The organism is Cohnella cellulosilytica (genome assembly GCF_042431195.1).
In the GTDB taxonomy this organism is placed as follows: domain Bacteria; phylum Bacillota; class Bacilli; order Paenibacillales; family Paenibacillaceae; genus Cohnella; species Cohnella cellulosilytica.
Map to the genome: position 1 here is coordinate 1 of NZ_JBHMDN010000038.1, position 55,778 is coordinate 55,778.

A 55,778-nucleotide genomic window follows, 5' to 3' on the forward strand; every position below is an offset into this window, starting at 1 on the left:
CGAACGTTTTGTAACGGACGTTATGCATATGTGCCCCCCGGACAATTTGATATAGAAATTATACCAAGGTTAGCGGCGGGGAGGGGGAGAAAAAGCACGGTCGCGATGACCATGCCTTTTCCACAGTTAATCGACAGCTTCTGCCAGACCGCTAAATGCGGCCAGCTTCTCGAATGGACCTCCGTAACGGCCTGGCAGACCGCTAAATGCGCTCAACTGCCCGAATGGGCTTACGTAGCGGCCCCCCTAGACCGCTAAATGGGGCCAGCTGCCCGCATTGGTCCGTTGGGCCGTAAAGAGAGTGGTTTGAGTAGGGGGTTTGCGATTCCTTTGAGTTCATGTATGCGAATGGGTCGGGCACAGAAAAAAAGAATGGGGATATATCTCCTGTAGAGCGAAGTGCCTGCCTCATACGGTCATGAAATTACCCTGTTACGGGTTCATCCATTCCCGATTTCATGGCCGCGCTTCGGGGTCCCCCGGAAAGTAATCGGAATAAGCTGCGAAGCTTCTCGTCACTTTCTGGGTACATTGCAGCGGAAGAAGATATATCCCCATGGTAATAAATCGATCATTTTATACTTTTGGCCTCTAATTGACTTACGGGACAGCCCCATCATTGGGGCGCTATTGCCGGTAATATTCCTGAAGAAGCGGAATCAGTCCAAGCGGATTTCTCCGCAGGTCCTTGGCGCTGAAGAAGATGTCGCCCTGCACCTCGATAACGTTCTTATTGTAGTTCAACTGGTCGATAATCTCCTGGGCGCTGCTCCAGCCGGCTTCCTTCGTGCCGAGCTTGTAGGGCGCATGGCCGATCAGCAGCTCGACGTTGGTCCCCCTCACCTCGTTCGCCCACCAGTCGACCAGCTTGTCGTAGCGGGCGACGTCGAACGTGAGGCTCCAATAAATTTGCGGAGCGACATAATCGATCCACCCCTGTCTGATCCAGGTGCGCACATCCGCGTACATACTGTCGTACGTCGTCACACCGGCCCGCGTATCCGAACCGGTCGGATCGTCGGCGACGTTGCGCCAGACGCCGAACGGGCTGATGCCGAACGCGAGCAGCGGCTTGGCCCGATGGATCGACTCGCCCAGCTCCTGAACGAAGCGGTTGATATTGTCGCGCCGCCAGTCGGCTTTGCTGCTTAGCTTGCCCGGATTGTATGCCGCATACGCCGCATCGTCGGCGAACGTTCCGCCCGACGGGTAAAAATAGTCGTCCAGGTGAACGCCGTCGATATCGTAGCCTCGTACGACTTCCATAATCGCGTCGATAATGTGCTGCCGCGCGTCGGGGATTCCCGGATTGATGTAGTGCTTGCCGCCAGACAGCACGACCCAGTCCGGATGGGCAATCGCCACATGGTTCGCGGGCAGGCCGTCCGTCTTCCCGTCGACCGTCGCCCGGAACGGGTTAAACCAGGCGTGAAACTCCATTCCCCGCTTATGCGTCTCTTCGATCATGAACGCCAGCGGATCGTAACCCGGATCGCCTCCCTGCTTCCCCGTCAAATAGCGGGACCACGGCACGAGCGCCGACGGATAGAGGCTGTCGGCCGACGGCCGAACCTGTACGAACGCGGCGTTCATCCCCATTCCCTGCAGCTCGTCAAGCAGCTGTATGTATTCCTGCTTCTGCTTCTCCACCTGTCCGTACGACTTGTCCGACGGCCAGTCCAGATTGTACACGGTCGATACCCATGCGCCTCTAAGGGATTCGCCAATGTCGGGGCCGGAGCCGCTCTCGCCGCCGTTCTGCGACTGCAGCAAAATCGTGCGCGAGGCTTGCTGCCAGGTCACGAGCAGAGCCAACTGCGTGCCGACGAAACGAAGAGGCACCATAACGCGGCCGCTCACGACTTGAACGGTCGTCTCCAATTCCGTGCGCTGCCCGTTGACAAGCGCGAATTTCTGTCCCATCGTCATCTCGAGCACAAGCCCTTCGTGGCGAATCGTCGCCGTTTTCGTCGCTTGCGACCAACCGACGTTAGCTCCCAAGCTTTTGCTGATCGTGCTCAGCGGCACCATCGTCACGTCCGCCTTCGGAATGATGAACGGCGGAACGTCCGTCACAATCTTCTTCCCGTCGAGATAGATGCCGATCTGCGGCGACGAAGCCGCGCGGGCGGCCGACTGACCAAGCAGCGGCGCCAGCAGCGCGATGCACAGCGCAGCGCACAGCAGCTTCGTTCCTCGATTCCTCCACATGCTCATCATTGCTGCAAAGCCTCCGAATCTTTTATTCTCTCGTCCCGCCTTAAAGCGTTACAATCATTAGACGAAAGAATGCCCGGGGAGTTGCAGTCAATAAGGAATATCGTTGGCAAAATTGCGAGAGGCCAACGGGCTAACACGGTATCCCCCTTCGATTCCGCCGTATTCGAGTTCCGTTGTACGATTTTCTAGAGTACCGTCCCCCGTTTCTGCCCCGTTCGAGTCCCGTTGTACGGTTTTTTAGAGTATCGTCCCCTGTTTCAGCCCCGCTCGAGCCCAGTTGTACGATTTTCTAGAGTATCGTCCCCTGTTTCAGCCTCGTGCGAGCCCAGTTGTACGATTTTCTAGAGTATCGTCCCCCGTTTCTGCCCCGTTCGAGTCCCGTTGTGCGGTTTTTTAGAGTATCGTCCCCCGTTTCAGCCCCGCTCGAGCCCAGTTGTACGATTTTCTGGAGTATCGTCCCCTGTTTCAGCCTCGTGCGAGTCCCGTTGTGCGATTTCTTCGAGTATCGTCGCCGGGCAGGTGTGTTCGGTTCGAGCCGATGTACGGTTTTTTCGAGCAACGGTGCCGGTCTCGGCGTGTTTTTCCGGGCAGCACTAAAAAGGAATCGCCCTCCGACGGCTGTCAAAGCCGACTTGAGGCGATTCCTGCTTATACCGATCAGCGAATGAGACTGTCGGGCGAATTGGCGTTAAGGAATAAACTGCTGCGTAATTTTGACGACGGTTCCGTTCTCTATGAGCAGGTGATACGGGTAGTCGCGCAGGTTCATGGCCGAGTCGTCCTGCAGCAGGCTCAGGAATTTGTCGAGAGAAATCCGCTCGTTCCATACGGTGTCCGCTTCGGCGATGTCGCCCGTGCGGTCGTAAATCTGCATGACGACCTGCGCGTCCGGAGCCAGCTTCAGCTTCTCGACCGCCGTGTCGTCGTTCACGATGTAATAGCCGTCCGGCGCTTCGTCCATGCCGGAATCCGCTTCCCGCTCGCGGAAAATCCGGTCGGCCGCTTCCCCTTCGTACCACTCTATGAAATCCGCATCCACATAATAGACGCCATCTTCCTGATAGATTGCGCCCAAGTATGCGACACGCGTGCTCTCATCGCTTGGAACCGGCGCGTATTCGCCGATGTTCGCTTGAATGGACCCGAACGACATGTATCCGAACAACACGGCGACTATGCTGATGAGCATTTTGTTGACCATTCCCGCATTCTCTCCTCCAGAGGCCCGCGACAGCAGCCTTCGCTTTCCTATTACCCATTAGACGTAGCAAGCAAACGGAAAGTTACATGTCCGCATCGGGAAAATTAAAATTTTCTCATCCCAAATTGTGCCTATACGTCAGGTTATTGTAGAGGAGCGGAATTTAGTCTGGATGGACTCGTCGCCGCGAAAGAAAATTGCATTCGGGTTGTACCCGGGTCTATCCGGGAACCCGGCGGGCCGGGCCATGAGCTTGGCTGCTTCGCGCTAACGTTCGGTCCACGACGCCCGGACATATCCGACGCGCATGCCAACCCGTTCCATATTCCGATGGCTCTGCGAGCCGAACGCGCATTGGCCGACGACGAGGCCGCAGCCTGCGGCGAAAGCGTCGCTTATTCTGCTGCGCAGCAGCGCCGTCTGAATGCCGCGCCCGCGGTATTCCGGCAGCGTCGCCGCGAACGTGAGAGACGCCGTCCCTTCGCTCATGTGCGACACGGCGACTCCCGCCGGACGATCTTCCCATAGCGCGACATAGAAGCGCCAGCCCGGACGGTCGTACAATACCCGATTATTCGCCGCCACCGGAGCGATGCCGCTGTCCGGCAAGCCGGTGCCTCGGCAGTGGACGGCTGCGTACAGCTCGAATTCGTCCTCCCGCAGCGGTCTTATTTCCAGCTCGTCCGCAGGCGGTCCGGCATGCAGGGCATCCGCCGCCGTCATCGCCATCGACGTATGAAAGCCGGTCTGACCGAAGCCCAGCCCGGACAGGCGCTCCATCAGGCCTTGGTCGGCCAATCCCGGCACCAGCTCGAATTGCGGCTTGCGCTCGCGGCTCCGGTAGAAATCGACGAACTCCGCGAGCGCGTCCGCATCGCCGCTTCTTAAACCTTTAACCGTGTTAAAGGTCGCCCAAGGCATTGTCCTGCTGTAGAAGCCTGCCGCCTGTCCGACGCGCGCGATCTCGATCCCCTCCGGATTGCCGGGCCTGTCCCGAATCGCCGCCATGCGATCCAGCATATACGCGATCTCCGATCCTTCGATCTCCGCCGCCAGCTCCGCCAACGACTTTAACCGATTCGTTTCCTGCATTCCGCTTCCCCCAACCGCTTCAACCGTCTTTTCTCCTGCATTCCGTTTCCCCCAACCGCTTCAACCGTTTCATCTCCCGCATTCCGCTTCCCCCAACCGCTTCAACCGTTTCATCTCCTGCATTCCGCTTTCTCCAACCGTACAGACCTATTGGACTTTCTTCGGCTGCGGCTTCCCGCCCGCCCCAACGGCAACAGCCCCCGAACGCCGCTAAGGGCCGGGGGCTGTCCGCTTGATCCGGTTATTTCAAAATCTCGTATTTCCCGATAAGAGGAAGCGGCTTCACTTGGCCGTTCGCCGCGGCAAGAATGCCGATAATGACGAGGGCCAGTATGCCCAGATTAGCCAGCGGAAGCAGCAGCCACCCGATGAACGGGAGAATTCCCAGCACCACGTTCGTGGCCAGCGCCAACAGGAACAGGTTAAATCCCTGTCTGGCATGATACTGCGCGAAAGGCGATTCCTTGGCAGCCAGCAGCGGCACGAAAAACAAAATATAAGCCACGATCGCCATGCCCTTGTTCTGCTGAATGTCAGATTCGGTAGGATTCATCTATCAAACTCCTCTCTCCGTTGGATTAATCTGCATTAAATGTTAACGAATCCGCTGCATCTGCGCTAGTTACTTTAGTCACGTTTTTAGTCAGGGAACGGAAAGCCATGCCCGGTCGTTCCGCCAATCAATGCGCACCCCGGTCTCGAAAAAAGCCGATAACGTCTCGGTCGTCAGCACCTCGCGAGTCGCTCCCTGCTCGAATATTCGTCCCCGCCGGATCAGCAGCGACCGTCCGAATACGGGCAGCACCTCCTCGATATGGTGCGTCACGAACAGCATCGTCGGCGCCTCGGGGCTGCGGGCCAGCTCGTCGATGCTCGCCAGCAAATTTTCCCGCGACAGAAAATCGAGTCCGTTCGTGGCCTCGTCCAGAATCAGAAGATCGGGGGAAGCCATCAACGCGCGCGCGATCAGCAGCTTCTGCTTCTCTCCCTGGGAGCAGGATTGATAGGTCCTGTCGTATAAATGTATGCAAGATAGCTGCTCCATAAGCCTGCGGGCCGTCTCGAAATCTTCCTCCGTCGGCGTCTCGTACAGTCCGATCGAGGCGTGCTTGCCGCTGATCACGACATACTGCGTCTTGTCCGACGCGTACAGCTTCTCCTGAAGCGAGGTGCTGACCCAGCCGATCCGTTTGCGAAGATCCCGCAGGTCCACTTCGCCGAATACGTTGCCGAGCACCGAAATCCGCCCGGAGGTCGGCCAAATATAGCCGTTGATCATGTTGAGCAGCGTCGTCTTGCCCGATCCGTTCAAGCCGAGCAGCGCCCAATGCTCGCCCTTGCGCACGGTCCAGTCGATCTGCTCGAGAATCGACTTCTTCTCGCGTCTCCAGCTTACGTCTTTGAGTTCTATGATATTCGTCTCCATAATTGGCATCATACCATGCGGCAAAAACGGGTTCAATCGGGAATCCCCGCGCAGGAACGCAAACAAAAACGCATTCCTCGTACCAAGGACGAGGAATGCGTTTTGTCGGAGACGATGACGATGCTTTCCGAACCGTTCAAAAAAACCGTCAGTGCGCCCGACGGCTTGCAGGATGCCGTACGTTATTCTCTGGTCTTCCAGGCAAGGCTCGAAGCCGTCGTCAGCTCGCCCGGAGCGCGTCTGTCGGACGAGATCGTCTTCCGGCCGTAACGCGCCCGGTCCGCATTCGCCGCCGCGGCGAACAGGCAGAAGGCGCCAAGCGCGATCAGCAGCACGGTCATGATCGGAAACAGCAGGTTCATCCTCGAATCTCCTCCGCATCGCAATAACGAGAATCATTATCACCATTATAGCTTAACCGGAGGTAAAATCAAGGGCGCGGAAAACCGTCCGCGATTCGCCTTCGTTCGGCGTCCGCCCGCTTTCCGCGCCCTTGAGCCGATTATTCGCCCGCCCGATAGCCGAGCAGCCTTAAGCCGTTAAGAATAACCAGTATCGTGCTTCCCTCATGCCCGACGACGCCCAGCGGCAGCGCGATCCCTTGAATGAAATTGGCGGCGATCAGCAGCACGATGACGCCAAGCGCGAACGTCATGTTCTGCCTGATGATCGTTCCGGTCCGCCTGCCGAGCGCGATCGCGTCCGCGATTCTGGCGACGTCGTCGTTCATCAGCACGACGTCCGCCGTCTCCAGAGCCGCGTCGCTGCCGGCCGCCCCCATAGCGATGCCGACACCGGCCGTCGCCAGTGCGGGCGCGTCGTTCACCCCGTCGCCGACCATGGCGACCGTGCCGTACGCCTCCTTCAACTCTTTGATCCGCGCGACTTTGTCCTCCGGCAGCAGGTCGGCGTATACCCGGTCGACGCCCAGCTCTCCGGCGATCGCGAGCGCGGTTTTCTCCTGATCGCCGGTCAGCATGGCGGTCTGCACGCCCAGCTTCTTCAGCCTGGCGATCGCCCGCGCGGCCTCCGGCCGAACCCGGTCGCGCAGGGCGAATACGGCTGCCGCGCCTTGCCCGTTCCTCAGCACGGACACGGTCTTGCCTTCGCCCTCGAGCCGTTCGATCGTCTCCGCGAGCCCGCCGCGGCCCTCGCTCTCCCCGAGCATGGACGCCTTGCCGATCGTCCACTCTTCGCCGCCCAGCTTCGCCTGAATGCCGCGCCCCGTCAGCGCGCCGAATTCGGAAGGCCGTTCCGGCGTCAAGCCCCTCTCCTGCGCGGCAAGAACGATGGCCTTGGCCAGCGGATGCCCGGACAGGCTTTCGAGCGACGCCGCGATCGCGAGCGCCTCGCTCTCTCCGTAGCCCTGGAAAGCGACGATATCGGTCACGACGGGCCGGCCTTGCGTTAACGTGCCGGTTTTGTCGAAGGCGACGACCCGGACGTTCGAGAGATTTTCCAGGTGGGCTCCGCCTTTGAACAGCACGCCCTTCCTTGCGCCGCTCGAGATGGCGGACAGCATCGCGGGCATGATCGAAGCGACCAGCGCGCACGGCGACGCCACGACCAGGAACACCATCGCCTTATAGAAGGCATCCTCCCAGGCGATCCCCATCGTCAGCGGCGGAACTGCGACGAGCAGCCCGGAGATCAGCAGAATCGCCCGCGCGTAGATGCGCTCGAACCGCTCCATAAACCGCTGCGAGGCCGGCTTCTCGCTCTGCGCCTCCTGGACGAGGCGGATGATTTTCGCGAACAGCGTCGATTCGCTCGCCTGGCTCACCTCTACGTACAGCGCGCCTTCGCCATTCAGCGTTCCCGCGAACACGGCGTCGCCGACGCCCTTGTCGACCGGAATCGATTCCCCCGTAATGGACGCCTGATTCACGTCCGAAGCGCCTTCGGCGACGATCCCGTCGGACGGAATCCGTTCTCCCGGCTTCACAAGAACGAGATCGCCAGCCTTCAGCGCCTCGATCGCGACGATGTGCTCGGCGCCGTCGCGGACCAGCCTGCCCGTCTCGGGCTTCTGGTCCATCAAGGACGAGATGTCCTTGCTGCTGCGGTCCATCGTATAGGTTTCCAACGCGCCGCTCAGTGAGAAAATAAAGATCAGAACGGCCCCTTCCGTCCAGTACCCGATGCTTGCGGCGCCGATAGCCGCGACGATCATCAGCAGGTTGACGTCCAGGTCGCGTTCCCGCACGAGCGTGAGCAGGCCTTCCTTCGCCTTGACGAAACCGCCGACCGCGAAGGCCGCGATATAGAGCGCGACCGCCCACGGATAAGCCGTTTTCTCCAGCGAGTAAGCGATCGCGAGAATCAGCCCGCTCGCCAGCGCGGCCATCCCCTCTCCGTATCGGCTCGCCCAGCCGGCGGCAGCGCCCGTTCCCGCGGCTCTCTCCCGCCGCAGATCGTCGCTTCCGGCAGGTTCGTTCATCGAATGTATCGCTTGGCTCATCGTAATCTCTCCCTCTTCATTGAGAATGACTCCCATTATTACACCCCTGAAAACGACGCATGCTGCTCCGCAAGGGAGCAGCATGTTAAGCGAGATACGTCTCGCCGGAATTTATTCGTTTGGGGGAGAAACGCGTTTCTTATTTAGAATCATTATAATATAGAAGTCACTAAAAATAAAGAGAGAAACCTCACATTTGAGCAAACGTCTTATTCCGGCTCCACGACATACACGCACTTGAAGCGTTCCGTGCCCGGATACTTCTCCCCGAGGCTTTCGATCTCGAACCCGATATTGCGGTAGAAATCCACCGCTTCCTCGTCGGTCTCGGCGATCAGAACGGAAGGCCCCTTCTTGTCGATAACCTCCAGAATGAGTCCGCGTCCGTAGCCGAGCCCCCGGTAGTCCGGAGACACCGCGAGGTGCTCGATCTTCATTTCTCCGTCCTCATTCATGCGCAGGCCGATAATGCCGATGCATTCCCCTTCGGCTTCGTAGCCATACATTTCGAGCGCGTCATCCGATTTGTAGGCTTCGATCGTCTTGTCCAGCTTATCGGGATCGGGATAGACGCTAACCTCCACGATCTCCCGCACGGACGGATCGTCCAATCTGTCTTTGACTTCCACCAGCATGTGCCGCCACTTCCGTTCCGAAAGGATCTATTGCAGTTCTATTCTCAATCTTATCATATCCGTCGCCCGAAGTCCGTTCTCCCAGATCGGCTCCCGGTAATGCCGGACGAAGAAGTCGACGTCCACGCCGACGATCCGAAAGCCGCATCGCTGATACAATCTGAGCTGGTCGAAGCTGGAATTGGCCGTACCGATCTCCAGCGCCGCGGCGCCCGCCGTCCGGGCGATCTCGATCGCCTTCCGCACGAGCGCCTTGCCGATGCCCTGCCCCTGCCGGGATTCCCGCACGGCGACGTTAACGATCTCCAGCGTCCGCGGATGGGTCGCGATGAGCACGAATTCGCCGACCAGCTCGCCGTCCGCGTAAGCCAGGTAACACTCTCCTCTGCCGATGTAGTCGTCGATCATCTCCCGGGAGGGATCGGCGAGCAGCAGCAGATCGTAGGGAATCTTGTCATCCCCCGTTCTTTTTCGGCAGATCAACTCCACTTCTCTCTCCTCCTTCCGTCTTCCGGCGACCGCAGCGGATCTCCATTAATAGGTACGAACCGAATACGGATAATGCAAAATCGGCCATTCTCCCGGCTTGCCCGTACGGACGGTGATTTCCAGCGGAAAAATCCGCACCGGCTTGTTCGACCCGAGCCAATTGCGCCGCAGCGAAGAAAGAATGATCAGCCCTTCCTCGTCTCCGAGCGGCGTAAACAAGTCGTCCCCGCCCAAATAAACCGACGCGCCAAGCCGCTCCCGAAGCAGCCGGGACAGCTCGTTCACGTCGTCGGCCGCGCAGCCGATCTCGCTCACATTCTCGATATCTTCGGAGGAGAAGCCCGGCTTGACCGAACGGTTCCGCAGCCGATGTCTGGCGATAAATTCCACGATATTGCCCGCCGGATCGAAAAAATAGACGGAATCGGAATCCCACGATTCGGATCGGACGATCGTACGGCCGTTCACCGGACTGATCGGAATCTCCTTGCCGTTTAACCAGTCGACCGACTCCGCGATTTTGTTCGCGCTGACGTTAAAAGCAAAATGATAATACGGGGCTTCATCGGAATCGGAACCCGCTCGCTCGAAGGTTAACCGGGACGCCCCGGCCTGCACCGTAAACGCGTTTGCTCCGTCCTCGCTTAGCGGCAGCTCCAACGTCTCGCGGTAAAAACGCCGCAAGGGCTCGAGCTCGGGCGCGTACAGCTTAACCCGTTCAATGCGCATTCCCCACCGCCTCCTCTTTATCCCTCTAGGGCGTGTATGCATACTCCAAAGAAAGCAGATGTTGCCGAATTTTCGTTCCATGCAAGGAACTTTTGTGAAGGCGCACCGGGGGTACGTCAAAGGGTCGAAGCAGGGGGGCGAAAAGGCAGTGATAGATGCCCCTGAGCGGGTTTGCATACACGCCCTAGCTCAGGTTCAGTCCGCACTCCGGGCAAACGGCGGCCCGCGCTTCAACGATATGACCGCAGCCCGGACAACGGTCGTAAATCTTCCGAAGCTCCGGGATGTCCCCGGGGACGGGCGGCGGCGAAGCCGGAGCGCGGCTAGCGGCCCGCTCTCGCAAAAGCTCCTTGATCTCGGCCAAATCCTTGGCCATATTCGACGTATTAAGCGCATGCTGAATGACGTTAAACAGGACGAAAAAGAAAACCAGCATGCCGATCAACCACACAACGATTGCCAACATTTCTCATCTCCTCTCCCGGAACAACGAGATTACTTCCGCCGCTTGAATACGACGATCACGTCGCGGGACGTCCCCTGGCCCATGCTCGTATCGAAGCAGGAAACCAGCTCCCATCCTTGGCTGCCGTGCTCGTTAAGCTGCGCCTCGAACTCTTCCGCGTCCAATTTTCCGCCCATAAAGCCGCCCGTCTTATATTTGATCGTTTTGTATTCCCATCGTTCCATTGCCGCTTCACCTCTCTTGGCCGGCCTGACGCCGTTTCTCGTGTCCGCCCGCTTCCCTGCTAAGCGGCTTTATTTGTCCTGTATTTGCTTTCGAGTCTGGAAACCAGGTCATCGATCGCATAATAGGCAAACATCAAAACCATTCCGTATAGCGCCAACGTGCCGCTGCCGGCCCTCGCTCCGAACAGGAACAGCGCCCCGGCCGCGATCGCTGCCGGCATCACGCTCAGCAGGACGCGGCCGAGCGCCGACACGGCGCCGTGACGAATGGATTTCGTCCACTTATCGACGAGCAGGGAAAACGGGAAAACCAGGAGGCTAACGTAAGCATACGCGATAAAAAAAGCCGGGATAAGCAGCGAACCGTAGTCCCCTCCCGAATCCGGATACGCCGTCTCGATATAGAAAGCGAATAGCGCCGACGTCGCGAAGGCACTGATCATTTTGCTCGCGAAGCTGCTTCTGATTGAGGTCAAGCCGCTCTCCCTCCATTCCCGTTATTGCCCTGAACCCGGCAGATACAGAATTAGACGTCTCCCTCTCCCCTAAAGTTCCGAACCCTATCCGCCGGCGGGAGTCCAGGATCCCCCGGACCTAGTCCATCTCCTCGTTGATCAAGGTCATATGGACGTGATCTTCCCATTTGCCGTTGATTTTCAAATATTTTCGCGCCATGCCTTCGGGCTGGAAGCCGAGCTTCTCGACCAGCCGCAGCGACGCCGCATTGTGCGGCATGATGTTCGCTTCGATCCGATGAAGCCGCAGCTCCCCGAAGGCGATCGAGACGACGGCTTGCAGCGCCTCCGCCATGTAGCCGCGGTTAATCTCCGCTCCGTCCAACCGATAGCCCAAATGGCAGGACTGGAAAACGCCTCTGACGATGTTGCTCAAGGCGATCGACCCGATGACGCGGTTCGGCTCGTCTTTCTTGTACAGCCAGACTTTGAACAGTTGATCGAGCGCCATGCTCGACTGATCGAAGCGCAGCAGCTCCCGCTGCCGCTTCGGCGTGAAGAAATCCGGCGTTCTCTCCGGCTCCCAAGGCTGAAGAAAGCGTTCGTTCCGCTGGACGAACTCCAGAACCTGCGGCGCGTCCTTCTCCTCGATCGTTCTCAGCTTTAATCTGGAGGTGTCGTACTCTTTTCTAATCATCCCGTTTCACCTTTCCGCAAAAGACAGACCGATCTCCTCAAGCGCCGGGCGAAGCAGGCGGATCGACTTGGGACCGAAGCCGTGCAGCTTGAGCAATTCCGCCTCGCTGCGTTCGGCGATTTCCTCCAGCGTCGTTATTCCGGCAGCCGCCAGCGCCCGAAGAGTCGGCCGCGGCAGGCCCTCCGGAAGCGGATGGCTTTGGCGAGTCTCCGTCATTGTCGTTTCCCCCTCGCGGTCTTCGAGTCATCGTCTGTCGGCAAGTCGGCCGCAGCGATTTTCTTTGTAAGCTTTCTCCATTATTGTACCACAGAAAAAGGGAAGTGCCGCTTCAGCCCGGCTTGGCGCATCAACGAACGTTTCGCCTCCGCCACCGCAGCAGCGCGAAGAGCGTGAGCAGCGCCGCGACGCCCGCCGCCGGGCCGAGCCATGCCCATTTCCCGCCGCTTGAGAACGGAATCAGACCTCCCGCCCCCTCGATCTTCATGCCGGGTCCAAGCCGTTCCAGCTCGGCCGCTGCCCCCTCGATCTGAAGATTTCCGCTGCACAGGTTTGTTTTCAAGCTCCCCTGTTCTTCATAGGTAAATACCAAATAGCGCTTGCCTTTGGCAAAGGAATACCCGCAGGAAGCTTCGCCGCCATCCAGGCTGTAGACGGTCGCGCGCGAATCGGACACTCCTTTCCATGCCGTATCGACCTGAAATGTATATTTCCTTGACGTATCGTGAGCAAAGCGCTTCTTCCCCCCTTTACCGACCACAGTGCCGGTAAAAACGGCCGCATAGTTCTCCAGCTTCTCCAGCGAGCCTCTGCTCGCGCAGCTGCAGGCATAGGCCTTTTGCTCCGGAAAGAAAATCATCGCAAGCATCAGCCCAAATCCGATCAGAATCGCCCAAGCCGTCGCCTTCATCTTTTATCCCCTCTTATTGTCCGCAGAAGCTTCGCGAACCCTTCCGCTTTCAAAATCAGCACTATGCCCAGCAATAGACGAATGACTTGCTCCGCAAGCGCGATATAGAAGCTTCGATGGTCGATATACAGGCGTTGGCCTTCCATGTTCGCGTAGTTCAACAGAATTCTCGCCAGGCTGGAAACAGACAAAACCGCCAGAACAAGGCCGACCGCCGCCAGCACGAACGCTTCGATCCCGCGGAAAGATGAGGAGGATTCGGCCTCTCCGGAGCCCGGAGGAACGAGGAATTTGGACAATTTACCGGCCGACAGCCATAACGCGACGCTAATAAGCAGCAGTAGAATCGACGGAATGCCGACGAGCAGGAACACTCTGCCATAGGAAGTATCGTCCCCCAACAGCTGCAGATAGGCGGGCAAGGCGTAATCCAAATAATTGACCAAATGGTTCAACCCGAGCACGAAAAAATAAATCGCCAGCACTCTAAGCGCCAAAAAAGACAACTCTCCGATTTTCATCGTCGCTTCCCCCTTGTCTTGGTTGTCGGTATTTCCAAGCCCTCGCATCTTTGTACAAGCTCCATCCCCCCGTTTAAAAGACAACCCCGCCCAAGATAGCTCCTATCTCGGGCGGGGTTGTGCGTGTGCGAGTTATCTTCCAAGATTATACACGAAATCGGTTCGGATGTCCCGATACAGATTCAACGGGGAGGTCGAGCAGGAGTAGCTTCTGCGTTCTTCGACGTCCAGCAGGGTCAGGCGCTGGCCGTGCTTCGCGCCGGTGTCGATGCCGATGCGTCCGGAGTCGTACCAGATTTGCCCGGTCTCGGCTCCGAGCTTGTAGGTGGGCGTATGCCCGAAGACGACCGTATATGGAACCTCGACCTTCTCCTTCCAGAACGCTTCGCGAATCTCCGTCAGGTCGCGAAGCGGCTGCCGATCGAGGGGGACGCCGGGGCGTATGCCCGCGTGCACGAACAGGTAATCGTCCTCGATCCAGTAAGGCGGGAGCGACTTCAACCATGCCATAAGCGGCAGCAGACGGGTGGGCGCGCCGCCCCCGGCGGCGACCGCCAGATCGGTATTGCCGGGAAGCGCGACGGCCCCCTGATCGGTCAAGCGCTTGATCGTTGTCAAGGTTTCCCAGGATTCCGGTTCTTCGTTCACGTAATCTCCCAGCAGCACCAACCGGTCCTGCCCCGCTTTGTAGCCGGCGGCGTCGAGCAGCAGCTGCAGCCCTTCATCGTGTCCGTGAATATCCGATATGGCCAACAAACGGGGGCGTTGGGAAAAGCTCAACGGATTAACTCCTTTCCTGCGACTTGTCGTAAATATACGCTGCGGATCTGGGCAGCGAGACGGCGATTGGCGTTCCCGGAGGCAGCAGCCGCTCTCCGAGCAAGTAAAGCTTCTGACCGGCTTCGGTCTTGGCGACGATGCGCCACCTCTTGCCCTCGAAGGTGCTGTGCAGCACGGTCAGCCCGAACGCCGTCCGGCCGTCTTCATGGGCGGCGGCCGTCTCGGCGACGGCCGCGGACGGCGCGCCTTCCGAACCGAGGAAGACGACGTCGTCGGGCCGGAACAGCAGTTCCGCTTCGCTGCCCTCCGCGGCGGCTTCGGCGCCCACTCCCTCGATCAGCACGGAGCCGCTTCTCAGTCCGACGCCGCGCGCCGTGCGCACGATCGTCCCTTCGATCCGGTTGATCGCGCCGAGCAGCGCGGCGGCCCAACGGCTGGCGGGCAGCGAGTAGCAGTCCGATGGCGTGCCGATCTGGTCGACCGCCCCGCTGCGCATAATGAGCAGCCGGTCGGCCATGGCGAACGCCTCCTCCGGATCGTGCGTCACATGAAACACGCTCGTGCCGAGCTGGCGGAACAAATACGCCATCTCGGTGCGCATCTCGATCCGCAGCCGCATATCCAGATTGGACAGCGGCTCGTCGAGCAGCAGCAGCCGCGGCTGCGTCGCCAGTGCCCTCGCGATCGCAACCCGCTGCTGCTGACCCCCGGACAGCTGCGGAGGAAGCCGCTTCTCCAAGCCGGAGAGCTGCAGCATCTCCAGCAGTTCGCCGACGCGGTTGCGCATGTCGGCGCGATCCATGCGCCGATTTTTCAGTCCGTACGCAATGTTGTCGAATACGCTCAGATGCGGCCAGAGCGCGTAATCCTGAAACACCATGTTGACTCCCCGCTTCTCCGGCGGCTGCATGCCGCGGGAAGAGGAGATCACGTCGCCGTCGAGCCGGATTTCTCCGCCGTCGGGCAGGGCCAGTCCGGCGATGAGCTGCAGCAGCGTCGATTTGCCGCAGCCGGACGGTCCGAGGACGCTGATGATTTCCCCTTTGCGCATATCGAGAGAAACGCCCCGCAGCGCTTGATGGGATTCGTAGCGCTTGGCGACGTCTTTGATTTCCAGAAGCGGTCTTTCGTGAGAAGCGCCTTTCATGTGCGGGCCACCTTTCGCCGCAGGAGCATCTCCAGCAGCAGGATGATCAGAATGACGGTGCCTCCGCCCAGCATGGTGGCAGCGGACGCGTAGCCGAAGTTCAAATCTTCGAACGCCTTGTTAATCGAAACCGGAAGTGTAAAGAAGTTGGGCGGGAACAAAATCGCATTGATCGCCAGGTCGAACACGCTGGAACCGAACGCCGCGAGAGCCGCCGACAGGAGCGCGCCGCGGATAAGCGGAGCCAGAATCAGCCGCACACGGTTCAGCAAGGAACCTCCCTGCATTTGCGCCGCGTCGAGCAGCGTGCCCGGCACCTTCGCCATCGCGCCGACCATAATTCTCGTGATGACGGGGACGGCGCCGGCGACGGAGGCCAGCACGAGAATCGCCGGTTTGCCGTACAACAATAGCCCGATCGACTCCAGCCACTTCTGATTCCAGACGAAAATATAGCCGATGCCAAGCACGACGCCCGGCACGGCCAGCGTCACGAGCGACATCACTTCGATCCAGCGCTTGAAGCGGAACCGGGAATACGTAAGCACGAACGCTACCGCGACGCCCAGCGCCAGCCCTGCCAGCGCGGACAAGGAAGCGATCAGCAGGGAGCGGCCCAGTCCGGCCAGCAGCTGGCTGTGGTCCGCGAACAACGAGACGTAATGCGCGAACGTCAGATTGTCGAGCGTGAATCCGCCGGACTGCGTCCGGAACAGCGACATGAGCACGTTCGTGCCGATCGGAATGCCGACCACGACGAGCAGGAACAGCAGGTTGCCGACCGCCAGCACCGGCGTCATCCGGCCCGCCGGCTTCGGCTCGGCCGGAGTGGCGCGCGCCGACAGGAAATCGTAGCGCGACCGCCGCATCACGTAAAATTGCAGCATCATCGCCAGCGAAATGAGCAGAACGAGATAAAAAGACAGAACTCCGGCCATATCGAAGCGGATCGGCGACGTGTACAGCGCGGAATAAATCGAGTACGGAAGCGTCGGGAAGCGGTAGACGGCGGCAATCGACGCCGGCAAGCCGAAATCTCCGACCGTGTCCATGAATACGAGCGCCGCGCCGGCCAGGAACGCGGGCAGCAGCAGCGGCGCCTGCACCGTGCGCCAGACGCGCCATGCGGACGCGCCGCACAGTCTGGCGGCTTCGGCAAGCTGCTCGACCTTCCATTCCATCGCCGCGTACACGCTGAGATACGCCAGCGGAAACTTGCTCAGCGTCATGACGACGACCAGCCCTGCCGGCTGAAATACGGCCGGCGTTACCCAGCTCCAGCCCAGCAGCTTGACGGCCAAGCCTCCGCCTGCGGCAAACATGACCCATCCCTGCGCCAAAATAAAAGAAGGAGTGATCAGCAGTCCCCAGACGGCCGCGTCCAGCAATCGCGCGGTCGGGAAACGCCACGTCGCGCGCGCCATGGCCAGCATGCCGCCCAGCAGCGTAGCCAGCACCGTCGTTCCGCATGCCAGCAGCACGGAATTTTCCAACGACTTCTGCCATAACGGACGGTGAAACAGCTCCAGTAATAGCCGCAAGTCGCCCAGCTTCCAATCTCCGAAGAAAACCCCCGGCAGCAGCACCTGAACGATGACCGCCGCCAAGGGAAACAGGACCAGAATGCACAGGGCGAGGCTTACGAACCATCCGAGGCGGTTCTGATTCAGCCTCAGCATGGGCTTACTTCACCGCTTTGTCGGCGAACCACTGCTTGATCTCGCCTTCGTGCTCGTACGCCCACGCGGCGTCCGCGGCGACCAGCTGGGCATCCGCAGCGCGGTCCGGTTTCGGATTGACGCCCGGAACTGACGGCTCGAAGTAGCTCTCGTCGCCTTGATCGATCAGTTGCTGCTGCGTGGCCGGATCAAGCAGGAAGTTGACGAACGCTTTGGCTGCGTTCGGGTTTTTCGTATTTTTCTGGATGGCCGCTACGCGTACGGAAGCCGGTGCGCCGTCCTCCGGCCAGATGATGCCGATCGGCTCGCCGGAGTTCACGAGACCGTAAGCGTTGGACTCCTGCAGCGCTGCCGCCTTGATCTCGCCGGAGCTGAGCGCCGCCGCGACGTTCGGGTTTTTCGGATAGACCTTCAAGCCGTTCGCGAACAAGGAGTCGAAGAAGGCTTGTCCGCCTTCCAGCTGCTTCTCGCTGAAGAAGCGGGCGACGAACGGAAACGCGGGCGCCGCGACGGCCGGATCGGCCATGCCGACGGCGTTTTTGAACTCCGGCTTGGCGAAGTCGTCCCACGAATTCGGAGCCTGGTCCTCCGTGTAGGCGTTCGTATTGTACACGATAATTCCCGCGGCGTGAGCGCCGGTCGGATAGAACGATTTGTTCGTCGGAACGTAAGCTTGGTACGAATCCTTCAGCTTGGCCGCGTTGTCCGGCGTCCAGTCCGTCATCAGTTGTCCTTCTTCTCCCATGCCGTAGATGGAAGGCATCGCGTCAAGCCAGACAACGTCCCAGTGCGGGTTGCCCTTCTCCGCTTGAATGCGGGACATGATTTCCGCGCCGTTGCCTTTGACCAGGTCGACTTTATAGCCGGTTGCCGCTTCGAACATCGGACCGATAATATCGTCGAAATCGTTCAGATACACGGTCAACGTGCCTTCGTCCTGCGCCTCGGGAGTCGGCTCCTCGCTAGCAGGCGTCGTCTCGGGCGACGGAGAGGCCGTCTCCGCCGACGGGGAAGACGCGGGCGGATTGCCGCCGTTCGCCGCATTGTTGTCGTTCGATCCGCACGCCGACATCACCGTTACCGTCATCGCCAGCAGCATTGCCATTCCCGTCAGCTTCGTTTTCGTTTTTTTCATGATCCCTTGTACCCTCCACCAAATCTAGTATGAAATGCTCTATTAAAAAGGTAACACCGGTTTGTATAAGCGATGTTAACTCCGCCCGCTAGTTTTGTTAAATAAATCTATTTATATTGATATAAATATAGATTATATCTATAATCTGGCTTGAGCGAAGAAACGGAGGGATACCATGAACGTGCAGCAGCTGAAGGTTTTCCTGTCCGTGTGCGACGGGCAAACGTTAATCGAGACGGCGGAGAAGCTGGGTCTGAAGCAGCCAACGGTCAGCTTCCATCTGCGAAAGCTGGAAGAGACGCTCGGTCTGGAGCTGTGGCGCAAAAACGCGCGGGGATTCCGGCCGACAAGCGACGCGTTCGAGCTGCTTCCCTATGCCCGCAGAATCGTTACGCTGGTGGATGAGGCGGAGGAACGGATGAACGAGCTGAGGAACCGCCAAGGCGGAAGATTGCGGATCGGGGCCAGCCATACGCCGGCGACTTATTTTATCCCCAGGCATCTGGCGGAGTTCCGGGTTCAGCATCCCGACGTACAGCTGCTGTTGACCGTCAAGAAAGCGAGATCGACGCTGGCGATGCTGCGCAATTACGAGATCGACGCGGCGATCGTATCGCTGCCGGAGAAGGTGGAGGACGACGAAGGGTTGATCGTGCATAGATTGGCCGAAGACGGGCTCAGACTGTTTCTGTCTCCCGAGCATCCGCTGGCCTCTTCCGAGGAAATCCTGGTGGAACAGCTGTACCGGGAAACGTTCCTGCTGCACGAATCGGGAACAACCTCGCGGCAGTTGACGGACGAATGGGCCGAAAGCGTCGGTCTGAAGCTGGATTCGGCGATGGAGATGGGGGCGATCGAGACGATCAAAGAGGGGTTAAAATGCAATATGGGCGTCGGAGTGCTGCCGTGGAGAAGCGCGATCCGGGAAACGCAATCCGGCGAACTGATCCAGCGCTCGCTTCCCGATTACCGCAACAACCGGTTTATCTGCCTTGCGCTGCGCGACGAGGAGACGCTGTCCCCCCACCTGCGCAAGTTTACGAGCTTTGCCCGGTCCAGCATGTCCGTGCTGGCGGATTAGCGCCGCCAGCGGCGCAGGAGTTCCGTCTAACAGCGCCCCTTATGAGCCGACCGCCAGCACTTCCCGGTGCTTGCCTCTCAGATAGGTTTCGCGGAGCAAGCGGTCGGTTTCCGTTAACGGATCGATTTCGCCGGCGCTTAGAGATACGAGTTCGTCGCCCCGGTAATAGCAATGGTGCTCATAGCAAAGCGGATCGTCAAGACCCGTCTCCAGAAATCTCGGAATATTCGATACGACTCCGCCGTTGTCGCCGTCCAGCACCCAGTCGATCGGCTGCCAGTGCAGAACGCCTTCGTCCGTCTCAAGAGGAGTCGGATAGACGAAGTCCGCCGGCACCTCCGCTACATACAAATACATGCCGCCGAAGCTGACGTCGTCGTCGTTCCACGTAATCATCCCTTTGTAATACAGGCGGTACTGGTCCGGCTTCATATTCGTTTCCTCGGCAATTTCGCGAATCATCGCCTCGCGCGGCTCCTCACCCTGCTCCAGCTTGCCGCCTACCCCATTCCACCGCCCCATCCAGGGGGCGAACTTCCGGTTCAGCAGCAGGATCTCGTCCCCGCGTCGGATGAAACAGATATTATACTTGATCATAGTCATTGGTTCGTTCTCCCCACACTCTGCATGAATCAATGACAATAGAATAGCCTATTCCCCGACATTTTCACAAGAGCCGCGCCTCCATATCGAAAAAACGGATCGGGCTTCCTAATTGCCAGGAATAAATCGAGTCGGTTCTCCTTTACAAGACGATGCCGATATCGGAAACCGTGCCGCGATGCCACCTATTATATAGGGCAAACTGAACACGGACAACCGCTCTCTGCCACTTTCCCGCTATTAGATTATCCACGCAGAAAAGAAACGGATCATCCGGTATCGAAACCGGATGATCCGCAGCTAGGCCTAGTGTTATACCAACCTGTTACTCTCCGTCGACGCGCTCCCACTTGGAGGACGCGATCGAGCGGGTGACGGCGTCCAACACCTTGTTGTTCATCCAGCCGTCATGGAAATCCGGAGTTAAGCCCGTTCCTTTGTTAATGGCATTAAAGAAATCGGCGAACTGATTCACGAACGTATTCTCGTAGCCGATAATATGGCCCGGCGGCCACCAGGCGCCGATGTACGGGTGAACGTCCTCGGTGACGAGAATTTTGCGGAAGCCTTGAATCTCGACCGGGTCTTCCTTCGACCAGAATTCGAGCTCGTTCATCGCTTCGAAGTTAAACGCGAGGGTGCCCTTGCTTCCGTTAATCTCGATGCGCTCGTGATTTTTGCGGCCTCCGGCCAGTCTCGTCGCTTCGAAGGTGCCCAGCGCCCCGCCCGCGAACTTCGCCAGGAACGCCGCGGCATCTTCGACCGTAACCTCCTGGAGCTGGCTCTGATCGCCCTGGGCGGTCAGATTCCCGCTGAGCTGTTCGTTCACCTGCACCTTCGGACGTTGCGCGATAAACGTCTTGTCCATGCCGACGACCTGATCGATCTCCCCGACCAGATAGCGGGCCAGATCGATAATGTGCGCGTTCAGATCGCCATGGGGACCGGAGCCCGCAATTTTCCGATCGAGCTTCCAGCTTGTCGGGAAATTCGGATCGAGCAGCCAATCCTGCAAATAGACGCCGCGAAAATGATAGATCTCTCCCAGCCTGCCGTCCTCGATCAGCTTCTTGGCCAAAGCGATGGCGGGAACTCTGCGGTAATTGTGGCCGAGCATGTGGACGACCTTCGCTTGCCGCGCCGCGTCGAGCATCCGTTTCGCCTCTTCGGCATTCATGGCCAACGGCTTCTCGCAAAATACGTGCTTGCCGGCCTGGGCCGCAGCTATCGCAATCTCCATATGCGAAATGGTCGGGGTGGCGATGTCGACGACGTCAATGTCGCCGCGGTTCACGACCTCCCGCCAATCCGTCGCGTATTCCTGCCAGCCGAAGTTGTCGGCGGCCTGCTTCACCAGATGCTCCGTCCGTCCCACGATTACCTTTTTCACCGGCTTGACGCCGTTTTTGAAGAAAAAGTCCGTGTTGTCCAGCGCATAGCTGTGCGCCTTGCCCATAAAGTTATAGCCGATCAACGCAACGTTGAGCTCTCTCATCTTCCCTCTTATCCTCCCTCTATGGCGTGAACGCGATCAGAAGACCGAAGAAAAGGAACGAACAACTTATTTCTTCTTATCCTTCGCGTCGAACACCGCCTCGATGACGATAATCCGGCAGTCTGTGTCTCCCACATTGCGGAACGTATGCTTGCTGCCGCTCTTGGTCAGACAGGCGGTGCCGGGCTCCATCGGAACCTTCTCGCCGTCGACCGTCATTTCGCCTTTGCCTTCGGTGACGATATACACTTCCTCGTTGCCTTCATGGGGATGAAGGCCGATGCTCGTGCCCGGAGGCAGCGTCGTCTCGTGAATGAAGTTGATCAGCGAATCGAAGTCGCCCGGATTGCCCGGAACGGGCAGCAGCGGCTCGTAACCGAGCACCTGGCGGACGAAAATCGTTCCCTGTCCGTCATGGCAATCCTCCACCGGATAGTTGACAACGTCGTTTCTTCCTCTTGCTACATAAGCCATTCCCAATCACCTCGTCCATATATTTGGTGTTTCACTTTCAACGCTGCCCACAACTATCATTTATTGTTTTATTTTGTTTTTAATATATTATAAAGCGGTTACATTATCAATATGTTTTTATATATTATTGATTATTAATTTTTATTATTGTTAGACCTTTTCCAATCCCATCCCCAGAATCCGCGAGACCAAGACCAGCTCATCCTCTTTGCGGCCCGGGATGAAGCATCCGTGATGCGAATACAGCGAGCTCATCAGCTTGTGGCCGTCCCCAACGCGAATGACGCCGCCATTGCGGCAGTCCGAGCCGGGATAACCCGCATAGTCGATCAAGTCGCCTTTCACGGCAATCATCTTCGTCAGCGTCGGATGGAACTGGGCGATCGTCAAATCCCCGAGCGAGTATCTGGCATCGACCGCCGTGGCGTTGTCGTCGACGATGCCGAGCACCTTCGGCTTCAGCTTCCAGTCGGCGGCGAACGATTTCGGCATCAGGCCGAAAAAGCCGCAATGGCCGACCAGCAAATGGTTTTCCGGCTCGGCGACGTCCGGGAAGCTGGGGATTTTCTCGTGCTTAAGCGCCGTCATTCCCATCAGGAACGGATAGAGATTGCTCATCATGACGGGCGCCTGCAGCGTGTTGTGCAGAATATACTTGGTCAACAAGGATAAAATGTCGCCTTCGCACGCCCACATAATGCCCCGCTCTTCGTACAGCATGCTCCAGGCCAGGCACGGCGTCGTATCCGAATGGAACGATTCGTTCAGGCAATTGATCCCTACGCCGCGAATCCGGTCGTCCAGATCGAGCTCGCGCTTGACCGCGGCATACAGCTTAACCGCGCTGTTCATCGCCCGGGCCGTGACGCCCTCCGCCGGAATCTCCCACTGCCGCAGCACCTCCTCGGCCTCGGCGTCGGAAATCCGCTTGGCCTCGGCGCCCAGCTGCTTAAAGCTTTTCTTGACGACGCTTATGCCGAAGGCGTCCTGGATACGCTGCACGCATTCGTCTTCCCACCAGAAAAATCGCTTGAAGATGCTGGCCTGCATGCCCTCCCCGGGATTGTCCTGGAACACGAGAAATTTCGTGCGCCGCATGTCCCGCTTAAAGCCGAGCGCGCGGCAAAGGGTCCGGGTCTGCTCGAGCCGATACGGCGCGAACACGTCGATGCCTTCCGCTCGCAGGAAGGTTACGATCTCCCAGTCCCACATCGCCATCGTGCCGAATTCCGAGGTGACGACAAGCATCGGCACTTGAATTTCCTTGAAGCGTTGCAGTTGGCGGTAAGCCTCCCCGACCAATTGGGGGAAGACGACCGCGTCCGCTTCCGCGGGAATGGGCGCGCCAAGCGCAATCGGCGGCAGAAACTCCGCCTCATCCGCCAGCAGCGACGTTAACGTGCCCAATTGCCCGTCGAACTCCTGCCGATTGATTCCCTCTTCAAAATATACGGGCGCCAGCCGAGCCTTCATTTTTTTCACGCTCCTCGTCGTTTTCCACACTTATTGCGCGGTCTGCAGGCCTTCGATGGCATGAATGGCATTTCGCGAAGCGATCAGCCCCATGTTGTCGACGGCGCTTACCGTCGAAGCCGCGCAATGCGAACCGATGATCAGATTGTCCAGCTCCAGCAAAGCGGCGTTGCCGGGCGGCTCCTCTTCGAACACGTCGACCCCCGCCCCCCAGATCGCCTCGGCCTTCAGCGTCTCATACAAAGCCTCCTCGTCAATCAACCCGCCCCGGGCCGTATTGACGAGAACGGCCGTCGGCTTCATCATCGCGAACTGCGCCCGGCCGATCATATGGCGCGTGCGTTCGTTCAGCGGCAGGTGCAGGCTGATGAAATCCGCCGTCCGCAGCACGTCCTCGATCCGCTCGGCATATGCGATGCCGTTGGCTTCGGCAAACGCCGGGTCGCGAATCGTATCGAACGCGATGATCTTCATATCGAAGCCGGCCGCCCTGCGGGCTACCGCTTTGCCGATGTTCCCCATGCCGAGCAAGCCGAGCGTCCGATGGCAGACGTCCAGCGTCGTCAGCTTGGTCCAGTTGCGCTTGCGGCACTCTTGGTCGATCACCGTCAGCTTGCGGGCGGCGGCGAGCATGAGCGCGAACGTATAATCGGCGACGGCGTCCGTATTGGCGCCCGCCGCGACGCTTACCGCAATGCCGCGCTCCTGCGCGAAAGACGTATCGATATTGTCCGTGCCGATGCCGTATTTGGAAATCACCTTCAGGCGCTCCGCCTTCTCCAGCACTTCCCGGTCGAGCGGATCGACGCCGACGATCACGGCGTCCGCGTCCGCGATCAGCCCGCCTATCTCTTCTTTCGTCATAATTCTCCCGAACGGATTAAGCACCACCTCGTAGCCTTGGCGCTTCAGCATATCGAGCGGCTCCCGGCTGTGCCTGGCGAAGGATCTCGGCGTTACGACGATTTTGGTCATCTGCGTTCACTTCCATTTCGGATTGTCGATCGCGGCGGGCCGGCCGTCTTGCTCGACGACGATTTTACGGAAGCCCTTCGTCTCGATCGTGCCGTAATCGTGGCCCGCGTCCGCCCGGAAAACGTAGAAGGTGATCAGCGGTTCATGGCCCGTATTGATGCTGCGATGCGCGTATCTCCCCGGCACGTAGACGGCCGTCCCCGGCGAGAATTCCCGGACGTCCCATTCGCCCTCCGGATTTTCCATCAGCATCAGTCCCTTGCCCCCGATGCAGTAGTAGACCTCCGACGTATCGAGAATCGTATGAAAATGCCCCTTCGTCATAAAATACTCGTCGCCGATTTTGCCCGGGTACACGATGCTCGTTCCGAAAGCCAGGTTGCCCGCGGCCTCCGGCACGCCGAGCTCGTGAAATTCGTAGACGAGCGTATCCTCCCGCTGCAACCGTTCGCGGAATGCCGCATCGTCCGCATACATCCCCGCCATTTTCGACAAGTAGCGCTTAAGAGACGGCGCGGTATCCGACAATCCGTTGTTCAAGCTGAAATAATGGGAAAAAGGAGCAAGCGGATGGCCTGCGTTTCCATTGTTCGCCTGCGTTGTCATTTGCTTTCACCTCTATTCGTCCGGCCCGACGCCTGCATATTCATCGCAACGCGCTCCAGTCTGTCGAACGTCTCGCCTTCTATCGGCCTGTGGAACACTTCGGCAATAACTTGCGTCCACCCGTGGATAAAATAAATCCATCCGTCCTCCACATGAAGCCGCCTGTCCGTCCGCTGCCTGAGCGCCTGATGCATAAAGTCCAGTTCTCCGCGGTAATTCAATTCCCATACGAGGCTTTGCTCGGGGAACACGGCCGAGTCGGTAAGCGGCGAACCGGGCCGGTCTTTGCCGAGCCCCGTCGCGTTAACGATTAACGAGCCTGCGGGCATCCCGGCCAGAACGGCGTCGTTGTCTTGCGGATCGGGGCAAAGCCGGTAAGCGAACTTGACGGGCGTATCGATCCGGCCGAGCAGCTCCCGCGCGGACTTAAGCCGCTCCGGGCTGCGGTTCGTAATGACGATGGTCTCCGGCACGTTGCCGCCGTGCTCCGGCTTCGTCAAGTAGCTGGCGATGGCCAGCGCGCTTCCGCCGGCGCCCATGATCATCGCGTGTCCGCCGCTTCGGGTCCAATGTTCTTCCGGAACGAACGCTTCGAGCGACAGCCCGCTTGAGATCGGGTCTTTGGCATGAGCCGCCAGCGCCGCGCCGTTCTTGGAAATGCTCGACACCTCCTCGAACATCGCGGCGTAGGCATCGATCTCGTCGAACAGATCGGACGCCGCGTGAAACAGATCGATCTTGTGGGTCGTCACCAGCGCGCCGAGCGACAGCGGATCGTTCTTGATAAACTCAACGCACCTTCTGTACAGCTCCGGTTCGGCGTGTATCGCGATATCGATGCCTTTGATCTGCGCATCGCGCAGGCCGAGCTGTTCCGCCCAGAGCGGGAACAGCTTCATAATCGAGGATTGGCCCGTCGTGACGCCAATAAAGTATAAGGTCGGCCGGGTCGCCGGGTTGGGCAGCTTCATAGCTGGTTCTCCTCCTTGTGCTCTTCGTTCGCGACGATGATTTCGCAGCCGTGCGCGGCCAGCTTGGCTAACGTTGCGGGGGCAATCCCTCCGTCCGTAACAATCAGGTCGATCCTGGAAGCGGGCGCGAATTGAACGAAGGAAGTCGTCTCCATCTTACTGCTGTCGCACAGTAAAATGACCTGCGCGGACACCTCCGTCATCGTCTTCTTGACTTCGGCTTGCGCGATATCCGGCGTCGTGCAGCCTTTCTCGATGCTGAAGCCGTTCGTCGCCAGGAACGCTTTGTCGACATTGAGCCCCTCCAGCAGGTGAACGGCAAACGGGCCGACGGTGCAGCGAAAGTTTCTGCGCAGAGCGCCGCCCACCATGACGACCTGAACGCCGGGGCAGCGCTCCAGACATTTCGCGATCTCCAGATCGTTCACGATGGCGGTTACGTTCCGCTTGTCCTTCATCGCCTTCGCCATCTCCAGCGTAGTCGTGCCGGTATCGAGAATGACCGTGTCGCCTTCCTCGATGTACTCCACCGCCTTCGCGGCGATCGTTCTCTTCTGAATGATTTTCTCGCGTTCCTTAAGCTGGCTGTCCGGCTCGAAGCCGGCTTTGGCCGCGTCCGCCGCAATCGCGCCGCCGTGCGTTCGCCGAATCAAGCCCGACTGCTCCAATTCGCGCAGATCGCTGCGCACCGTTGCCGAGGATACGCGCAAGCGGTCGACGAGATCGTGAACGAGCACTTTCTTCCGCTCTCTGACGCGTTCCATAATGGCGATCTTCCGTTCCTCCGCGAACAGCGGCTCACGCGCGGCGTTCGGCTCCACTTCCATCCCTCCGTCATTTCAGCTTCCGATAGAGCTCCCCGAGTCCGTCGATCGCAATGCGGTAACGTTCGGCATTCCGTTCGTACACCGCCCGGTTGGCGGCATCGGGCGCGTAGACGCGATCCGCGACGGCGAACCGCTGCGCCGTGTCTCCCAAATTCCGATAGAGGCCCACGCCGTAGCCGGCAATTACCGCATTCGCGATCAGAGCCGTGTCGTTGACCTTCAGCGTTTCGTACGGAATGCCCAGCACGTCCGCTTTGATCGAATTAAACAGCTGTCCGCGCGCCCCGCCGCCGACCGCCGTTACGCGGGAATACGCCACGTCGCCGGCCAGACGCTCCAGGGTGTCCAAATAATAGCGGTATTCGTACGCCACGGACTCCAGAATCGAACGGTACATCGCGCTCTGATCGTGAGCCCATTCCAGACCGAGCCAGCTGCCACGCAAATCGGGATCGTTCGGACAGACCCGGCCGCCGAAATGCGGGACGAACAGCAAGCCGTCGCTCCCCGCCGCCACCTCCGCCGCCAATCGGTTCCAATCGTCGAAGGAGCGCTCCGCCCCGTCCTCCCGCTTGTTCCATTGATCGCGGAACCAGGCCAGGCATTGCCCGCCCCCATTAATGTAGGCAAGGGGCGTCCACAGATCGGGAACGACCGAGCGCGCGTATATCAGCGTCTTCCTCTCTGCGTCGGGATGGTAGCCCCGCACGCAGCAGGACAGCACGGACGCCGTTCCGGCCACGTCGAACAGCTGTCCCGGCTTGACGATGCCGGCGCCCAGCGTAGCCGCCGCCGTATCCCCGCATCCGGCGACGATCGGCGTGCCCGCAAGCAATCCCGTCTCTTGCGCGTACAGCGGCGCAAGCTGCCCGATCTTCTCCCACGGGGCGACGATCCGCGGGAGCTTCCCCTTTTCAACCGCAAACGCTTTCAATAGCGCGTCGGACCACTCGGCCTTGCCCGTGTCCGCAAATCCCGAGAAATGCAAATGCGTATAATCGATGTAGGCTTGATCGGCTTGCAGCCCGGCCAATCTCCCCGCCGCGAACGCGCTCGGAACGACGAACTTGGCGATTCGCCGGTAGACGTCCGGACGCTCGTGCTTCCACCACAGTATTTTAGGACCGTGCGAGTAGGTAACGGGACAGCCCGTGATGCGGACGATCTCGTCCTCGCCCCACGCCTTGATTCGCGGCATGTACGCTTCGCAGCGCGTATCCAGCCAGGAATCGTAAGGGGTAACCGCGTTCCCTCGTTCGTCGATGCCGAGAATTCCGGCCATCTGCCCGTCCAGCGCGATCGCCGCCACGTTGTCCGCAGCTATCCTCGACAACGCCAGCGCCTCCCGCATTCCCCGCACAACCGAGAGGAACATCTCGTCCGGGTCCTGCTCCACGCGTCCACCCGGCTGCTTCTTCAATTCGGACGGGTAAAACGCGGAAGAGACCATCCGTCCCTTCTCGTCCACGACCGCCGTCTTCGTCCCCTGCGTTCCGATATCCGCTACGATGAAATAGGGCATTCCGTCCTCCCCCGCTCTTGGGCGTGTATGCAAACCCGCTCAGGGGCATCTTTCATCGCCTTTTCGCCCCCTGCTGCGACCCTTTGACGTACCCCCGGTACGTCTTCACAAAAGTTCCTTGCATGGAACGAAAATTCGGCAACATCTGCTGTCCTCGGAGTATGCATACACGCCCTAGTCGAATACGATTAATGTTTTGACCCCTTGCAGGCTCATCGCGTGCCCGATCGCTTCTTCGGCCCGTTCGATCGGGTATCTGGCCGTGATCAGCTTCTCGACGTTCAAGATCCCGCTGCCGATAAACTGAAGCGTCTTGCGAAAATGATGATTGTTCGCTTTCGTGGATCCCGTCACGACAAGCTGCTTATAATGGATGTCGTTCGTATTAAGGCCGACGACTTGACGATCCTTGGGCAGACCGCCGAAGAAATTGATCTTCCCGTGCATGGCCGCCAGCTCGATCGCCGTCTGCTGCGTCTCCGGGGACGAATTGGCGGTCACGCACACGTCCGCTCCTCTGCCTCCGGTCAGCTCCATGACGCGTTCGCGAAGCGTGTCCGCTTCCAGGGGCAGGAAGGCGTCGTCGATTTCCCTGCACAAGCGCAACCGTTCCGGAGAACGATTCGCGACCATTACGCGCCCGGCCCCGGACATCTTGGCCAACTGCGCGTACATCAGCCCGATCGGGCCCGCGCCGATAATCAGCACGTCGTCCCCCGCCGCGATCGGACATTGCAAAATTCCGTTATACACGCACGATAAAGGCTCGTTGATCGCCGCTTCGTCGAAGGACACCCGATCGGCCAATTCGACCACATTGCCGAAGGCGACCGCTTTCGCGGGAATTCTCACATACTCCGCGAAGCCTCCGTCCATCTGGACGCCGAGCGCTTCGTACTCGCCGCACAGATGCTGGTCGCCCCGGACGCAGCGGTCGCAGATGCCGCAGCCCATATTCGGCGCGACGCCTACGCGCATGCCAACCCGGTAATGCGCCACCCTGCTCCCGACCTCCGCGATGACGCCGCCGATCTCGTGTCCCAGCGTCCTTGGCGTCTCCGCGCCGATTCCGGCGAAGCCGCCGCGGATCATCCGCAGATCCGTGCCGCAAATTCCGGCGCTTCTGACCTTCACCAACAATTCGTCGTCTCCGATGATCGGCTTGGGCACTTCAACCAGCTGCACATCGTTCACGCCGTACATTCGCGCCGCCCGCATTTTCCCGCACTCCCCTTCGCTGTTCTGCTTATTCCAGCTGCACAATCGCTTTCCGAGCCAGGGAGGCGTTCCCCGCATGGACGACCGCCGCGGCCATTTTCCCGTCGATTCCGCCCACCCTCGGCTGACGATCCTCGAGAATGCACGCGATAAAATGCGTATCCTCCGCCAAGTAGGCATCCTTATACAGCGATCTCCAGCTGTTCATGAACGGCCGCGTCAGCTGCTTGCCGCCGTTCGCGGTTACGAGCGTCTTCTCATGCGTCTGTCCGATAAAAATAACGCCTTCCGTTCCGAGAATCTCGACCCGGGCGTCGTAGCCGTACCCTACCGACACGGCCCCGTCGATGACGCCCAGCTTGCCGTTGCGCGCGCTCCCCGTCAGGACGACGTTGTCGTAAAAATCGGGATACCGGTCCGCGACGTCCTTGTTTCTGTAGTTGCCGCCTATGGCGTATACCGAGGAAAACTCCGAACCGAGGAACCATCTGAGCGTGTCGATATCGTGACTGTTCACTTCCGCCAACGGTCCGTTGCTCATCTTCAGATCGTACATCCACGGCTGCGGCGTGCTCGGCCCTCTCGTCAACGACTTCACCAGCACAACGTCCCCGATCATGCCTTCCTCCACTTGACGTTTCGCTTCGAGGAAGCTCTCGTCGAAGCGGCGCATGAAAGCGACCTGCAGCTTCACCCCTGCCTCGGCGCAGGCCTGAATCATCTCCTCGCATTCTTCCGGGTTCATCGCCATCGGCTTCTCGCACAGCACATGCTTCCCCGCCCGCGCAGCCGCTACGACAATCTCTTTGTGATACACGGTCGGCGTTACGACGACGACGGCATCGACGGCATCGTTCATCAACGCCTGCCTGTAATCGGTATACCCATGGTCCAGCTCGAGTTCCCGCGCCGCTTCCCGAGCTGTCTGCTCATGAGGGTCCGCTACCGCGACCAGCTTGGCGTAAGGCACGCTGCTGCGGAAATTCCGGGCGTGAATCATGCCGGCTCTCCCGGAACCGATGACGCACACGCCGACTTTCCGGTTGTTCATCCCCATGCTCCTCATTTCTTTTTGTTATTATTTATTATCTTTTACAATCATATTTTAACAATTAGGGCCTTGTCAATAGAAATAAAGCGCTTTTATTTGAAGAACGGCCGAACGACGAGATAGAAAAATAAGCAAAAACAACCCTTTCGACTCGTTTCGCTTCATATTGTGCGCAATTGATAATAAATGATATGATTAAAACAACATGGTTAGGGACAGGGAGCGGTAGGAGAATGAACGAGAATGCGACGGATATTTTATTTGCCGAAGAAAGGAAGGAAGCGATCGTTAAGCTGGTTAACGAACGAAAGAAGGTGCTCGTTCCCGAGCTGATCGACTATTTCAAAATGTCTCCGGCTACGATCCGCAACGACCTGCGCGATCTCGAGGCGGCCGGCTTGATCAAGAGAACCCATGGCGGCGCCATTCCGAGCAGCGCCATCCGGGTCGGATTCGAAATGGACAGCAACAGTAAAAACGTGGAGCTCGTCCCCGCGAAAGAAGCCATTGCGAGAAAAGCCGTCGAATGGGTCGAGGAAGGAGATATTATCGTTCTCGATACCGGCACGACCACGCTGGAAATGGCCAAAAGGCTGCTCCACAAAAAAAATGTCACGGTTATCGTCAACGATATCGAGATTGCCTCCGTTCTGGAGAAGTTCGAGGGCGTCAACGTCGTCATTATCGGCGGCACCCTGCGCAGAAACTTCCATTGCACGGTCGGTCCGTTCGCCGTCAAGCTGCTCTCCGAGCTGAACGTGGACAAGGTGTTCCTGGGCACGAACGCCTTCAGCGCCGAGAAGGGCTGCACGACGCCCGACATCAACCAGGCGGAGATCAAAAAAACGATGGTGCAGATCGCGACTCAAGTCATCGTCTTGTGCGACAGCAGCAAAATCGGCAAAAACTCGTTTGTGCAATTCGCGCCGCCCTCCGACATCGATGCGCTGGTCACGGACGACAACGTCGATTCGGCTCTGTTGAAGGAGATTTCCGAAACCGGGATCGACGTTCATCTTGCAGAGGTAGCCAAATAACAGCCGCGCGCATCGCGCAAAAAGAGGGACGACGGCAGGCACGCCGGTCGTCCCTCTCTGCGCTCTACCCGTTTTCCGATCGAATTGTCGTAAACCGAATTCTTTAAGAAAGCTTGTCGGAGGCCTTACGTACGATTTCTTGCTTCGCATCGTTCACGATCAGTTGGAAGACGTCCGGACGGCTGTAATGGCCGACGACGTCGAAATCGAATCGGCTTTGCACGACTTTGGACAGATCCAGCGTGGCGAGCAGCAGCCCTTCCTGTCCGTATAACGGCTCCGCAACGTAGTCGCCGAGCGGATCGACGATGGCGCTGCCGCCCCTGCTCAGCACTTCCCCATCCTTAAGCAGGTCCTCGTGCCGTGCGATATCGTCGGGATAAGAGGCTTTCGTCGCGTACTGGTTGCTGGAAAGCACATAGCAGCGGCCTTCGCAGGCGATATGGCGGATCGTCGACTGCCAGGAATCGCGCGCGTCCGCCGTGGGAGCTACGTAGATGTCGACTCCCTGGGCGTAGATGGCCGCACGGGCGAGCGGCATGTAGTTTTCCCAACAGATCAATCCGCCGATTCGGCCGAAGGGCGTATCGATGACGGTAAGCGTGCTGCCGTCGCCTTGCCCCCACAGAAGGCGCTCGGAGCCGGTAGGCACGAGCTTGCGATGCTTGCCCAGCAGCTCGCCGTCGGGACCGATATAGAGGATCGAGTTGTACAGGGTGCCCCGGCTGAACTCCCGGTCCCGCTCCACCGCTCCGACAACGAGGTAGACGCCGAGCTCCTTGGCCAGCTCTCCCAGCCTGTCCGTCTCTTCGCCGGGAACGTCGATCGAGCTTTCCCAATACCGCTGCCAGAGCCGCCTCCCCTCCTCCGTCCGGCTGCCGACGCGGGCGCCGAATCCGAAGCCCCTGGGATATCCGGGCAGGAAGACTTCGGGGAAAACGACCAGCTTGGCTTCCTGCGCCGCCGCCTTCCTCGTCAGGCTCTCGATGGCATCCATGGCGGACGACTTGTCGAACAGCGCGGGCGCGGCTTGAACGACGGCAACCTTGACCTCGCGATTGCTCATAGCGTATGATCTCTCCTTTTCGATTTTGCGGCTTTGCCCCCTATCCTATCAAATTCGAAGCGCAAACAGACCATCCACTTCCCCGCTCTTTTTCCCCCTCCAAGTTTAACGAATCGCCGCGGAATCGTCGGGCGGCCGCGAATGCGGGCATCTTATTTTCATGCAAACAATGGTATGATAAGAGCGTTAGGGCGTGTCTGCAAACCCGCTCTAGGTTTGATTGCACGATAGGAGACGGACTTATGTGGAAACCGGACCGGCACAGCCGGCAGCCTCTATACGAACAAATCGCCGACCATATCGAACAGCGAATTGCCTACGGCGAATTTCCGCCGGGCAGCTTGCTGCCCTCCGAGCGCAAGCTGGCGGCCGAGCTGGGCGTTAACCGAAGCACGGTCATTATGGCTTTCGACGAGCTGCGGGCGACCGGAATCGTCGAAAGACGGACGGGCAGCGGAACCCGCGTCAGCACGACCAAATGGGAAATTGCGCCCAAGCATACGCCGAACTGGAAACGCTATGCGCAGGGCGGCCAATTTCTGCCCAATCTGCCCTTTATGCGCAAAATTCGCGAGGCGCTGACCCGCGATCCGTCCCTGATCGACTTTGCCAGCGGAGAGCTGGCGGCGGATCTGGCGCCGATCAACGAGATCGCCGCGCTGATGAGCGAGCACCGCTACACCTCGTACCTGGGGTACGACAATCCGCAAGGCTATATCCCGCTGCGGCAGGCTCTGGTCTCTTATCTGGCCGAGCATCGGAACATTCGCGCGACCGAAGCCTCGATCCTCGTCACTTCCGGCTCCCAGCAGTCGCTGTATCTGATTACGCAATGCTTGCTGTCCCCCGGAGACGCCGTCGCCATCGAGGATCCATCTTACTGCTACTCCCTGCCGATGTTTCAATCGGCCGGCTTGCGGCTGTTCCGGCTTCCGGTCGACCCCTACGGCGTTCATCCCGAGGACGTCCGCGCCTTGTACAAGAAGCATCGGATCAAAATGGTGTTCACGAACCCGAATTTTCATAATCCGACGGGAACCGTGCTGGCCGCCGAGAGGCGGAAGCAGCTCTTGGAGGCGGCGAGCGAATTGGCGCTGCCGATCGTGGAAGACGATCCGTTCAGCCTGACCGCCTATGAAGGGACGCCGCCGTCGCCTCTGAAATCGATGGACGAGATCGGCTCCGTGCTGTATATCGGCTCCTTCTCCAAAATCGCCGCTTCCGGCTTGCGGATCGGCTGGATGGTCGCCCCCCGCGAGATCGCGGAAAGGCTGGCGGACGCGAGACAGCAGATGGATTTCGGACTCAGCGTCATTCCGCAGCAAGTGGCCGCGCAATTTCTGAGCTCGTCTTATTTCGCCCCCCACCTGAAGCGGCTGCGCATGCAGCTGTTGTTCAAGCGGGACCTGCTGGTCGAAGCGCTGAACAAGGAGCTGCCCGATCTGATCCGCTTCGCGGTTCCGAGCGGCGGGCTGCATCTCTGGTGCAAGCTCGTTCCCGAAATTCACGACGGCAGGCTGCTGGAGGAAGGAATCCGCAGAGGCGTCGTGTTCGTGCCGGGCAGCGTCTACGGCTCGGATTCGGGCTTCGTCCGGTTTACGTTCGCCAGAGCCAGGACGGAGGACATTCCGGCGGGGGTCGCCAAATTCGCCGAAGCGCTGCGGGCGGCGATCGGCGGTTGACGGACGTAAAAGAGCTTGTCCCGCCCGCCTCGTCGGCGCTTAAGGACAAGCTCTTTTCGCAGCGAATTTTCTTTAGGCGCGTTCGGACGAAATCGGCGAGTTCGCCGAAGGCGGACGGTTTATCCGCTTGTTTCTCTCTTTGAATGCATCGTTATGCGAGGACACGTACGCCATTCCGGCCGCGGACGGATCCAGATGGAGCTTGGCGCCGTTCACCGCCAGCACGGCGTCGACGAACGCTCCGGCGATGAGCCGCACCTTGCCGCCATACGTCGCGCAATCGCCCGCCGCAAACACGCCGGGGATGTTCGTCTCCGCCTGGCTGCCGAGCTGCAGTCCCCATTCGCCGATCGCCAGACCCCATTCCCTCAGCGAACCGTAATCCCGGTCAAAACCATGATTCACGACCACCTCGTCGACCTCGAGCCGCTCCTCCTCGCCCGTCTCCACCTGCCTGATCGTCACGTGGCGGATGGAATCGCCATCCCCGTGAAGCCGTTCCAGGACGTAGGGCGTACGGACGTCCGCTGCTCGTTTCATCTCCGCGACAGGTCTCTCCATGCCGCCAAACTCCGTTCGCCGGTGCACGACCGTTACCCGCTCGGCCACCTCCGCCAGCTCGTTCGCCCAATCCACGGCCGAATTTCCTCCGCCGGAGACGAGAACCCTTCGCCCGCGGAAGCGGCTCAAGTCCTGGACCGTGTAGTGCAGGTTGGCAATCTCGAACTTCTCTGCGCCTTCGATCTCGAGCTTCTGCAAACTCGCTACGCCGCGGCCGACCGCAACGATCACTGTGCGCGTATAGTGACGCTCTCCGCCGGCCGCCTCCAGCAAAAACGTGCCGTCCGCCCGCTTGGTCAATCCGACGATCTTCTGGTTAAACACGACGGTCGGTTCGAAGACAAGCGCCTGCTCCGCCATCTGTTCGATCAACCGATTGCATCTAATCGGCGGGATGCCGCCGACATCCCAGATCATTTTCTCGGGATACGTATGCAGGAAACCGCCCAATTCGTGTCTGGCTTCGATCAGCTTCGTCTTCATGTCCCTCATGCCGCTGTAAAACGCCGAATACATGCCGGCGGGACCGCCGCCGATAATCGTAAGATCGTACAATTCCGAATCCGTGCTCATGCTCGCGCCTCCTCCGTGCGGACCTGCAGGCCGATCACTTGGCAACGCGCGCAAGCAGATCGTCGATTTTAGCCTTGTTTGCCATATTCCCGAGGGACAGCCATACCAGCGGATCGACCTCGTAAACCTGCTGTTTGCGCACAGCCGGGAGATCTTGCCAGATGCTGCTGTTCATCATTTCCTGAGCCTGGGCTTTGCCCGCTTCGTTGGTCACCAGAATCAGATGATCCGCATCCAGCTCGGGGAGCTTCTCCATAGACAGCGCCCATCCGCCCCCTTGCGGCACTTCCTGCACGAGCTTGGATGGCTTTAACCCCAAATTTTCAAACAGGAATTGCCCGTTAAACGGGTCCAGCTCGCCCGCTCCGTACAATCTGTACTCCTTGCCGGTAAGACGCAGAACGGCGAACGTTTCGTCCCCGACCGCCTGCTTCAGCTGTTCCTTGGCGGCGGCGACCCGCTCGTCGTACTCCTTCAGCACCTGCTCCGCCTTGTCCGACAGGTTCAGCAGCTCGCCCACCTTGAGCAGAATCGTCCGCCAGTCACTTTTGTCGGCATCGATCCCGTAAGTAGGCGCAATCTTGGCCAACGTATCGAGCATTTCGGCGGAGGTCACCAACGAATGCGCAATAATGACATCCGGCTCGGCCGCCAGCGCCTGCTCCGGCGTCAATGCCAATTCGGCCGTGCCGGCAGGCGGAACGTCGGCCAAATACTCCTGCAAATAAGGAGGGCTCCCCGATCCGCCGAAATCGAACTTGAGCAGCGGCTTCACCCCGAGCGAGACAAGCGGATCTTCCAAGTAAACGGCCAATACGCGCTTCGGAGTGCCGATCAGCTTAACCTCTTGGCCGAAATCGTCCGTGAAGATCCGTTCCTCCGGCACTGGGGAAGTCTGCTCCTCCGTACTTGGCGCCGCCGCGCTTGCCGGCGGCGTATCGGATGGCGCGGCAGCCCCGGGATCGGCATTCTTTCCGTCACCGCAAGCGGCCAGTCCCAGCATGCCCCCCAGTATGATCAAGCTCATCCAAGTTATCCTATTCCGTCTTTTCATGTTGCTCCTCCATCTCTATAATGATTATCATTCTCAATTATAGAGATCGGGAAGAACGGAGGCTATGGACGATCCTCACGAATAAATAGGACGATCCTTAACCGAAGAGCCGCGCAGCGGCGCTCAAGCTCCAGTAATGGGCATGAGGCGTATACTCGAACCACAAGCCCCGGTCAACGAGGTGAACCTTGCGATTGCGTACGGCGCGAAGGCCGTTCCAGGCCGGACGCCGCACAAGGTCGTCCATCATTCTCCGCGCGGCGGGACCGTTATCGACAAGAAGCATAAGACGGTCAGCCTCCATCGTCTCCAATTGCTCCGGGTCCACCTTCCGCATAGGCTCGGACGGCAAATCGGCCGGCGTCAGGCCGAGATCCTGATATAGCACGGCCCCTACGTGCCGATTGCCGACGATAAAGATTCCCGTCTCGTTCACTGCCAGAATCGCAAGAGTATCGCGCCTCACCGTTATCGGAATTCGTCGCCGAACCGACTCGGCCTGACGATCGTATTGCAGAAGCCATCGCTCCGCTTGCGTTTCCTGATGAAGGCAAGCAGCGGTCAGCCGGAACAGTTCGCGCCATTGCACCGACGGGTTCCAGGGAAGCACCAGCACCGAGGCCAGCCGTCTCAGTTCCGCGACGGTATCCGGAGCCGTATTGTCGCGGACGACGATCAGGTCCGGCCGATGCTCGATTAGCATTCTGCGGACCGATTCGTCGTCCTTGAGGCGATCCAGATGAAGCTCCACATCCCCGTGATAGCGCTCGTAGTATTCCCGGACATATTTCGGGTCCAGCCTCGCGGCGCTTGGAATCATCTGCAGCGCAAGCAGATGTCCGATCGTATGGTAATCCATCGCCACCGCTTTGAAGCCGCCGCATTTGCGGTAGGCGTTCGGAGAAACGCCGAGCTTCTGCCTGAATCTGCGGCTGAAATAGCCTTCGTCGTCATAGCCGACCGATCCGGCCACTTCGCGAAGCGGCATTTCCGGCATCCGTCTCAGCAAGCGGCGCGCTTCGTCTATTCGACATTGCGCAATGTATTCTATCGGACTGCAGCCGTATGTCGTCTTGAACATTTGCATAAAATAGCCCTGGCTTGTGCCGGTCATGTTCGCCAATTGCTCGATGGTCAGCTTCTCCCGGAAGTGCCGGTCCATGTATTCTTTGGTCGCAAAAACGGCAGAATGCGTATTCTGCCTGGAAGTCTCGCGCGCTTGCCGAAACAAGCCGTACAGCATCTCCAGAAACAGCGACTGGCAACGAAGCCGCTCCAACGCGTCTCCGTTCCAGCATGCTTCCGCCGTTCGGCAAAGACGCTCCATCCGATAATCCGTCAAAGGTACAATCAGCCGATCGGCAATGTCGGGGGAATCTTCCTCCGCGGCAGCAGACGACGATTCCCAATTCATCTCGAACCGGAACTCCCACAACGGCGATTCCTCGCTCCCCGCCGTTTCGAACCTCGTTTCGTCTCCCGGTTCGCACACGATGGCGGATAGACCACCAAGCGTCTTTTTGTTCCCGTTGATCCATAGTTGCACGCCTTCTTGCGAGGGACGGACGACGTACATCGCGTATTCGTTTAATTCGCGCGGCTTGTCTTCTTGCCTTGCGTGTCCCGACCTTCTCTTTACCGCTTTCAATTGCACGACGAGACCGGCCGATGGGTCCGAAGACATCGACAGCGCGTTCAATATCGCCTTAATCGTGCGGTTCCGCTTGCTTCCGCGGGCAGCGCTCATCCCGCTTCCCCCCAGTCCTTGCGGCTTAAGCAGCCGCAATCGTTTCGATACGAACATCGTAGGGGAAGCCTGCTTCGGTGTCAAATGGTTTGTCGTGCTGCCCCGTCTTCGAGGCGGTTCAATCGTTCAAAGCCATCACGATAATGACGACCGCAACGATGCCGAGCACGTAAATTCCGCCGAGACGGAGCCACTTTTTGCCCGTATTTTGCGTGTATCGGGGGTCCGTGTCCTTGTTGCTCTTCGATTGACCAATGATCAGCGTCGCGACCAAACCCGCTACCATCACGACAATGACAATGCCCATCAGCCATTCCATGTTCATCACCTGCCCGACGAAGGATAATAAAAGGCCTTATTGGTTATCCAGCTTATACCCCCATTATAATGAACCGAATCGGGATGTAACCCGCCATTTATTCTTTTTTGCCCCCATCCAATTGGCCGTCGTTCGGGATCGGGGACCCGCGATCGTTCTTCACGAGCCTGAGCACCATGAAGTCCTCGTCGTAATATTGTCCGTTATGCTTAAGCGCGCGCTTCTCCACGCCGTAGGTCTCGAAGCCGAGAGAGCGGTATAGCTCCTTGGCGGGCCTATTATCCGATACGACGGCCAGATTGATCTGCTCCAAGCCCTCACAGGCGCTTGCTCTTCGGATCGATTCGAGCAGAAGGCTTCTGCCCGTTCCTTGTCCCCGCGCGTCGGGCGCCACGTACATTCCGTATAGGTTTCCTTTGTGGGCGGTTTTAATTCCGCTTTCGCGCACGAACGTTACGATTCCCGACAAGGAACCGTCCTCCCGAAACGCTCCTAATACAAACTTGTCCTTGGCGGGCACAATTCTGCTCCTCATCGTCTCCAGAGGCATTTGCGCCTCCGACTCGTAGGTGGAGCCGAAAGCTTCCGGATTCGTCCGCAGCCCGGCCAGCCGCAATTGCCGATAAGCCTCGGCGTCCGACTCTCGTAAAACGCGTATAGGCATCCGCTCACCGCTTTCCGTCGCTTTGTTCGGCTTTCGCGCCGCTCTTCGTTTGCTCGGCCAGCTTCTTCAGCTCGTTGTTGCGATGCTCCAAAAATTTTCTCATGTATTCCTTAAGAACGAGCCTCTCGACTCCTCTTCCGATGATCCCCAACGGCGCTTCGAAGCTTAACGTATCCGTCATGACGGTCTTGCCGTCTATCTCTTCGAATTCATGGACGTGCCTGAGCTTCTTGAACGCGCCCTTCTGCATCTCGTCCACGAACAGATACGGCTCGCGATACTCCGTAATTAACGAGGTGAGGCGCTGTCTTACCCCAAAATGCGTCGCTTCGAACGTAACCGTCTGCCCCTGTCCGATCGGCCCGCTCGTCACGCCGCGAATCGCCTTCTCCTTCGTATGCTTCCATACGGTCTGCGTATGGATGCCGATGTCCCGGGCCAGGTCGAAGCAATGCCGGATCGGCGCGTCGATCTCGACTTTTGTCGTAACGGTCACCATGCCATGATCCCCTAACCTTCCTATTTATTCGTTCCATTTTCAGCGGGGAAATCGACTTCAGCCTTGGCGTTTCCCATCCCGCCGGACTTGAACATCTCTGCCGCCCTTCCAATCAAGCTCCGTTTCCGTCACACCTCGACCTGGAATATCGAATCCACGATGATTGGGAGGTTGTCCCTTACAGAAACTGCGCCGAATACGGACCGGGCGTGCACTCCCTGGTCTCCGAATACCTCCAGCAGCAAATCCGAAAAACCGTTAAGCACCTTGTGATGCTCCTCGAATGCTTCGCTTGCGTTAACGAAACCCTGTACCTTTACCGCCCTCTTTACCTTATCCAGCGATCCTAAAGCCGATTGCAATACGGCCAGCACTTCGATGCCCGTCTCTCTGGCAAAGGCGTAGCCTTCCTCCGTCGTATAGTCGGTGCCCAGCTTTCCTCTCGGATTGCCGGACGGTCCTTTGCCCGATACAAACAGCAGGTCGTTCACAATAACGTAATTGGCGTATTTCGCCGCCGGCTGGCTGGCCGCGGGGAGTTTAATGCCCATCGCCGCCAGCCGATCGTCGACAGATTGTCCAGACATACACAGGCCTCCATAATTATAAATATTGGAAAGAGTGTACCCCGATTCGGCGGCAGGGTCAATATTAACGGCGACTTCTCCAATATTTCGGAACATTTCGCGTTTCGTGAAAATGGAGACTGTCCCGTAAATGCAGAAAGTCGTACAGAAAGATGATCGATGGAAGGATGCAAGTCGCATCTATCTCCTTCCGATGCTATACGATCCTGAAATCTGAAAGGGTTAACCCGTTAATCGGTAATTTCAGGACCGTATGAGGCAGTCTCCAGGAGATAGATGCTTCTTCTTTTTCATCGATCATCATGTACGACCTTGCTTAGGGGACATTTCGATCATTTTATATAGTTGACCCTCTAATGATTTACGGAACAGCCTTATATCGCCACGGGTATTTAGAATCTCACCCGCATGCCGTCCATAATGGGCTCGCTGCCGGCGACGATTAGCTGCTGCCGCTCGAATAATCCCGAGCTTACGGCGGCCGTCGTTGCATTGGAATCCGCGATGACAACGGCTGTGCGGACGGCATAGTAGGCATTGCCGAACGGACCGGGCTTCTCTTCCAGCGTATACACGAACGCGCCTTCCATGTCTTGGCGCACGGCTTCCTTGGGAATCAGGAGGCTTTCCGCCTGCTTCGACTTCCGGATGCTCGCGTCGACCCGCTCTCCTCCCCGCAGCGTCTTATCGTTCAGCAGCAGCTTTACGGTCACCGGGTTCTCCTCGTCGGAGCCGCCCGCATTCCCCGAATAGACGGGCGGCGCTTCGGCCACTCGCCCCGCAATCTCCCGGCGGTCTCCGCCGCTTAAGCTTAACCCGATCGTCTCGCCTTCCTCGAGCAGGACGGCGACGGATGCCGGAACGGCCAACTCCGCCACAAAGCCCTTGGACGCATCCGTCACCCGAAAGTCCGGCGAGCCGGAGCCTCCCGCCAGCCCCTCCTGCGCGCCGACCGACAAAACAAGTCCGTCGAACGGAGCGAGCAAATATCGGCGCTCCTTGGTTTCCTTCTCCAACAATCCGATGCGCCGCTCCTGGTCGGCGAGATCCAGCTTGGCCATGTCGATGGCCAGCTTGGCCTGCAGCTTCGCCGTCTCGTCCTCTCCCTGATAAGCCAGCTTGTAGGCGAGCTCGAGCCCTTTCATGGACAGCTGCAGCTTGGCCAGTGCGGAATAGCTCTCTTCCAGTTGGGCCGTCGCCGCGGAATCGTCGTACTCCGCCAGCTTCTGCCCCTTATGCACGCGCTCGCCTTCCGTGACGAGCACTTTGACCGCCGTCCAACCGCTCGGGTGAACCACGTCCCGCACCTCGGCCGGAAGCACCGTCGCCACGCCCTGATAGAGATGAACCAATTCTCCTCTGGACGCCTCCGCAGTGTAAATTTTGGGCATCGTCATCGCCTGCAGCGTGTTGCCGGCAAGCGTCAGAATGACCATAACGGCCGCGAATATGCCGGCGGCCGCGCGCAAACGTTTTTTCCTCGAGCTCGCCGCCGCTTCTTCCAATTGCACACCTATTCCCTCCCGTATCGACTAGCCTTTTATTCCGGACAATTGCACGCCTTCGACAAAATAAGACTCCGCATATAGAAACAGCAGCAGCATCGGCGTCATGTACAGCACGGAGGCGGCAAACCCGATCCCGAGCGAATCCCGCTCGATATAGGCCAAGTAGAGGGACAACGGCTGCTTGGCGGCGTCCTGCAGGAAGATCAGCGGCTGCTCGATCATATTCCAATAGTCGGCGAACAGCAGCACGATCAGGGCGGCCAGCCCGGGCTTGGCCAGAGGCAGAACGATCCGCCGGAACGAAGTCCACTGGCCCGCGCCGTCGATTCTCGCCGCTTCGAGATACGCCGAAGGAATATGGCTCATAAACTGGCGCAGCAGGAATACGCCGAACGCACCGAATACGCCGGGCAAAATCACGGCCGCCTCGGTGTCCATCAGCCCCAGAGCGTTCGCCACCATGTAGTTGGGCACCAGCGTCACCTGAAAAGGCATCAGCATCGTCATCAGATAAACCGCGAACAGCTTGTCCCTGCCGGGGAAACGAAGCTTCGCCAGCGCATAGGCGGCCAGCGCGGCAACGCCCGTCTGCCCCGCGACAATCGGCGCCGCCAACGCCGCGGAGTTCCAGAACATCTGCAAAAACTTGGGCGCCAAAATCAGCACCTGCGCGTAAGAATGCAGAGACAGCCAATCCGGGAGCAGCTTGAGGTTAACGAAAGCCGGCTTCCCTTCCGCGGAGCCGTCCGTTATCGCTCCGAGCAGGCCGTAGTTGAATCCGATCTCGCGCTGCGTCATCAGAGAGTTCGTCGCCGTCAGCACGATGGGCGTCAGCATCGCCAGCGCCGCAAGGCCAAGCCACAGCGTAAGAAACAGCCGTGCCACACCGATACGCCTCGCTCTTGCTCGTTGCTTGATCATCCGATATCCTCCCGAAAGCGCCGCTCCATGCCCGACAGAGCCGACACGAGAACGAGGATGCAGCCGGCCATCAGGATCGCCGCCGCGGTCAGCTTCCGAAGCTCCAGCGTAACGAACATATTGTTCATGTAATGCTGGAGCATATAAAGCCGGTCGTACGGATAATCCCCAGCGAGCAGGTACGTTTCCCGGAACACCTTAAACGAATTGATGGTCGAGATCAGCACGACGAAGAACATCGTGGGCGTCAAGTACACGAGCGTAATATGAAACAATTGGCGTACCGCTCCCGCGCCTTCGATCCGCGCCGTCTCGTAATAATCCTTCGGAATCGACTGCAGGCCCGCCAGAAACAGGATCATGTTGTAGCCGACGTTTTTCCACAGGTACATTAACGCAATGACCCCGAGCGAGCCGTCCGATTGCAGCCAGTCGATCCTCCCTTTGCCGAAATGGCTGAGCCAGGCGTTTAACGTCCCGTTCCAATCGGTGAAAATTTGCCACACCGCGACGACCGAGGCGACGGGAACGACCAGCGGCATCACAAAGGCGGACCGGAGCCCGTCGCGGAATCTCAAAGGGCGGTTCAGCAGCAGCGCCAGACCGAGCGAGCTTGCCACAAGAAGCGGCACGCCCACGCCCGTAAACAGCAGCGTATTGCCCGCCGCTTGGCGAAAGGAGGCGCTGGCCAGCACCTCCCTGTAGTTGTCCAGGCCGACAAAGGCGCCGCCCAGCGCCCTGTCGGTGAACGATTCGTAAAGGCTCATCAAGAACGGAGCGATATAGAAGAGGCCGAAGCCCGCCAGGCTTGGAGCGAGGAACAGCAGCGCCGCGGCGGTATCGCCGGGCAGCAGGCGCCGCAGACGCCGCTTATTCATTGAGATACGTCGTCGCCTTGTTCTGAATGAGCTTGGCGACCGCCTCCGCGGTTTTCTGTCCGCCGAAGAACGCCTGCGACTCCTCGTTGACGAGCTCCTCGATTTTGCCGGATTGGTAAGCGACGGGATGGATCGCGCCGTTCACGTAATCCGTCAGCTTTGCCAGCTGCGCGTCGTCCACCTGGACCGAGGCGCCGTGCAGCGGGCCCTCCGCATGCCCCTTCACCTCTCCCGCCTGCTTCAGCTCTTCGATCCCTTTGGCGTACACGGCTTTGTTGATCGGAAAACCGGCCGAGAGCGGAGAATACGCCAGCTCCTCGGACATCATAAACTTGATGAAATCCCAGGCTTCCTCCTTCACTGCCGATTTGGCATTGAGCCCGATCGTACGGTACGAGCGAAAATAACCGCCGGCCGGCGTGATCTTCGCGTGCGGCTTGGCATATAGCTGCATATTGGGAGACAAAAACTCTCTGAGCGTTGTCACATAGTCGCCGGCGGAGTTAATCTGCGCCGCATAGAAGTACGGCCGCCCCGCTCCGATAATTCCATCGTCCGCCATCTGCTTCACCTGCCGCATCATATCCGTAAAGGCCGGGGATTGAAAATCGGCCTGGCGATTTTGGACGTCGACGAAGCTTTCGTAATGATCCGACACCATCATGGTCAGCAAGCTGGCCGGCGTCGCGGCGATGACGTTGGCGTATGCGCCGTCCTGCTTCAGCCGGGCGCCGATCTCGGCGAAATCCTCCCAGGACCAGGTGCGGTCGTCAATCTCCACTCCGGCTTTGCCAATCGCGTCCGCGTCTCCGGCGAAGCCGAGCAGGAAAAAGCCGAGCGGCATTCCGTAGAGCCCGCCGCCGATTGTGGCGTTGTCCAAAATGTTACTGAAATAATCCTCGCGCCTAAACTCGTTATCCCGGTCGATCAGTTCGTTCAGATCTGCCAGCAGCCCAAGCTTGACGTATTGCTCGATCGGCAGCTTGTCCATTTCCATCAGGTCCGGACCGCTGCCCGCAAGCAAGGCCGCGTTCGTCTTCGTCGCGTACTTCTCCAGCTCCGCGTCCGTGTTTTCATTGTTCGTCTCGACATCGCTCAGCACAATCTCGACGTTCGGATGCAGCGCCTCGTATTTTTGCTTGGCTTCCTTAAATTTGTTGTCCGGCCAGAACGTCGAGAAGACGATCTTTTTGGGGCTGTCGTCCTCCGTTTTCCCGGGCGGATCGCTCGGAGCGCCTCCACCGCTGCCTTCGCTTGCGCTTCCCGTGCCGGGTTGCTCCACCACTGGAGAACCTGTCGGCGGAACCGCCCCGTTCCCCGAGCTGCACGCGGCGAGCGCCGCCGCAAGCAGCAAGCCGTTTATCGCGCCGATTGTTTTTCTCATTGCGAATCTCCTTCCTCTCCTTGCCCTGGATCGCGCTTCTCCACTGTAATTCAGCGATGTCTTCAAAGCTTGGAGGAGTTGCAAACAAATTGTCACAAGAAAAAAGAGTTCGGGTCCATAAAAACAGAGAATGCGCTTTTGTCGGAGACGATTCGGATAGGGATGCGAATTTTATACTTGCTGTCGTCGCCAAAAAAACACCCCTCCGCTGGTCGGAGAGGCGTTCAGGTTTGCTGATCGGATCAAGGGGCAAAATCGAGGACAATCCACTGGGCGACTTCTCCGCGCCTGACGTCCCTGTTCCCGCTGTCCTCTGCCGGAGCCGGACTTGCGGCCTGTGCGGCGCCGGTCTCGTAAGGCTTGCGGCCCTGCACCAGCAGCGCCCCGTTATCGGGACTCCACAGCAGCTCGTCGGCCACGAGGCCGCGATAGGCCGTCTGGCCGTAATAGAGGCTGTTGCCTCTCAGGCGGGCAACTTCGATCGTCGCGTCGCGGGTGGAATAAGCGATCAACCGCCGATCGTCCGACAGCTTGAAGTTCGCGGCCCGGTCCAGCAGCACGGAAAGCTCCCCGTTGCGCGAATCGTAGAGGAACAGCGTTCCGTCGGTCCCGATAAATACAATCCGCTCGGAATCGATCCATTCGGCTCTGCCATCGCTATGAATCGGATGCTCGTAGGCTTGAACGAATTTCCCGTCCCGCTTGCGAAACAGCGTAAGGCTTGGCGGCTCGCCCTGCTGCTCCTTTACCATCAAGGCGCCGTCTCCATCGTCGGACAGCTTGACGGAGTAAAAAAAGGCGGCGCGATCCGCATCCTCCAATTCATACGTCCGCATCGATTCGTCGGCCTCATCGTAGACGCCGATGCCGAGCTCTCCCTGGTCCAATAAAGCAAGGTAGGACAGGAAGCGACTGTTGTCCGACCAAATTAGCTTGGCCCCTCCCGAGCGCGAGACGACGGCAGGCGGCTGGAAAACCTTCTTCGCTCCGTCCGGCAGCGAGATCAGCGTCAGCGAAGGCGCCGCCGACGGCTTTCCGGCGCCGTAGGAGAAGACGGACAGCCTGCTGCCGTCCGGAGAAAGGGCGCGGACGTCGGACGAATCCGCATCCAGCTCGAGCAGCCGCTGCGCCTCTCCGTAAGGCGCCTCGAAGGCTTCCACGGTTTGGCGCCCCGAGCCGCTCTGCACTAACCGCACCAGCTTGTCCGCCGCCGTCCAGCGATATAGGCCGTCGGCCGGTTCGTCCGCGGCGGGCAGCCGATAGATCGCCGCGACCTCCCAGTCGCCGGCTTCGTTGCCCGAGGGAGGCACGGCTTCCGGAACGTCCGGAATGACGATCGTCTCGGTTCGCAATCCGCCCGTGCAGCCCGCCAGCAGTGTCACGGCCGCCAATAAGCCCGCCAGCAGCCCTCTGCCGATTCGCCTCCCGCGCCGCGAATCCGTCATGACTCTCCCTCCCGTTCCGCGAACGGAAGCGTGACCGTCACGCAGGTTTCCCCGTTCGCGCTTGTCATCGCGATTCCGCCTCCCAGTTCGTCCGCGATCGACCGTGCGATATGCAGGCCCAGTCCGACGCTGCCCTGCTCCCGCCAACGTTCGTCATCCGCCTGGAAAGGCTCGAACAGACTCGCCAGCCGGTCGGGGGCGATCGAATCGCTCTCGTTCTTGAACGTTATGCCGACGATCCCGGAGACGGCGCTCGCCTGCACCTCGATGGCCGTACCGGCATAGCCGTACTTGATCGCGTTGTCGATCAGATTGATGAACAATTGACGAAGCTTGTCCGGCTGCGCGCGGACGTACAGCCTCCCGTCCGCGTCGCAGCGTATGCTTTTTCCGTAGCGCTGCGCTTTGAAGGTCATTGCGTCGCACACATCCTTAAGCAGCTGTCCCGCGTCGATCCGCCCCGTCTCCTCCAGCCGCCCCCGTTCCTTCGACGTCTCCAGCAGCGAGACGACCATGCGCTGAAGCCGGCGGCTCTCGTCCATAATATGATTCATCCCTTTGCGGAAAAACTCGGGATCGCTTTCGCCGTTTTCCGCAATCAGATTCGCGTAACCCATAATCGAGGTCAAGGGCGTTTTCAGCTCGTGGGTAACGTTGTCGAAGAAATGCTTGTTCTGCATGTGCAGCTTGGCCAGCCGATTGCGGTCGCTCTCGATCGTATCGATCTGCCGCTTGAGCTGCCCAATCATCTCGTTGAAATCGCCCGCCAGCCGGCCGATCTCATCCCTTCGCCGCAGAGTCAGGCGGACATCCAGGTTCCCCTGCCGGACTTCGTTCGAGGCCGCGGCCAGCTTGGTCAACGGTATCGAGATATGCCGCGACAGCAAATAGGAGAACAGGAACGCGGCGGCGAAGATGGCCAGCGCGATATAGAAGATTGCGTTCAAGATGCGCTCCGACTGCTCGTACAGCAGCTCGTAGGGCTTCGAATAACGAAGAATCCCGACCTTTTTGCCGTCGATGACGACCGGATATGAATACAGAACGCCGGCCGTGCCGCCGTCATAGGAAATCGTATAGGCGGTGCTGCCGCGAAGCGCCTGCTCCAGATCGTCGCCTGTCGTTCCCGAGAAGACGGCCGGGTCGGAGGCATGGATCAGGCGGCCGTCGATCGTATAAGCCCCAACCTCGCTGGAGGTCGCGTAGTAGAGATCGCCGATGATCTCCTCCGCGATCTGTTCGAAGTAGACGTCGTCATTCGAAAAATGATTAACCAGAAACGCCTGCCGGACGTAGCCGTTTCCCGTTTTTTTCAGCCCGATCAAATCGTCGGTAATCAAGCTTTGGTTGCTCGTGCGGATAATGCTCGATACGGTCTGGTTCAGCAGCGCAAAGGAAATCGCGAAGATCAACAGGAAACCGACGACAAATTTCGCCCGGATCGAACGGAGGCCCAGCTTCATGCTTCATTCCGCTTCCTTCTCGAATTTATAGCCGATCCCGAAGATCGTCGTGATGAGCTCGGTCGCGTCCAGCTTTTTGCGCAGCCGTTGAATGTGATTGTCGACCGTTCTCGTCTCCCCGGCAAAATCGTACCCCCACACGAGCTCCAGCAGCTCGTCCCTCGTAAAGATACGGCCCCGGCTGCCGCTCAGCTTCAGCAGCAGGTCGAATTCCTTGGGCGTCAAGTCGACGACCGTTCCTTGCTTCCTCACGAGCCGTTCCCCGGGGACGATTTCGAGATGACCGATGCGCAGCGTCTCGCTGCCGCCGCGGCCTCCGCGCCCGGCCTGCGACGTTCGGCGGAACACCGTGCGAATGCGGGCGACGACCTCCCGCAGATCGAACGGCTTCGTAATATAGTCGTCGGCCCCGAATTCGAGGCCGAGAATTTTATCGGTGATATCGGACTTCGCCGTGATCATGACGATCGGAAAGCTGTAGGCGGCGGTCACCTTCTTGCAGATTTCCAGTCCGCTCTGATCCGGCAGCATCCAATCGAGCAGCAGCAAATCGGGATGGAGCCTGTCGATCTCTCGCAGTCCTTCCGCGCCGCTGGCCGCCGTCCGCGTCTCATAGCCTTCCTTCGCCAGCCCGTAGGCCAGCAAGTCGGCGATCGCCGGTTCGTCCTCGACAATCAGAATATTGGTCTTCATTCGGACAATCTCCCTGCAGGCAAATAATGTTCAACCCCATCATAGCATAAGCAAACGAAGACAAGGTAACCTCGCCGACCTTCCCGGAGGGCACCGGGAGCCGAGAGCAGCCCCCCTTGTCACTGAGTGGCTTTACTCGCATCCGCCTTGGGCATCCTGACCGTCAACGCGAACATAAGCACGCCGAGTCCGGCGCAGACCCAGGCCATGCTGTGCAGGTGCGGGGTGGTGATGTTTTTGCCGAAGAGCGCCGCCAGCAGGCTGGAAGAAAGAATCGTTCCGATAAACCGGGACGTCATGAACAGCCCGGAGGCGATGCCGGTCTCCGCTTTCTTCACGTAATCGTACAAGGCCGTCTGCATGCCCAGATTGTTAAAGCCGTTGGCGATCCCGAGAACGCACAGCACCAGGAAAATCGTCGTTACGCCGGCCTGGTCGCGAATAAGCAGCATGAGCAGGCTTCCCGCCACGACGGCGATCGTTCCGAAGAGCAGCGACGGTCTCGAGCCGCTTCGGTCGATCCAGCGGCTGACGAGCGGCGTGACGACAACGCTGAATCCGGCGATCGACAGCATGACCAGTCCCGCCTTCTGGGCGTCCATCAGCTGCACGCGCTGAAGATAAGAAGGAATGCCGAACATAATCGAATAAAACGCCATATTGGTTAAAATAAACTGCACATAGATCAGGGACACGTTTTTGTTGTTCTTTAAGAAAGCAACGTTGATAAACGGCTTGCTATGGCCGAATTCGTATCGATACAGCGCGTACGTGAGCGCCGCGCTGACCGCAAGCATCCACAAGCTGGCCCCGTCGGCGATCGACAGGAAGAACAGCAGCCACATGAAAATCGTCGCCGAAAACAACCCGACTCCCGGCCAGTCCATATCTGACGCGCTTCCGGACGATTTCGGGTCTTTCGGGAACATTTTCCACGCGAGCAGGAAGGAACCGATAATAAACGGAAAGTTGCACAGAAAGATCAGCGGCCAATCCCCGTAATGCAGCAGAAAACCTCCGATCGACGGCCCGAACGCCGCCGAAGTGCTGGAGAAGATCGACACGACGCCAAGCGCTTTCGCTTGATTGGCGCTAATCTGGCTGCGGATAATCGCCATGCCCGACGGAAACAAAGCCGAGCTGCCCACAGCCTGGATGATCCGAAATCCGATCAGCCAGCCGAAGCTCGGGGCCAGCGGAGCAAGGCAGGACGATACGGTGACGAGCAGCAGCCCGATCATGAATACTTTTTTGCGCCCGAACAGATCGCTCCACTTGCCCATTAGCGGCTGGCCGATCGCGCTGGCCAAATAATAGGTGGAAATCAGCCACGACACATCGGCGAACGTCAGCCGAAAATCCTCCTGCAGCCGCGACAAGGCGACCGAAATCATCGTCGTGTTCAGCGGGTTTAGCAGGATGCCGAGAGCTACGGCGGTAATCAATAACATTTCCTTGCGTTTGATCGCATTCTGTTCGAGTGCCATGGTGTCTCCTTGTCGTATTGCGTCTTGCCGGTGAATTTCACCATTGTGATATTTATCACATTAATCCGGAGCACGGCGCATTAATATAGAACTCAGAAAGATTCATCCCAATTGGAGGTTACGTCTATGAGCATATCGTTTCTGTCCAATCTTCCCCCTGTCGGCGAAAGCGTGGCGAAGCTTGCTTCGGAAGGCAGCCAGCTCGTTGCGGATTTCATCAGCATGTACGGATTTTTCGCTTTCTGCCTTGCGCTCGTGCTTACCTGCCTGCTCGTCCCGCCTCATATTTACGAGAAATATTATAAAGTCGCGGACGTCGATCCCATCGAGGAACTTCATGTCGAGCAGCAGCGGCAATCGACCGATCCGGCCGCGTGAGCCGAGAATCGGCGGGTCGACTGTATGCTACAGCGTTCCTGAAGCGGATGTCTCCTTGATCGCTCGGATCATGGAGACATCCGTTATTTTAGCATTTGCAAACCATGAGCAGATTTCCGTCGGGATCTTGGAAATTAAACCATTGCCCATGCTCGATCCCCGTTACGAGGGTTACGTTCTTCTGCTCCATATAACGATAAGCTTCTTCGATATCTTCGGTATTAAAATGAAAGGCCGCTGTCTTAAAGGTGCGATCCTCGGAGTAGCTTTTACTGTCCAGGACCAGATTCATTTCTTGCATTGGAAGAACGTAGAGGTGCCCGAATAAAATCTCGCCGTCCGCCGGAATGCCTAAAATCTCGCAATACCAATCGCGAGCCTTCTCGATGCCGCTTACCGGAATAAACACGGCTCCTATTTGATTCAAGATCGGAGAGGCCATAACCCTTGTCTCCTTGTCAGGGCTTCGATCGTCCTGACGTTTATTTTAACGATACAGAATTCATAAGTTTCACCCTTATCATTGTCCGTATCGTCTCCGACAAAAACGCGTTCACCGTCCTAAGGACGCTCCAGGCGTTTTTGCTTGGAGCAACCCGGGCAGTTCGGATAAGTGCGTGATCGTATGCAGCGGTACGGCGGCAATCTCGTCTCTCCATGGCTGGTTGACTTTGAACCAGATCGTCCGCATTCCGGCGTTGGCCGCTCCCCCGATATCGTTAACCGGATGATCCCCGATATAGATGCATTGCTCGGGTGTCACTTGCAGTCTGGTCGCGGCTCTGTCGAATAGAATTCGGTCCGGCTTTTTGACGCCCTCGTCTTCCGACACAAGAATGACGTCGAACAGCTCTCTGATGCCCAGCCGATCGATTTTCCCGTGCTGGATCGCCGATCTGCCGTTCGTGATCAGTCCCGTCCGATATTTCTCCCGCAGACCGGTGACGACCTCTCGCGCCTGCTCCATTAGCAGGGCATGATTGACGTACTCTCTCCCGTAAAACTCCAGCAATTCGGACTGTTCCGGCCTGAGCTTCCAGGGCAGCTCTTCGAGAAGCTCGGCGAATAATTCCGTCTTGTCCTTGTAGCCGTCCTGATCGAGATCGATGATTCTGTCGAAGATATCGCGGGTGACCTTAAGATGTCCAAAATAAGTCTCAATGAACCCGTTCGTAAATCTCTCGAACGTTCTCGTGCGATCAAGCAGCGTGTTATCCAAGTCGAACAGGATGGCTTTAATGGGCATCATGGGCGGCATTTCCCCCTCTCCTCTTCCAACCGTGGCGCGCAGCGTCAATCCGACGAACAGCGCTCCTTATAACCTTCTAATCATATGAATATCGAGAGGTTCTTTGTTGAACAGCTCTTCATCGATCTCATCCGCGATTTGACTTCCTGCGCTCGTATAGAACGACACCGCAGATCGGGTTTCCGTCGACGAAATATATAAATAGCTTGCTCCCCTTCTTCGGGCTTCGGCACTCAATTCCTCCATGATCCGAGTTCCGATTCCCCGTCTCCTGCGGCTTCTTGATACGTACATCAGATCAACTTGAAGCCGATCATGCTGCTTTCCGCGAAACTTATGGGCAAGCACGCCGAATCCGACCAACCTATCCCCGTCAAATGCTCCGATCGCGAAGCCGCCGTTCCTTAATTCATGCAGGAATCGTTCCTTGAGCTCCGTTACTGATTCCTCATTCCAGTTGGGGCATTCATGATTCGCGGAGATTTCGGCCAGCTTTCCGTCCCGCATTTCGTAAATCAAATCAATGTGCTCGGAACGATCGATCTCCTTGAGCTTTGCGGCTTGCTCTTGGCTCATGATTCGGTAAGAAATCATAGTTCCTCCGTGGATAAGAAAACCTGTGTGTTCCTCAAATACCTTATTCCTCTGCTAATCGGAGCTTCGGCCACAGTTCCAGCCAATTTTTACTTTTCACCCGAACTCTGTAATAATCGTCATCGTCAAAAAACGGACTTCGTCTTAAGCGCAAGCTAAAAAGGTCCTCCAGACCAAGCGGGGCGATAACTCTTAGCTTGTCGTCGCGATCGAGCGCGACTCCGATAGCGGTAGCGGTTTCCGGCCAGCGCTTCATGGCATCCTCTACCGATTGATAAGGCAACTCGTTGTTTCTTCGGTGCATTCTGGCCTGATTTTTCACCGACCAATTATATCCGTGATGCTGTGCAGTCAATTGCTGCTCGAAACGTTGATCCGTTTCTTCCCGAAGGTCGGAGATGTCATAATAAACAATATCGACATCGTTTAATGGCGTCATCCGGCCCTTACGATGAAAATGATCCCAAACAAAGTTCCTTACATACCCTGCGGCTATACATCCATCAGGCAAGTTTAAGGATTGAACAAGCTTAAGATCCCTCATAAGATGCGGGTGCGCCAGCAATAAGTCGATTAGCTCTTTCTCGTGCTTCATTGCTCCCTCCCCTTCCTGACGTAATCTGCACTTTCGTCTTTTCACGGAGAGAGGCCATACGGCCCGGCTAATATCTCCTAAAGCGATATCTTGAGCTCGGATGCGATTCCCGAAATATACTCGGCTGCTTGAGCGTATTCTTCATTGGTGGAGAGGTGCTCGATGATCAGCGACGTATCGGGGTCCAGCTTGTTGAGCTCCGTCAAGAAGGTTCGATAATCCAGAATCCCCTGACCGGGGATGACTTCGTCCAGATGGACGGTCAGCTTGCCCCGCAGCAGAATGTCTTTGGCATGACAGTTGCGGATATAGGGGCCCAGCCTGGTAATGAAATCCCGGATGATCTCCCCATTGTTGTAGTAAGCTCTGGGACTGCTGATAATATTGACCGGATCGAAATGCACGCCAAAGCCTTTCCGATCAATCGACTTAATCAGAGCAAGATAGGAATCCGCGGAATCGGGATAACACCATGGCATCATCTCCAAAGCGAATACGGTGCGCTCGGGCTTCACCGCGTCAATAATCGTTCGGGTCGTGTCGACGATGAGCTCGAAGGTTTCGCTGCTGAAGTTTTCCGGATCTGGACCGTCCCACTGCTCTCCCCGGGACCCCGCAATGTTAATGCAGCTGCGCGCGCCGATCCGCTCGGCCAGCTCCAGACGCTCGATGCAATAAGCGATGGCTTTCTTCCTGGTGTCTTCGTCTCTGCTGATCGGATTGCTCCAGGCCCCTACTTCGGAAATCTGAATGTCGTGCCGACGAGCCATATTCAAATATTCATCGAGTTCTCCGGGATTTTCCGGGTTCACCGAAGGCAAAGTCGTCGCGCGAAAACCCGCCTTCACCAGCGCATTTACCCAAATTTCGGGATTTCTGTTCTCGACAATCACTTGTCCACCCAGCCGCATAAGACACTTCTCCCTTTGTCAGTTAAAGTAGGCTTTCACTTTCAACAGCTCGTCCTCTTGCATATTGCGGGCATGCACGGGTTCGGGAAATACGCCGCTTTCCACTTCGCGGGCATACTCGCGAAAAGCATGAAGCATCTGCTCGCCGAGGCGGGCGAAAGGCTTGGCATGCCGAAACGGTCTCGGCGTGATCCCCAGCATATCCTGAACGATGAGCACTTGGCCGTCCGTATATCGACCGGCTCCGATTCCTATCGTAGGAATCGACAATTGCTTCGTGATCAATTGGGCCAATTCCTCCGGCACAAGCTCCAGCACCAGCATTTGCGCTCCGGCCTGCTGAAGAGCAATCGCGTCTTCCGCCAATGCCTTGGCGGTATCGAACCTCTTGCCTTGAACGGCCGCTTTCTCGTGCCTCTGCGGGTTGTAACCGAGATGTCCCCACACCTCATAACCATGCTGCGCCAGACAAGCCGCAATCTCGGCTTCCGGACCCTCGAGCTTTACACCATCTGCTCCATGATCGATGAGCTTACGGGCTGCGGTCAGAGCCGCCTCGGGGGAAGCGTATGTTCCGAAGGGCAGATCGGCCAGCAAGTAGGCCTGCTCGACGCCTCGGCGCACGGCTTTCAAATGATGGAGGATATCGTCCAACGACACCTCTACTTCATGCTTAAAGCCCAATTCGTTGGGACCTACGGAATCTCCGACAAAAATAACGTCCAGCCCTGCCTCCTCCTGCAAGCGGGCCGTGGGGTAATCGTAACACGTCAACATCGTAATTTTAGCGCCGGTTTGCTTTTTGCGGTGCAGGTAATCGAGATTCTTCAAATGAACTCCTCCTCGTCTCTGTTCGCTAAGGAATCAAAGCGCGGTAAACCACGTCCGATAAGATGCTGTCGGGTATCGGCTCCTCTTTGGATGCAATCCCGACACATCGATTATAACAAATAATTCCTAGAATTAACTGACTTAATTATCCCACTCCGGATTCCACACCACTTCCCACAGATGACCGTCCGGATCTTGAAAATAACCCGAGTAACCGCCCCAGAAGGTATCATGAGCTGGTACGGTGATCGTCGCGCCGGCATTCTCGGCCTGCTCCATCACGAGATCGACTTCTTGCCGGGAACCTACGTTATGGCCAATCGTGAATTCGGTGGGGCTCGCGGCCGAGCGATTCAGCTTTGTGTCGTAGGCAATGTCGTCGCGTTTCCAGAGGGCCAATCTTAAACCCTCTTGCATATCGAAAAAAGCGACGGCGCCATGTTCGAATTCCGTGCCCACTATTCCCTCCGTCGGGAATCCAAGCCCGTCCCGATAAAAGATTAGCGCTCTTTCCAGATCATCGACGCCCAGGGTCAATACGGTCACTCTTGGTTTCATTCTTTTTTCTCCCTTTCGGAACCGGATTGTTACAGCTTCTCTTTGGGGAACGTTATCCATCCCAATTTCTCTTCGTCTGGATACCCGTCGCACTTGGACAGCACAACTGCGCGATAGTCTTCGTTTTCTTCGATTTGAATGGACTCGCAGATATATTCCGTCTTTCCCCTATCGGCGCTCATGACGTCCCTGGTATTGTCTACGATCCATCTTATTTCTTTGCCGTTCGAGTAAGCATCATGAATCCATGGTCCGCTGTCTATGGTGGAAGCGACGAACAGAAGGCTGTCTCCTTTTCCGCTATTGAATCGATTGGCAAGCTCCTCTACCCTTTCCAGCCCCGCTCGGTCGTATTCAGTGATGACGTCGTGATTTGGGTTTGGCTTTTCCGACTGCAGGCGGATCAGGTACAGGCTCCCCCCAACGACTAAAGCCAAAATCGCGATGGCTTGCGCGAAGATGATTCTCTTATACAACTTCACTGTCTTTTTCATAATGCCCCCCGCCGAACCGACCCCTTTTTGAAAACAACTC

The 55,778-nt window shown here is 58.2% G+C and carries 60 protein-coding genes; 4 read left to right on the top strand and 56 right to left on the bottom strand.

Annotation, left to right across the window (positions count from 1 at the left end):
• Positions 1-627: 627 nt before the first annotated feature.
• The 21 genes from ACFFT4_RS25715 to ACFFT4_RS25815 form a co-directional block, all read right to left on the bottom strand.
• Positions 628-2,211, bottom strand: coding sequence for a family 10 glycosylhydrolase (locus ACFFT4_RS25715; RefSeq protein WP_378051945.1), 1,584 nt, complete (start codon positions 2,209-2,211; stop codon positions 628-630).
• A gap of 697 nt (positions 2,212-2,908) precedes the next feature.
• Complete coding sequence (locus tag ACFFT4_RS25720) at positions 2,909-3,421, bottom strand: hypothetical protein (RefSeq protein ID WP_378051856.1); 513 nt, start codon at positions 3,419-3,421, stop codon at positions 2,909-2,911.
• Positions 3,422-3,688: 267 nt separating this feature from the next.
• Positions 3,689-4,513 (bottom strand): GNAT family N-acetyltransferase, encoded by an 825-nt coding sequence (locus ACFFT4_RS25725; protein ID WP_378051857.1) that lies wholly within the window; start codon positions 4,511-4,513, stop codon positions 3,689-3,691.
• 241 nt (positions 4,514-4,754) lie between these two features.
• Positions 4,755-5,066, bottom strand: a complete 312-nt coding sequence (locus tag ACFFT4_RS25730) for a DUF4870 domain-containing protein (RefSeq protein ID WP_378051858.1) — start codon at positions 5,064-5,066, stop codon at positions 4,755-4,757.
• 90 nt (positions 5,067-5,156) lie between these two features.
• On the bottom strand, positions 5,157-5,939 hold the full coding sequence (locus ACFFT4_RS25735) for an ABC transporter ATP-binding protein (protein WP_378051859.1): 783 nt from the start codon (positions 5,937-5,939) through the stop codon (positions 5,157-5,159).
• A gap of 182 nt (positions 5,940-6,121) precedes the next feature.
• The gene (locus ACFFT4_RS25740; RefSeq protein WP_378051861.1) at positions 6,122-6,301 is read right to left on the bottom strand and encodes a hypothetical protein; all 180 of its coding nucleotides are present in this window, start codon (positions 6,299-6,301) and stop codon (positions 6,122-6,124) included.
• A gap of 140 nt (positions 6,302-6,441) precedes the next feature.
• Positions 6,442-8,379, bottom strand: a complete 1,938-nt coding sequence (locus tag ACFFT4_RS25745; RefSeq protein ID WP_378051946.1) for a heavy metal translocating P-type ATPase — start codon at positions 8,377-8,379, stop codon at positions 6,442-6,444.
• A 230-nt stretch (positions 8,380-8,609) separates the two neighbouring features.
• Positions 8,610-9,035 carry a GNAT family N-acetyltransferase gene (locus ACFFT4_RS25750; protein ID WP_378051863.1) on the bottom strand — a complete coding sequence of 142 codons (426 nt, stop codon included), beginning with the start codon at positions 9,033-9,035 and terminating at the stop codon, positions 8,610-8,612.
• Between the two features lie 27 nt (positions 9,036-9,062).
• A complete protein-coding gene (locus tag ACFFT4_RS25755) occupies positions 9,063-9,524 on the bottom strand; it encodes a GNAT family N-acetyltransferase (RefSeq protein WP_378051865.1) in 462 nt (153 codons plus the stop codon).
• Positions 9,525-9,569: 45 nt separating this feature from the next.
• Positions 9,570-10,253, bottom strand: coding sequence for a VOC family protein (locus ACFFT4_RS25760; RefSeq protein ID WP_378051866.1), 684 nt, complete (start codon positions 10,251-10,253; stop codon positions 9,570-9,572).
• A 184-nt stretch (positions 10,254-10,437) separates the two neighbouring features.
• Positions 10,438-10,719, bottom strand: coding sequence for a zinc ribbon domain-containing protein (locus ACFFT4_RS25765; protein ID WP_378051867.1), 282 nt, complete (start codon positions 10,717-10,719; stop codon positions 10,438-10,440).
• Positions 10,720-10,748: 29 nt separating this feature from the next.
• On the bottom strand, positions 10,749-10,943 hold the full coding sequence (locus ACFFT4_RS25770; protein WP_378051868.1) for a DUF4177 domain-containing protein: 195 nt from the start codon (positions 10,941-10,943) through the stop codon (positions 10,749-10,751).
• 59 nt (positions 10,944-11,002) lie between these two features.
• A complete protein-coding gene (locus ACFFT4_RS25775) occupies positions 11,003-11,419 on the bottom strand; it encodes a hypothetical protein (protein WP_378051870.1) in 417 nt (138 codons plus the stop codon).
• A 118-nt stretch (positions 11,420-11,537) separates the two neighbouring features.
• The gene (locus ACFFT4_RS25780) at positions 11,538-12,095 is read right to left on the bottom strand and encodes a GNAT family N-acetyltransferase (protein WP_378051871.1); all 558 of its coding nucleotides are present in this window, start codon (positions 12,093-12,095) and stop codon (positions 11,538-11,540) included.
• 6 nt (positions 12,096-12,101) lie between these two features.
• Positions 12,102-12,311, bottom strand: coding sequence for a helix-hairpin-helix domain-containing protein (locus ACFFT4_RS25785; protein WP_378051872.1), 210 nt, complete (start codon positions 12,309-12,311; stop codon positions 12,102-12,104).
• A 130-nt stretch (positions 12,312-12,441) separates the two neighbouring features.
• Positions 12,442-13,002, bottom strand: coding sequence for a hypothetical protein (locus tag ACFFT4_RS25790; RefSeq protein ID WP_378051873.1), 561 nt, complete (start codon positions 13,000-13,002; stop codon positions 12,442-12,444).
• On the bottom strand, positions 12,999-13,523 hold the full coding sequence (locus tag ACFFT4_RS25795; protein ID WP_378051874.1) for a hypothetical protein: 525 nt from the start codon (positions 13,521-13,523) through the stop codon (positions 12,999-13,001). Before ACFFT4_RS25795 ends, ACFFT4_RS25790 begins: the two co-directional genes overlap by 4 nt.
• A 132-nt stretch (positions 13,524-13,655) precedes the next feature.
• Complete coding sequence (locus ACFFT4_RS25800) at positions 13,656-14,303, bottom strand: metallophosphoesterase (protein ID WP_378051875.1); 648 nt, start codon at positions 14,301-14,303, stop codon at positions 13,656-13,658.
• Between the two features lie 4 nt (positions 14,304-14,307).
• The gene (locus ACFFT4_RS25805) at positions 14,308-15,450 is read right to left on the bottom strand and encodes an ABC transporter ATP-binding protein (protein WP_378051876.1); all 1,143 of its coding nucleotides are present in this window, start codon (positions 15,448-15,450) and stop codon (positions 14,308-14,310) included.
• A complete protein-coding gene (locus ACFFT4_RS25810; protein WP_378051877.1) occupies positions 15,447-17,129 on the bottom strand; it encodes an ABC transporter permease in 1,683 nt (560 codons plus the stop codon). The genes ACFFT4_RS25805 and ACFFT4_RS25810 overlap by 4 nt, the downstream gene beginning before the upstream one ends.
• Before the next feature lie 4 nt (positions 17,130-17,133).
• Complete coding sequence (locus tag ACFFT4_RS25815; RefSeq protein ID WP_378051878.1) at positions 17,134-18,264, bottom strand: extracellular solute-binding protein; 1,131 nt, start codon at positions 18,262-18,264, stop codon at positions 17,134-17,136.
• A gap of 175 nt (positions 18,265-18,439) precedes the next feature.
• Between ACFFT4_RS25815 and ACFFT4_RS25820 the strand changes: the two genes are divergently transcribed.
• Positions 18,440-19,345 (top strand): LysR family transcriptional regulator, encoded by a 906-nt coding sequence (locus tag ACFFT4_RS25820; protein WP_378051879.1) that lies wholly within the window; start codon positions 18,440-18,442, stop codon positions 19,343-19,345.
• A 39-nt stretch (positions 19,346-19,384) separates the two neighbouring features.
• On the opposite strand, the gene ACFFT4_RS25825 is transcribed toward ACFFT4_RS25820, so the two are convergent.
• The 11 genes from ACFFT4_RS25825 to ACFFT4_RS25875 all read right to left on the bottom strand — a co-directional run bounded on the left by ACFFT4_RS25825 (position 19,385) and on the right by ACFFT4_RS25875 (position 30,560).
• Entirely contained in the window at positions 19,385-19,948 is a 564-nt protein-coding gene (locus ACFFT4_RS25825) for an NUDIX hydrolase (RefSeq protein WP_378051880.1), read from the bottom strand.
• A 325-nt stretch (positions 19,949-20,273) separates the two neighbouring features.
• Positions 20,274-21,443, bottom strand: coding sequence for a Gfo/Idh/MocA family protein (locus ACFFT4_RS25830; RefSeq protein ID WP_378051881.1), 1,170 nt, complete (start codon positions 21,441-21,443; stop codon positions 20,274-20,276).
• A gap of 66 nt (positions 21,444-21,509) precedes the next feature.
• Entirely contained in the window at positions 21,510-21,917 is a 408-nt protein-coding gene (locus ACFFT4_RS25835; RefSeq protein ID WP_378051882.1) for a cupin domain-containing protein, read from the bottom strand.
• A gap of 150 nt (positions 21,918-22,067) precedes the next feature.
• Positions 22,068-23,390, bottom strand: coding sequence for a hypothetical protein (locus ACFFT4_RS25840; protein ID WP_378051883.1), 1,323 nt, complete (start codon positions 23,388-23,390; stop codon positions 22,068-22,070).
• Positions 23,391-23,420: 30 nt separating this feature from the next.
• Entirely contained in the window at positions 23,421-24,365 is a 945-nt protein-coding gene (locus ACFFT4_RS25845; RefSeq protein ID WP_378051884.1) for a phosphoglycerate dehydrogenase, read from the bottom strand.
• Positions 24,366-24,371: 6 nt separating this feature from the next.
• The gene (locus ACFFT4_RS25850) at positions 24,372-24,971 is read right to left on the bottom strand and encodes a glucose-6-phosphate isomerase (RefSeq protein ID WP_378051885.1); all 600 of its coding nucleotides are present in this window, start codon (positions 24,969-24,971) and stop codon (positions 24,372-24,374) included.
• Entirely contained in the window at positions 24,968-25,942 is a 975-nt protein-coding gene (locus tag ACFFT4_RS25855; protein ID WP_378051886.1) for a shikimate dehydrogenase family protein, read from the bottom strand. Before ACFFT4_RS25855 ends, ACFFT4_RS25850 begins: the two co-directional genes overlap by 4 nt.
• Positions 25,939-26,763 carry a DeoR/GlpR family DNA-binding transcription regulator gene (locus ACFFT4_RS25860; protein ID WP_378051887.1) on the bottom strand — a complete coding sequence of 275 codons (825 nt, stop codon included), beginning with the start codon at positions 26,761-26,763 and terminating at the stop codon, positions 25,939-25,941. Before ACFFT4_RS25860 ends, ACFFT4_RS25855 begins: the two co-directional genes overlap by 4 nt.
• A 13-nt stretch (positions 26,764-26,776) precedes the next feature.
• Positions 26,777-28,291: a xylulokinase gene (locus ACFFT4_RS25865; protein WP_378051889.1), complete on the bottom strand. Its 1,515-nt coding sequence runs from the start codon at positions 28,289-28,291 to the stop codon at positions 26,777-26,779.
• Between the two features lie 174 nt (positions 28,292-28,465).
• Complete coding sequence (locus ACFFT4_RS25870; protein WP_378051890.1) at positions 28,466-29,509, bottom strand: zinc-dependent dehydrogenase; 1,044 nt, start codon at positions 29,507-29,509, stop codon at positions 28,466-28,468.
• A gap of 28 nt (positions 29,510-29,537) precedes the next feature.
• Positions 29,538-30,560 carry a Gfo/Idh/MocA family oxidoreductase gene (locus ACFFT4_RS25875; RefSeq protein WP_378051891.1) on the bottom strand — a complete coding sequence of 341 codons (1,023 nt, stop codon included), beginning with the start codon at positions 30,558-30,560 and terminating at the stop codon, positions 29,538-29,540.
• 233 nt (positions 30,561-30,793) lie between these two features.
• Between ACFFT4_RS25875 and ACFFT4_RS25880 the strand changes: the two genes are divergently transcribed.
• Positions 30,794-31,597 (top strand): DeoR/GlpR family DNA-binding transcription regulator, encoded by an 804-nt coding sequence (locus ACFFT4_RS25880; protein WP_378051892.1) that lies wholly within the window; start codon positions 30,794-30,796, stop codon positions 31,595-31,597.
• A gap of 103 nt (positions 31,598-31,700) precedes the next feature.
• On the opposite strand, the gene ACFFT4_RS25885 is transcribed toward ACFFT4_RS25880, so the two are convergent.
• A complete protein-coding gene (locus tag ACFFT4_RS25885; RefSeq protein ID WP_378051894.1) occupies positions 31,701-32,663 on the bottom strand; it encodes a carbon-nitrogen hydrolase family protein in 963 nt (320 codons plus the stop codon).
• A 242-nt stretch (positions 32,664-32,905) separates the two neighbouring features.
• Between ACFFT4_RS25885 and pdxR the strand changes: the two genes are divergently transcribed.
• Entirely contained in the window at positions 32,906-34,345 is a 1,440-nt protein-coding gene (pdxR, locus tag ACFFT4_RS25890) for a MocR-like pyridoxine biosynthesis transcription factor PdxR (RefSeq protein ID WP_378051895.1), read from the top strand.
• A 72-nt stretch (positions 34,346-34,417) separates the two neighbouring features.
• Here pdxR and ACFFT4_RS25895 read toward each other — a convergent pair whose 3' ends face one another.
• The 15 genes from ACFFT4_RS25895 to ACFFT4_RS25965 form a co-directional block, all read right to left on the bottom strand.
• Positions 34,418-35,479: an NAD(P)/FAD-dependent oxidoreductase gene (locus tag ACFFT4_RS25895; RefSeq protein WP_378051896.1), complete on the bottom strand. Its 1,062-nt coding sequence runs from the start codon at positions 35,477-35,479 to the stop codon at positions 34,418-34,420.
• A 34-nt stretch (positions 35,480-35,513) separates the two neighbouring features.
• Positions 35,514-36,506 (bottom strand): ABC transporter substrate-binding protein, encoded by a 993-nt coding sequence (locus ACFFT4_RS25900; RefSeq protein WP_378051898.1) that lies wholly within the window; start codon positions 36,504-36,506, stop codon positions 35,514-35,516.
• Positions 36,507-36,630: 124 nt separating this feature from the next.
• Positions 36,631-38,337: a helix-turn-helix domain-containing protein gene (locus ACFFT4_RS25905; protein ID WP_378051899.1), complete on the bottom strand. Its 1,707-nt coding sequence runs from the start codon at positions 38,335-38,337 to the stop codon at positions 36,631-36,633.
• 61 nt (positions 38,338-38,398) lie between these two features.
• A complete protein-coding gene (locus ACFFT4_RS25910; protein ID WP_378051900.1) occupies positions 38,399-38,599 on the bottom strand; it encodes a hypothetical protein in 201 nt (66 codons plus the stop codon).
• 97 nt (positions 38,600-38,696) lie between these two features.
• Positions 38,697-39,263 (bottom strand): GNAT family N-acetyltransferase, encoded by a 567-nt coding sequence (locus ACFFT4_RS25915; RefSeq protein ID WP_378051902.1) that lies wholly within the window; start codon positions 39,261-39,263, stop codon positions 38,697-38,699.
• A gap of 4 nt (positions 39,264-39,267) precedes the next feature.
• A complete protein-coding gene (locus tag ACFFT4_RS25920; RefSeq protein ID WP_378051903.1) occupies positions 39,268-39,762 on the bottom strand; it encodes an SRPBCC family protein in 495 nt (164 codons plus the stop codon).
• A 128-nt stretch (positions 39,763-39,890) separates the two neighbouring features.
• Positions 39,891-40,349, bottom strand: coding sequence for a RidA family protein (locus ACFFT4_RS25925; RefSeq protein WP_378051904.1), 459 nt, complete (start codon positions 40,347-40,349; stop codon positions 39,891-39,893).
• A gap of 392 nt (positions 40,350-40,741) precedes the next feature.
• Complete coding sequence (locus ACFFT4_RS25930; protein ID WP_378051905.1) at positions 40,742-41,860, bottom strand: efflux RND transporter periplasmic adaptor subunit; 1,119 nt, start codon at positions 41,858-41,860, stop codon at positions 40,742-40,744.
• Positions 41,861-41,881: 21 nt separating this feature from the next.
• A complete protein-coding gene (locus ACFFT4_RS25935; RefSeq protein WP_378051906.1) occupies positions 41,882-42,778 on the bottom strand; it encodes a carbohydrate ABC transporter permease in 897 nt (298 codons plus the stop codon).
• Positions 42,775-43,656: a carbohydrate ABC transporter permease gene (locus ACFFT4_RS25940; RefSeq protein ID WP_378051907.1), complete on the bottom strand. Its 882-nt coding sequence runs from the start codon at positions 43,654-43,656 to the stop codon at positions 42,775-42,777. Before ACFFT4_RS25940 ends, ACFFT4_RS25935 begins: the two co-directional genes overlap by 4 nt.
• A complete protein-coding gene (locus tag ACFFT4_RS25945; protein ID WP_378051909.1) occupies positions 43,649-45,040 on the bottom strand; it encodes an ABC transporter substrate-binding protein in 1,392 nt (463 codons plus the stop codon). Before ACFFT4_RS25945 ends, ACFFT4_RS25940 begins: the two co-directional genes overlap by 8 nt.
• A gap of 242 nt (positions 45,041-45,282) precedes the next feature.
• Entirely contained in the window at positions 45,283-46,485 is a 1,203-nt protein-coding gene (locus tag ACFFT4_RS25950; protein ID WP_378051910.1) for a WD40 repeat domain-containing protein, read from the bottom strand.
• Positions 46,482-47,948, bottom strand: a complete 1,467-nt coding sequence (locus ACFFT4_RS25955; protein ID WP_378051911.1) for a sensor histidine kinase — start codon at positions 47,946-47,948, stop codon at positions 46,482-46,484. The genes ACFFT4_RS25950 and ACFFT4_RS25955 overlap by 4 nt, the downstream gene beginning before the upstream one ends.
• Before the next feature lie 3 nt (positions 47,949-47,951).
• Positions 47,952-48,641, bottom strand: a complete 690-nt coding sequence (locus ACFFT4_RS25960) for a response regulator (RefSeq protein WP_378051913.1) — start codon at positions 48,639-48,641, stop codon at positions 47,952-47,954.
• A gap of 119 nt (positions 48,642-48,760) precedes the next feature.
• Positions 48,761-50,128, bottom strand: a complete 1,368-nt coding sequence (locus ACFFT4_RS25965; protein WP_378051914.1) for an MFS transporter — start codon at positions 50,126-50,128, stop codon at positions 48,761-48,763.
• A gap of 126 nt (positions 50,129-50,254) precedes the next feature.
• On the opposite strand from ACFFT4_RS25965, the gene ACFFT4_RS25970 reads away from it, so the two are divergent.
• A complete protein-coding gene (locus ACFFT4_RS25970) occupies positions 50,255-50,506 on the top strand; it encodes a hypothetical protein (protein WP_378051916.1) in 252 nt (83 codons plus the stop codon).
• An 88-nt stretch (positions 50,507-50,594) separates the two neighbouring features.
• On the opposite strand, the gene ACFFT4_RS25975 is transcribed toward ACFFT4_RS25970, so the two are convergent.
• The 8 genes from ACFFT4_RS25975 to ACFFT4_RS26010 form a co-directional block, all read right to left on the bottom strand.
• The gene (locus ACFFT4_RS25975; protein WP_378051917.1) at positions 50,595-50,948 is read right to left on the bottom strand and encodes a VOC family protein; all 354 of its coding nucleotides are present in this window, start codon (positions 50,946-50,948) and stop codon (positions 50,595-50,597) included.
• 111 nt (positions 50,949-51,059) lie between these two features.
• Complete coding sequence (locus ACFFT4_RS25980) at positions 51,060-51,755, bottom strand: HAD family hydrolase (RefSeq protein ID WP_378051918.1); 696 nt, start codon at positions 51,753-51,755, stop codon at positions 51,060-51,062.
• 66 nt (positions 51,756-51,821) lie between these two features.
• Complete coding sequence (locus tag ACFFT4_RS25985; RefSeq protein ID WP_378051919.1) at positions 51,822-52,349, bottom strand: GNAT family N-acetyltransferase; 528 nt, start codon at positions 52,347-52,349, stop codon at positions 51,822-51,824.
• A gap of 43 nt (positions 52,350-52,392) precedes the next feature.
• Positions 52,393-52,944, bottom strand: coding sequence for a nucleotidyltransferase family protein (locus ACFFT4_RS25990; RefSeq protein ID WP_378051920.1), 552 nt, complete (start codon positions 52,942-52,944; stop codon positions 52,393-52,395).
• Between the two features lie 77 nt (positions 52,945-53,021).
• Positions 53,022-53,855, bottom strand: coding sequence for a sugar phosphate isomerase/epimerase family protein (locus ACFFT4_RS25995; protein WP_378051921.1), 834 nt, complete (start codon positions 53,853-53,855; stop codon positions 53,022-53,024).
• 18 nt (positions 53,856-53,873) lie between these two features.
• A complete protein-coding gene (gene panB, locus ACFFT4_RS26000) occupies positions 53,874-54,686 on the bottom strand; it encodes a 3-methyl-2-oxobutanoate hydroxymethyltransferase (protein WP_378051922.1) in 813 nt (270 codons plus the stop codon).
• A 141-nt stretch (positions 54,687-54,827) separates the two neighbouring features.
• Positions 54,828-55,244 carry a VOC family protein gene (locus tag ACFFT4_RS26005; RefSeq protein ID WP_378051923.1) on the bottom strand — a complete coding sequence of 139 codons (417 nt, stop codon included), beginning with the start codon at positions 55,242-55,244 and terminating at the stop codon, positions 54,828-54,830.
• Between the two features lie 29 nt (positions 55,245-55,273).
• Complete coding sequence (locus ACFFT4_RS26010; RefSeq protein WP_378051924.1) at positions 55,274-55,738, bottom strand: hypothetical protein; 465 nt, start codon at positions 55,736-55,738, stop codon at positions 55,274-55,276.
• Positions 55,739-55,778 lie beyond the last annotated feature (40 nt).

Bases quoted from the DNA above. Each gene is read 5' to 3' on its own strand.
- ACFFT4_RS25715 (WP_378051945.1), bottom strand. From the start codon at position 2,211: ATGTGGAGGAATCGAGGAACGAAGCTGCTGTGCGCTGCGCTGTGCATC.
- ACFFT4_RS25720 (WP_378051856.1), bottom strand. From the start codon at position 3,421: ATGGTCAACAAAATGCTCATCAGCATAGTCGCCGTGTTGTTCGGATAC.
- ACFFT4_RS25725 (WP_378051857.1), bottom strand. From the start codon at position 4,513: ATGCAGGAAACGAATCGGTTAAAGTCGTTGGCGGAGCTGGCGGCGGAG.
- ACFFT4_RS25730 (WP_378051858.1), bottom strand. From the start codon at position 5,066: ATGAATCCTACCGAATCTGACATTCAGCAGAACAAGGGCATGGCGATC.
- ACFFT4_RS25735 (WP_378051859.1), bottom strand. From the start codon at position 5,939: ATGGAGACGAATATCATAGAACTCAAAGACGTAAGCTGGAGACGCGAG.
- ACFFT4_RS25740 (WP_378051861.1), bottom strand. From the start codon at position 6,301: ATGAACCTGCTGTTTCCGATCATGACCGTGCTGCTGATCGCGCTTGGC.
- ACFFT4_RS25745 (WP_378051946.1), bottom strand. From the start codon at position 8,379: ATGAACGAACCTGCCGGAAGCGACGATCTGCGGCGGGAGAGAGCCGCG.
- ACFFT4_RS25750 (WP_378051863.1), bottom strand. From the start codon at position 9,035: ATGCTGGTGGAAGTCAAAGACAGATTGGACGATCCGTCCGTGCGGGAG.
- ACFFT4_RS25760 (WP_378051866.1), bottom strand. From the start codon at position 10,253: ATGCGCATTGAACGGGTTAAGCTGTACGCGCCCGAGCTCGAGCCCTTG.
- ACFFT4_RS25765 (WP_378051867.1), bottom strand. From the start codon at position 10,719: ATGTTGGCAATCGTTGTGTGGTTGATCGGCATGCTGGTTTTCTTTTTC.
- ACFFT4_RS25770 (WP_378051868.1), bottom strand. From the start codon at position 10,943: ATGGAACGATGGGAATACAAAACGATCAAATATAAGACGGGCGGCTTT.
- ACFFT4_RS25780 (WP_378051871.1), bottom strand. From the start codon at position 12,095: ATGATTAGAAAAGAGTACGACACCTCCAGATTAAAGCTGAGAACGATC.
- ACFFT4_RS25785 (WP_378051872.1), bottom strand. From the start codon at position 12,311: ATGACGGAGACTCGCCAAAGCCATCCGCTTCCGGAGGGCCTGCCGCGG.
- ACFFT4_RS25790 (WP_378051873.1), bottom strand. From the start codon at position 13,002: ATGAAGGCGACGGCTTGGGCGATTCTGATCGGATTTGGGCTGATGCTT.
- ACFFT4_RS25795 (WP_378051874.1), bottom strand. From the start codon at position 13,523: ATGAAAATCGGAGAGTTGTCTTTTTTGGCGCTTAGAGTGCTGGCGATT.
- ACFFT4_RS25805 (WP_378051876.1), bottom strand. From the start codon at position 15,450: ATGAAAGGCGCTTCTCACGAAAGACCGCTTCTGGAAATCAAAGACGTC.
- ACFFT4_RS25810 (WP_378051877.1), bottom strand. From the start codon at position 17,129: ATGCTGAGGCTGAATCAGAACCGCCTCGGATGGTTCGTAAGCCTCGCC.
- ACFFT4_RS25815 (WP_378051878.1), bottom strand. From the start codon at position 18,264: ATGAAAAAAACGAAAACGAAGCTGACGGGAATGGCAATGCTGCTGGCG.
- ACFFT4_RS25820 (WP_378051879.1), top strand. From the start codon at position 18,440: ATGAACGTGCAGCAGCTGAAGGTTTTCCTGTCCGTGTGCGACGGGCAA.
- ACFFT4_RS25825 (WP_378051880.1), bottom strand. From the start codon at position 19,948: ATGACTATGATCAAGTATAATATCTGTTTCATCCGACGCGGGGACGAG.
- ACFFT4_RS25830 (WP_378051881.1), bottom strand. From the start codon at position 21,443: ATGAGAGAGCTCAACGTTGCGTTGATCGGCTATAACTTTATGGGCAAG.
- ACFFT4_RS25835 (WP_378051882.1), bottom strand. From the start codon at position 21,917: ATGGCTTATGTAGCAAGAGGAAGAAACGACGTTGTCAACTATCCGGTG.
- ACFFT4_RS25840 (WP_378051883.1), bottom strand. From the start codon at position 23,390: ATGAAGGCTCGGCTGGCGCCCGTATATTTTGAAGAGGGAATCAATCGG.
- ACFFT4_RS25845 (WP_378051884.1), bottom strand. From the start codon at position 24,365: ATGACCAAAATCGTCGTAACGCCGAGATCCTTCGCCAGGCACAGCCGG.
- ACFFT4_RS25850 (WP_378051885.1), bottom strand. From the start codon at position 24,971: ATGACAACGCAGGCGAACAATGGAAACGCAGGCCATCCGCTTGCTCCT.
- ACFFT4_RS25855 (WP_378051886.1), bottom strand. From the start codon at position 25,942: ATGAAGCTGCCCAACCCGGCGACCCGGCCGACCTTATACTTTATTGGC.
- ACFFT4_RS25865 (WP_378051889.1), bottom strand. From the start codon at position 28,291: ATGCCCTATTTCATCGTAGCGGATATCGGAACGCAGGGGACGAAGACG.
- ACFFT4_RS25870 (WP_378051890.1), bottom strand. From the start codon at position 29,509: ATGCGGGCGGCGCGAATGTACGGCGTGAACGATGTGCAGCTGGTTGAA.
- ACFFT4_RS25875 (WP_378051891.1), bottom strand. From the start codon at position 30,560: ATGAACAACCGGAAAGTCGGCGTGTGCGTCATCGGTTCCGGGAGAGCC.
- ACFFT4_RS25880 (WP_378051892.1), top strand. From the start codon at position 30,794: ATGAACGAGAATGCGACGGATATTTTATTTGCCGAAGAAAGGAAGGAA.
- ACFFT4_RS25885 (WP_378051894.1), bottom strand. From the start codon at position 32,663: ATGAGCAATCGCGAGGTCAAGGTTGCCGTCGTTCAAGCCGCGCCCGCG.
- pdxR (WP_378051895.1), top strand. From the start codon at position 32,906: ATGTGGAAACCGGACCGGCACAGCCGGCAGCCTCTATACGAACAAATC.
- ACFFT4_RS25895 (WP_378051896.1), bottom strand. From the start codon at position 35,479: ATGAGCACGGATTCGGAATTGTACGATCTTACGATTATCGGCGGCGGT.
- ACFFT4_RS25900 (WP_378051898.1), bottom strand. From the start codon at position 36,506: ATGAGCTTGATCATACTGGGGGGCATGCTGGGACTGGCCGCTTGCGGT.
- ACFFT4_RS25905 (WP_378051899.1), bottom strand. From the start codon at position 38,337: ATGTTCGTATCGAAACGATTGCGGCTGCTTAAGCCGCAAGGACTGGGG.
- ACFFT4_RS25910 (WP_378051900.1), bottom strand. From the start codon at position 38,599: ATGGAATGGCTGATGGGCATTGTCATTGTCGTGATGGTAGCGGGTTTG.
- ACFFT4_RS25915 (WP_378051902.1), bottom strand. From the start codon at position 39,263: ATGCCTATACGCGTTTTACGAGAGTCGGACGCCGAGGCTTATCGGCAA.
- ACFFT4_RS25920 (WP_378051903.1), bottom strand. From the start codon at position 39,762: ATGGTGACCGTTACGACAAAAGTCGAGATCGACGCGCCGATCCGGCAT.
- ACFFT4_RS25925 (WP_378051904.1), bottom strand. From the start codon at position 40,349: ATGTCTGGACAATCTGTCGACGATCGGCTGGCGGCGATGGGCATTAAA.
- ACFFT4_RS25935 (WP_378051906.1), bottom strand. From the start codon at position 42,778: ATGATCAAGCAACGAGCAAGAGCGAGGCGTATCGGTGTGGCACGGCTG.
- ACFFT4_RS25940 (WP_378051907.1), bottom strand. From the start codon at position 43,656: ATGAATAAGCGGCGTCTGCGGCGCCTGCTGCCCGGCGATACCGCCGCG.
- ACFFT4_RS25945 (WP_378051909.1), bottom strand. From the start codon at position 45,040: ATGAGAAAAACAATCGGCGCGATAAACGGCTTGCTGCTTGCGGCGGCG.
- ACFFT4_RS25950 (WP_378051910.1), bottom strand. From the start codon at position 46,485: ATGACGGATTCGCGGCGCGGGAGGCGAATCGGCAGAGGGCTGCTGGCG.
- ACFFT4_RS25955 (WP_378051911.1), bottom strand. From the start codon at position 47,948: ATGAAGCTGGGCCTCCGTTCGATCCGGGCGAAATTTGTCGTCGGTTTC.
- ACFFT4_RS25960 (WP_378051913.1), bottom strand. From the start codon at position 48,641: ATGAAGACCAATATTCTGATTGTCGAGGACGAACCGGCGATCGCCGAC.
- ACFFT4_RS25965 (WP_378051914.1), bottom strand. From the start codon at position 50,128: ATGGCACTCGAACAGAATGCGATCAAACGCAAGGAAATGTTATTGATT.
- ACFFT4_RS25970 (WP_378051916.1), top strand. From the start codon at position 50,255: ATGAGCATATCGTTTCTGTCCAATCTTCCCCCTGTCGGCGAAAGCGTG.
- ACFFT4_RS25975 (WP_378051917.1), bottom strand. From the start codon at position 50,948: ATGGCCTCTCCGATCTTGAATCAAATAGGAGCCGTGTTTATTCCGGTA.
- ACFFT4_RS25980 (WP_378051918.1), bottom strand. From the start codon at position 51,755: ATGATGCCCATTAAAGCCATCCTGTTCGACTTGGATAACACGCTGCTT.
- ACFFT4_RS25985 (WP_378051919.1), bottom strand. From the start codon at position 52,349: ATGATTTCTTACCGAATCATGAGCCAAGAGCAAGCCGCAAAGCTCAAG.
- ACFFT4_RS25990 (WP_378051920.1), bottom strand. From the start codon at position 52,944: ATGAAGCACGAGAAAGAGCTAATCGACTTATTGCTGGCGCACCCGCAT.
- ACFFT4_RS25995 (WP_378051921.1), bottom strand. From the start codon at position 53,855: ATGCGGCTGGGTGGACAAGTGATTGTCGAGAACAGAAATCCCGAAATT.
- ACFFT4_RS26005 (WP_378051923.1), bottom strand. From the start codon at position 55,244: ATGAAACCAAGAGTGACCGTATTGACCCTGGGCGTCGATGATCTGGAA.
- ACFFT4_RS26010 (WP_378051924.1), bottom strand. From the start codon at position 55,738: ATGAAAAAGACAGTGAAGTTGTATAAGAGAATCATCTTCGCGCAAGCC.